Annotated in this window: 45 protein-coding genes and 1 tRNA gene (1 of these 46 running past the window's edge); 30 read left to right on the top strand and 16 right to left on the bottom strand. The window is 39.1% G+C overall.

What is annotated here, in order from left to right:
• The 4 genes from AB4128_RS02785 to AB4128_RS02770 all read left to right on the top strand — a co-directional run.
• Positions 1-40, top strand: the 3' portion of a protein-coding gene (locus AB4128_RS02785; protein ID WP_372036711.1) for an amidohydrolase family protein. It extends 1307 nt beyond the left edge of the window; the window shows 40 of its 1347 coding nt (coding positions 1308-1347); its start codon lies beyond the left edge, outside the window; its stop codon occupies positions 38-40.
• 174 nt (positions 41-214) lie between these two features.
• Positions 215-805 (top strand): hypothetical protein, encoded by a 591-nt coding sequence (locus tag AB4128_RS02780; protein ID WP_055024612.1) that lies wholly within the window; start codon positions 215-217, stop codon positions 803-805.
• 82 nt (positions 806-887) lie between these two features.
• Positions 888-1028, top strand: coding sequence for a hypothetical protein (locus tag AB4128_RS02775; RefSeq protein WP_372036709.1), 141 nt, complete (start codon positions 888-890; stop codon positions 1026-1028).
• A 158-nt stretch (positions 1029-1186) separates the two neighbouring features.
• A complete protein-coding gene (locus AB4128_RS02770) occupies positions 1187-1483 on the top strand; it encodes a hypothetical protein (RefSeq protein ID WP_372036707.1) in 297 nt (98 codons plus the stop codon).
• Positions 1484-1541: 58 nt separating this feature from the next.
• On the opposite strand, the gene asnS is transcribed toward AB4128_RS02770, so the two are convergent.
• Positions 1542-2942 (bottom strand): asparagine--tRNA ligase, encoded by a 1401-nt coding sequence (gene asnS / locus AB4128_RS02765; RefSeq protein ID WP_119969177.1) that lies wholly within the window; start codon positions 2940-2942, stop codon positions 1542-1544.
• A 237-nt stretch (positions 2943-3179) separates the two neighbouring features.
• On the opposite strand from asnS, the gene AB4128_RS02760 reads away from it, so the two are divergent.
• Positions 3180-3515, top strand: a complete 336-nt coding sequence (locus AB4128_RS02760; protein WP_055024609.1) for a hypothetical protein — start codon at positions 3180-3182, stop codon at positions 3513-3515.
• On the opposite strand, the gene AB4128_RS02755 is transcribed toward AB4128_RS02760, so the two are convergent.
• Entirely contained in the window at positions 3512-4096 is a 585-nt protein-coding gene (locus AB4128_RS02755) for a CoA pyrophosphatase (RefSeq protein ID WP_055024608.1), read from the bottom strand. The two genes, AB4128_RS02760 and AB4128_RS02755, sit on opposite strands and share 4 nt — an antisense overlap.
• 373 nt (positions 4097-4469) lie before the next feature.
• Between AB4128_RS02755 and malQ the strand changes: the two genes are divergently transcribed.
• The 6 genes from malQ (at position 4470) to AB4128_RS02725 (ending at position 16858) form a co-directional block, all read left to right on the top strand.
• On the top strand, positions 4470-6665 hold the full coding sequence (malQ, locus tag AB4128_RS02750) for a 4-alpha-glucanotransferase (RefSeq protein WP_372036706.1): 2196 nt from the start codon (positions 4470-4472) through the stop codon (positions 6663-6665).
• Between the two features lie 35 nt (positions 6666-6700).
• Positions 6701-8929 carry a 1,4-alpha-glucan branching protein GlgB gene (glgB, locus tag AB4128_RS02745; protein WP_372036704.1) on the top strand — a complete coding sequence of 743 codons (2229 nt, stop codon included), beginning with the start codon at positions 6701-6703 and terminating at the stop codon, positions 8927-8929.
• Between the two features lie 2 nt (positions 8930-8931).
• Positions 8932-11079 (top strand): glycogen debranching protein GlgX, encoded by a 2148-nt coding sequence (glgX, locus tag AB4128_RS02740; protein ID WP_372036703.1) that lies wholly within the window; start codon positions 8932-8934, stop codon positions 11077-11079.
• Positions 11080-11208: 129 nt separating this feature from the next.
• A complete protein-coding gene (locus AB4128_RS02735; RefSeq protein ID WP_372036702.1) occupies positions 11209-13806 on the top strand; it encodes a glycogen/starch/alpha-glucan phosphorylase in 2598 nt (865 codons plus the stop codon).
• Between the two features lie 52 nt (positions 13807-13858).
• Entirely contained in the window at positions 13859-15121 is a 1263-nt protein-coding gene (gene glgC, locus AB4128_RS02730) for a glucose-1-phosphate adenylyltransferase (protein ID WP_055024604.1), read from the top strand.
• 108 nt (positions 15122-15229) lie between these two features.
• On the top strand, positions 15230-16858 hold the full coding sequence (locus AB4128_RS02725; protein WP_372036964.1) for a glycogen synthase: 1629 nt from the start codon (positions 15230-15232) through the stop codon (positions 16856-16858).
• 181 nt (positions 16859-17039) lie between these two features.
• Here the strand turns inward: AB4128_RS02725 and pabB are convergent, their stop codons facing one another.
• Complete coding sequence (pabB, locus tag AB4128_RS02720; RefSeq protein ID WP_372036701.1) at positions 17040-18518, bottom strand: aminodeoxychorismate synthase component I; 1479 nt, start codon at positions 18516-18518, stop codon at positions 17040-17042.
• A gap of 153 nt (positions 18519-18671) precedes the next feature.
• Between pabB and AB4128_RS02715 the strand changes: the two genes are divergently transcribed.
• The 5 genes from AB4128_RS02715 to AB4128_RS02695 all read left to right on the top strand — a co-directional run bounded on the left by AB4128_RS02715 (position 18672) and on the right by AB4128_RS02695 (position 24556).
• The gene (locus AB4128_RS02715; RefSeq protein WP_065108016.1) at positions 18672-20207 is read left to right on the top strand and encodes a fumarate hydratase; all 1536 of its coding nucleotides are present in this window, start codon (positions 18672-18674) and stop codon (positions 20205-20207) included.
• Positions 20208-20497: 290 nt separating this feature from the next.
• Positions 20498-22558, top strand: a complete 2061-nt coding sequence (locus tag AB4128_RS02710; RefSeq protein ID WP_055024601.1) for a S9 family peptidase — start codon at positions 20498-20500, stop codon at positions 22556-22558.
• A gap of 668 nt (positions 22559-23226) precedes the next feature.
• Entirely contained in the window at positions 23227-23859 is a 633-nt protein-coding gene (locus AB4128_RS02705; protein ID WP_372036699.1) for a YchE family NAAT transporter, read from the top strand.
• 188 nt (positions 23860-24047) lie between these two features.
• A tRNA-Ser gene (locus AB4128_RS02700) sits at positions 24048-24135 on the top strand.
• A gap of 190 nt (positions 24136-24325) precedes the next feature.
• On the top strand, positions 24326-24556 hold the full coding sequence (locus AB4128_RS02695) for a hypothetical protein (protein ID WP_055024599.1): 231 nt from the start codon (positions 24326-24328) through the stop codon (positions 24554-24556).
• A gap of 78 nt (positions 24557-24634) precedes the next feature.
• On the opposite strand, the gene yegS is transcribed toward AB4128_RS02695, so the two are convergent.
• Positions 24635-25537, bottom strand: a complete 903-nt coding sequence (gene yegS, locus AB4128_RS02690; protein ID WP_372036697.1) for a lipid kinase YegS — start codon at positions 25535-25537, stop codon at positions 24635-24637.
• A gap of 257 nt (positions 25538-25794) precedes the next feature.
• Here yegS and AB4128_RS02685 point away from each other — a divergent pair, with 257 nt between their 5' ends.
• A complete protein-coding gene (locus tag AB4128_RS02685) occupies positions 25795-27582 on the top strand; it encodes a DUF885 domain-containing protein (protein ID WP_372036695.1) in 1788 nt (595 codons plus the stop codon).
• 163 nt (positions 27583-27745) lie between these two features.
• Here AB4128_RS02685 and AB4128_RS02680 read toward each other — a convergent pair whose 3' ends face one another.
• The 3 genes from AB4128_RS02680 to AB4128_RS02670 form a co-directional block, all read right to left on the bottom strand.
• Positions 27746-28069, bottom strand: a complete 324-nt coding sequence (locus tag AB4128_RS02680) for a hypothetical protein (RefSeq protein WP_372036694.1) — start codon at positions 28067-28069, stop codon at positions 27746-27748.
• Between the two features lie 90 nt (positions 28070-28159).
• On the bottom strand, positions 28160-29224 hold the full coding sequence (gene arsB / locus AB4128_RS02675) for an ACR3 family arsenite efflux transporter (RefSeq protein WP_162838651.1): 1065 nt from the start codon (positions 29222-29224) through the stop codon (positions 28160-28162).
• Between the two features lie 121 nt (positions 29225-29345).
• The gene (locus AB4128_RS02670) at positions 29346-29684 is read right to left on the bottom strand and encodes a helix-turn-helix transcriptional regulator (RefSeq protein ID WP_055024594.1); all 339 of its coding nucleotides are present in this window, start codon (positions 29682-29684) and stop codon (positions 29346-29348) included.
• 278 nt (positions 29685-29962) lie between these two features.
• On the opposite strand from AB4128_RS02670, the gene AB4128_RS02665 reads away from it, so the two are divergent.
• From AB4128_RS02665 to AB4128_RS02650, 4 genes are all read left to right on the top strand, one after another.
• Entirely contained in the window at positions 29963-30634 is a 672-nt protein-coding gene (locus tag AB4128_RS02665; RefSeq protein WP_055024593.1) for a response regulator transcription factor, read from the top strand.
• A 285-nt stretch (positions 30635-30919) separates the two neighbouring features.
• Positions 30920-32050, top strand: coding sequence for a M14-type cytosolic carboxypeptidase (locus tag AB4128_RS02660; protein WP_055024592.1), 1131 nt, complete (start codon positions 30920-30922; stop codon positions 32048-32050).
• A gap of 6 nt (positions 32051-32056) precedes the next feature.
• Complete coding sequence (locus tag AB4128_RS02655) at positions 32057-32374, top strand: hypothetical protein (RefSeq protein WP_055024591.1); 318 nt, start codon at positions 32057-32059, stop codon at positions 32372-32374.
• Positions 32371-32652: a YeaC family protein gene (locus tag AB4128_RS02650; RefSeq protein ID WP_055024590.1), complete on the top strand. Its 282-nt coding sequence runs from the start codon at positions 32371-32373 to the stop codon at positions 32650-32652. Before AB4128_RS02655 ends, AB4128_RS02650 begins: the two co-directional genes overlap by 4 nt.
• Before the next feature lie 144 nt (positions 32653-32796).
• On the opposite strand, the gene ansA is transcribed toward AB4128_RS02650, so the two are convergent.
• Entirely contained in the window at positions 32797-33807 is a 1011-nt protein-coding gene (gene ansA, locus AB4128_RS02645) for an asparaginase (RefSeq protein WP_119969263.1), read from the bottom strand.
• Between the two features lie 169 nt (positions 33808-33976).
• Positions 33977-35818, bottom strand: coding sequence for a signal peptide peptidase SppA (gene sppA / locus AB4128_RS02640; protein ID WP_372036692.1), 1842 nt, complete (start codon positions 35816-35818; stop codon positions 33977-33979).
• 164 nt (positions 35819-35982) lie between these two features.
• On the opposite strand from sppA, the gene AB4128_RS02635 reads away from it, so the two are divergent.
• The 6 genes from AB4128_RS02635 (at position 35983) to AB4128_RS02610 (ending at position 43114) form a co-directional block, all read left to right on the top strand.
• Positions 35983-37998: an FAD-dependent oxidoreductase gene (locus tag AB4128_RS02635; protein WP_080915774.1), complete on the top strand. Its 2016-nt coding sequence runs from the start codon at positions 35983-35985 to the stop codon at positions 37996-37998.
• Positions 37999-38104: 106 nt separating this feature from the next.
• On the top strand, positions 38105-38569 hold the full coding sequence (locus tag AB4128_RS02630; RefSeq protein WP_282166257.1) for a GNAT family N-acetyltransferase: 465 nt from the start codon (positions 38105-38107) through the stop codon (positions 38567-38569).
• 48 nt (positions 38570-38617) lie between these two features.
• Positions 38618-39283, top strand: a complete 666-nt coding sequence (locus AB4128_RS02625) for an SDR family oxidoreductase (RefSeq protein ID WP_080915772.1) — start codon at positions 38618-38620, stop codon at positions 39281-39283.
• Positions 39284-39512: 229 nt separating this feature from the next.
• Complete coding sequence (locus tag AB4128_RS02620) at positions 39513-41063, top strand: AbgT family transporter (RefSeq protein ID WP_065108026.1); 1551 nt, start codon at positions 39513-39515, stop codon at positions 41061-41063.
• 194 nt (positions 41064-41257) lie between these two features.
• Positions 41258-42496 (top strand): diguanylate cyclase, encoded by a 1239-nt coding sequence (locus AB4128_RS02615; protein ID WP_372036689.1) that lies wholly within the window; start codon positions 41258-41260, stop codon positions 42494-42496.
• 99 nt (positions 42497-42595) lie between these two features.
• Positions 42596-43114, top strand: a complete 519-nt coding sequence (locus AB4128_RS02610; RefSeq protein ID WP_372036687.1) for a YciI family protein — start codon at positions 42596-42598, stop codon at positions 43112-43114.
• A 14-nt stretch (positions 43115-43128) separates the two neighbouring features.
• On the opposite strand, the gene AB4128_RS02605 is transcribed toward AB4128_RS02610, so the two are convergent.
• The gene (locus AB4128_RS02605) at positions 43129-44478 is read right to left on the bottom strand and encodes an MATE family efflux transporter (RefSeq protein WP_156669083.1); all 1350 of its coding nucleotides are present in this window, start codon (positions 44476-44478) and stop codon (positions 43129-43131) included.
• Between the two features lie 133 nt (positions 44479-44611).
• On the opposite strand from AB4128_RS02605, the gene AB4128_RS02600 reads away from it, so the two are divergent.
• Positions 44612-45502, top strand: coding sequence for a LysR family transcriptional regulator (locus tag AB4128_RS02600; RefSeq protein ID WP_372036962.1), 891 nt, complete (start codon positions 44612-44614; stop codon positions 45500-45502).
• 122 nt (positions 45503-45624) lie between these two features.
• Here AB4128_RS02600 and yfaE read toward each other — a convergent pair whose 3' ends face one another.
• From yfaE to ubiG, 5 genes are all read right to left on the bottom strand, one after another.
• On the bottom strand, positions 45625-45978 hold the full coding sequence (yfaE, locus tag AB4128_RS02595; RefSeq protein ID WP_055024581.1) for a class I ribonucleotide reductase maintenance protein YfaE: 354 nt from the start codon (positions 45976-45978) through the stop codon (positions 45625-45627).
• A complete protein-coding gene (gene nrdB, locus AB4128_RS02590) occupies positions 45953-47083 on the bottom strand; it encodes a class Ia ribonucleoside-diphosphate reductase subunit beta (RefSeq protein ID WP_372036685.1) in 1131 nt (376 codons plus the stop codon). The genes yfaE and nrdB overlap by 26 nt, the downstream gene beginning before the upstream one ends.
• A gap of 56 nt (positions 47084-47139) precedes the next feature.
• The gene (gene nrdA / locus AB4128_RS02585) at positions 47140-49428 is read right to left on the bottom strand and encodes a class 1a ribonucleoside-diphosphate reductase subunit alpha (RefSeq protein WP_080915766.1); all 2289 of its coding nucleotides are present in this window, start codon (positions 49426-49428) and stop codon (positions 47140-47142) included.
• Between the two features lie 791 nt (positions 49429-50219).
• Positions 50220-50891 carry an HAD family hydrolase gene (locus AB4128_RS02580; RefSeq protein ID WP_372036684.1) on the bottom strand — a complete coding sequence of 224 codons (672 nt, stop codon included), beginning with the start codon at positions 50889-50891 and terminating at the stop codon, positions 50220-50222.
• A gap of 244 nt (positions 50892-51135) precedes the next feature.
• A complete protein-coding gene (gene ubiG, locus AB4128_RS02575) occupies positions 51136-51861 on the bottom strand; it encodes a bifunctional 2-polyprenyl-6-hydroxyphenol methylase/3-demethylubiquinol 3-O-methyltransferase UbiG (RefSeq protein ID WP_372036682.1) in 726 nt (241 codons plus the stop codon).
• Positions 51862-52216: 355 nt separating this feature from the next.
• On the opposite strand from ubiG, the gene gyrA reads away from it, so the two are divergent.
• Positions 52217-54898, top strand: a complete 2682-nt coding sequence (gene gyrA / locus AB4128_RS02570) for a DNA gyrase subunit A (RefSeq protein WP_372036681.1) — start codon at positions 52217-52219, stop codon at positions 54896-54898.
• A 107-nt stretch (positions 54899-55005) separates the two neighbouring features.
• Here the strand turns inward: gyrA and AB4128_RS02565 are convergent, their stop codons facing one another.
• A complete protein-coding gene (locus tag AB4128_RS02565; RefSeq protein ID WP_372036679.1) occupies positions 55006-56157 on the bottom strand; it encodes a serine hydrolase domain-containing protein in 1152 nt (383 codons plus the stop codon).
• A gap of 376 nt (positions 56158-56533) precedes the next feature.
• Between AB4128_RS02565 and serC the strand changes: the two genes are divergently transcribed.
• Entirely contained in the window at positions 56534-57625 is a 1092-nt protein-coding gene (serC, locus tag AB4128_RS02560) for a 3-phosphoserine/phosphohydroxythreonine transaminase (RefSeq protein WP_372036677.1), read from the top strand.
• Positions 57626-57671 lie beyond the last annotated feature (46 nt).

Below are 57671 nucleotides of genomic sequence, written 5' to 3'. Positions count from 1 at the left end.
TTTTGTCATGAAAGATGGCAAGGTTTATAAAGATCTTTAGTTCGCTCCAAATATTAATCCATTGGTGTTTTAAAAAAGAGGCGTTAGCCTCTTTTTTTTTGAATAAAACTGTCATTGTTAATGCCTTGTTATCTCGTTTTGTGCATAATAACGCCATTATAAGTAATAGACACCGCACTTTTAGCATGAATCAGACACTTTATGGGAATTAAAGATGGAAGCAGTAGCGTTTGAGCAGGTTCTTAGTAGCAATACTGCTGATAACATGACGCTTTCTGAGGCTCAGTCTTATTTTTCCTCGCAGCAAAATGCGCTTAATCTTCATGAGTTTATTGAGCCAAGTTATCTCAGTTCAAAAGAATTTAGAAAACAGGGTGTAGAACGATTAGATCATTTGTCTTTGTTATTATCTCAATACAAACGTTTTTATTGTCAGTACGTACTTAATTCTGGTAGTGATTTTTTAAATACATTAGTAAACAATAAACAGAAGGGCTTGAGTCAATCTATTCATAGCGGCGTTTCTAAAATTGAGAAAAAAGCGATAGAACAAGCAATGTTTTTTAATGCTCGTGCATCATGGATAGCCAATACACGTTTGTTGATATCTATCCTTGATGATAACGAACATTGTATCCAATTTGATGGAGAGGTTTTTGTATTTACTGACGATAATCTAAAAACACATTTTGATGATTGCATTCTTGCAATGGAAGTCGCTGCAGATTTCGAACATTTATTTTTAAATAGTAGAAAGTCTACGCTGGGCACTTGGTTCGAAAGTGTTGTTGCACGATTTAAGTAACAACTTAAATGCTAATTAAAGCAGTGATAGTGCACAATTGCATCCAATCTTCTTCTATTAGACATGTTGAAAAGGAAAAAATATGGACGTTTTGTACTTTGCATTTTCTTGGGGTTCGCCTGTTGGATTGGGTTTATTCTTTTTTCTTTCTTGTAGTGGCACGGGTATTTTATTTTGGGGATTATCTAATTTTAAGAAGGGGAATGATAAAGCCAACAATTAAACGAGCTTGATATGAGTAGTTAATCATAGAGATGAATACTTAGGTTGATGATTCATCATTTGTTACTAAAATCATTTGTTACTAAAAAAACACAAGACAACATAACACTGGAGCTTCAAGGGATAAGAAGCTGTCATTTTATAAGGAAATAAAAATCTATGGGTTTAGTTATATTGGCTTCAGCCATTCAGTTTTTGGTCGGTGGAGCGCTTGCAATGGGGCTGATATTCGGATTAAGCGCGTTAACAGGCTATAAAATTACTGAAACAAACAACTCTGTCATTATTGTCCTGTGGTTAACCTATTGCGCGAGCATTTTTGCCAGCATTATCTTGCTTATACATCAATATTCTAAAGAAGCCGCTAGCACACATTATTTATGGTTACTGCTACCTTGGATGGTACTTGTTGCTATTTATGGATATATTCAATTGTGCGTAGAGAAAATTAATTAGTTGTTTCTTATGCACAAAAAAAACGCGCATATAGCGCGTTTTTTTATAAAGCCAACGATTAAAAGTTAGCTGATTTAGGTGAACGAGGGAATGGGATTACATCACGGATGTTGCTTACACCAGTAACATAAGATACCAAACGCTCAAAACCTAAACCGAAACCTGCATGCGGTACAGTGCCGTAACGACGTAAATCACGGTACCACCAGTAATCTTCTTGATCTAATTTCATTTCTGCTAAGCGAGCATCAAGCACATCTAAACGTTCTTCACGTTGTGCTCCACCGATGATTTCACCAATACCAGGTGCTAATACATCCATCGCAGCCACTGTTTTACCATCATCATTCAAGCGCATGTAGAATGCTTTGATATCTTTCGGATAGTTTTTAACAACCACAGGTGCTTTAAAATGCTCTTCAGCAAGGTAACGTTCGTGTTCTGAGTGTAAGTCGATACCCCATTCAACATCGAATTCAAAGTCTTTATCGCAGGCTTTTAAAATTTCGATTGCATCAGTGTAATCAATTTGCGCGAAGTCACTTGTTACAAATGCTTCTAAACGTTCAATTGCCGTTTTCTCAACACGTTGTGCGAAGAACTCTAAATCGTCACGACGTTCTTCTAACACTGCACGGAAACAATATTTAAGCATGTCTTCAGCGAGTTTAGCTGCATCATCTAAGTCAGCGTAAGCAACCTCAGGTTCAACCATCCAGAACTCAGCCAAGTGACGGCTAGTGTTAGAGTTTTCAGCACGGAAAGTCGGACCAAATGTATATACTTTAGATAAAGCACATGCATAAGTTTCAGCATTCAATTGGCCTGATACAGTCAAAAATGATTCTTTACCGAAAAAGTCTTCAGCAAAGTCAACATTGCCTTTATCTGTGCGAGGTAAGTTTTCCATGTCTAGGGTTGATACACGGAACATTTCACCAGCACCTTCTGTGTCAGAAGCAGTGATTAACGGGGTTGATACCCAAATGTAACCTTGTTCGTTATAGAAGCGGTGAATGGCTTGCGATAAACAGTTACGAACACGTGCAACCGCACCAATGATGTTAGTACGTGGACGAAGGTGTGCTAATTCACGTAAATGCTCAATCGAATGACGTTTTGCAGCCATAGGATAAGTGTCAGGATCTTCAACAAACCCAGCTACTTCAACCTGCGTAACTTGCATTTCGAATGCTTGACCTTTACCTGGAGATTCCACGACTTCACCAGTCATGATAACTGAACAACCAGCAGTAAGCTTTAGCACTTCATCAGTATAATTATCTAAATTATTTGGTACTACGCCTTGAATAGGGTCAAAACATGAACCGTCATAAACAGCAAGGAATGAAATACCAGCTTTAGAATCGCGGCGAGATCTAACCCAACCACGAACTGTAACTTGCGAACCAATCGCGAAGTCACCTTTAAATACAGAAGCGACAGATGTAATGCTCATTGTTGCTTAGTTCTCCAATGAATCAATGATAAAAATAAGTGCTTTATATTACCTTGATATCGGCGTTTAACAAGCCGAAAACGCCCTTAGACGCAGATAAATGCGTAAGTTTTACTAATAAATGCCTAAATTGAGCCAATTTCCTGTCATATACGTACAATAGGTTGTAAAAATTATCTTGTAACCATATGAACAAAAGCGCTATTTTAATAAAACACTTGGTAGTGAGGTGAATTAGTGACCAAAACAAAATTTTTGCAAATCATATTAACCATTTTGTCTGTGGCCGGTTGGTCTTTGGCCGTATATGCGCTGCTTGTTTTTGGCGACGCAAGACCTGATCGTGCGGTAGGTTATTTTATGAGTAAAGGTGTTGAGGTCAGATTAAATTGGGATCCAGAATTAACTGTGAGACTGGAGTATGTTATCTGGGCTTGTGCTGCAATAAGTTTTGTTAATCTTGGGGTTAATTTTTATGCTCAAACGTCGAAGAAAATAGGTTTTTGGGTCAATATACCATTGCTACTGATGGTCTCTATTGCTGCTGGCTTGTATATTCGTTACGTTATTTAGCTCTTATCAGTGGTACTGATGTGTTTGCACAACAAATCAATAATCGCCGCAGTAACACCCCAAATGAATTTGCCTTTATAAGGCATGTAATGCACATCAAACGTTTGTCCATCACGCATATACCTTAATTGATATCGATTGCTAGCGGTTGTGAAAAAGCTTAGTGGCACCCAAAAAGTCTCAGATACTTCTCCTGGATCGATTTTGATCTCAAATGGTTGTTTTATTATGCCTACAATAGGGGTGATTCGAAACCCTGTGAATGTCGCATGGGCGGGGAACTGACCAATCACGTCGACATTACTTTGTTTTAAGCCAATTTCTTCTTCTGCCTCCCTAAGGGCTGTTTCGATAATGGAGTTATCTTGTTTATCGACTTTTCCGCCGGGGAAACTGTACTGTCCAGGATGTGCTCTTAAATGCAGCGCTCTGCGTGTGATGAGCATGTGTAGCTGGCCATCAACCTCCATCAGCGGGATTAACACTGCAGCTTTACGTAATGCCTGTTGAATGGGGATATCGCTGGAATTGTCGCTGAGGTTTTGAAGTGCAAAATGGACATTAAACTGTTGAGCGTTCATTTACCTTCCTAACTTTAAAGTCGCATCTTTGATTAATCAGTTATAACTAAATTATCATATTGCCACCAATAAGGTGTAACTTTTGCCAATGAGGTTGATTAAAAATTTACTTATGACTCCTGTAGTTGTTTATTTAACTGCACGTTATTTGTGCGTAAATTGCACCAAAACTATTGAAATATCGTGAATTATCCATCGAGTTTTAAACAAAGGCGTATTGTGCCTCTTTTACCTCTTTAGAGTAAGTTACTGAAAAGTTGTAAATATATTCTGTCATCCTGATGAAATATCACTGTAGTTAAACTGTGATGTTTGACTGGCATGGTAACTGCTGAGTTATTAATCAGGCATGTTATTTGCGAGGATGACAAATATGGGACTGGAAAAGTTACTGTATTTGCAAGGCGTAGGCGCAGAGTTTATTGATTGCTTTGGCAATCATGTTCATATTTCGCCTAATGATAGAAAAGGAATTCTAACGTCAATGTGTTTGGCGCCGCATCAATCTGATGTCGACGGCGCATTGTCAGTTCTCAATGATAAGTTCATCGAGCAGCGCATCCACGAATTAGACGTGGCACCCTGGCTTAAACCCATAGGGGCATTTCAGTGGACTTACGTCGATGAGCCATATGTAGAGTTATGTTTGACTGAACATTTTGTTGGTTATATACGTTTACATCTTTTTAGCGAACAAAATGAATCATTTAGATTTCAAATACACAGCAGTCAGTTAACCGCTATTGGTGACTATAAAACAAATGATTGCCTCTATATCAAGTATCACTTTTTATTAAATGAGCATCAAAATAATGCAATTGGGCTTGGCTATCATCAACTGACGTGTTCACTGGACTCAGATAATCATGTCACTGAGTATTTGTGTCAGCTGATGCTCGCACCAAGACAGGCCTACTCAGGATCGCTTTCTGAGCCATTATCAAGTGTCAGATATCATCAACAAGCTACTACTGGCAACTTTTCCCTAAGTAAAAAAGCTAATCCTTGGGGTATTTCTACGCAGTTGTATAGCATTAAAAGTGAAAGCCAGTGGGGCGTAGGTGACTTTAATGATTTACAAAAGTTAATCGTATTCAGTGCCGAGCAAGGTGCTGACTTTATTCTGCTTAATCCCCTTCATGCTCTGGACTTACCTAGCCATATTAGTCCGTACAGTCCTGATGATCGACGTAGACTGAATCCACTTTATATTCATATTGAATCAGTAAAAGAATATGACAGCGTTAAACATGTTTTATCAACGCCTGACTGGCAAATGAATAAACACAAACTTTTTGAGAATTCACTGTTAGATTACGCAGAAGTCTATGCACTAAAACAGCGGGTTTTCTGTTTATTGTTTGATACCTTTATTGAAGAAAATCAATCGACTTTAACAGATCGATTTCAAGCATTTAGTGACTTCAAAAAACAGCATGAACAAGCCTTACAACAATATGCTGACTGGCAGGTAGGTCATCATAAAGAAGATAGCTGTCAGGCTACATTTTCTAACCCAGACTTTTGGTGCTACTTACAATTTGTCGCAACAAGTCAGCTTAGTTTATGCCAATTAACGGCGAAATCTGTGGGAATGTCCATCGGTTTAATCCGAGATATGGCCGTAGGGGCTTCTCCCACAGGATCAGAAGTGCAGCAAAATGCTGATTATTTTTGTGCTAACGCTAATATTGGCGCCCCGCCAGATCCTTTTGCACCCCAAGGTCAGAATTGGGGACTTGCCCCGATGGATCCGATTAAATTACAGCAATTAAATTTTTTCCACTTTAAAGACCTAATTAGAAGCAACATGCAATCTTGTGGTGGTTTACGAATTGATCATGTCATGGGATTACTTCGTCTTTGGTGGTGGCCTAAAAACTTAAGCTTAGGTGATGGGGCCTATGTGTATTACCCACTTGATGCGTTACTTGCAATTTTGTCGTTAGAAAGTCAGCGAGCTCAATGCATCGTTATAGGTGAAGATCTTGGCATTGTTCCGCCAGAAATAGTTCAAAACCTTTCTAATGCCAACATATTTTCAAATGAGTTGTTTTATTTTTCAAAGCAAAATGATGGGTTTACATCACCAGAGCATTACAAACGCCAGAGTTTGATGATGCTAGCGAATCATGATGTGCCGACGTTATCTGCTTGGTGGCACGGTAATGATATCGAATTAAGACAGCAACTAAATCTAATTAATCTTCAGCAACAGCAAGAGATGCTAAATGAACGTGACCATGAAAAGCATCAATTGATCCATCTATTTTGTCAGAAAGGAATATTGCTGTTTGAAGGCGATAGAAACCGTATTGAGTTTGATGAAGTTTTAAGGGCTTGGCTTCAACTTTCCGCATCAGGAAACTCATCTTTATACAGCGTACAACTTGAAGATCTTATTTGTGAAACCATGCCTGTCAATATCCCTGGCACATGGAAAGAATACCCTAATTGGCGCCGTCGTTTATCAATGTCACTTGAACATATAACAACATCAGATGCGATAAAACAGCGCCTTAGTGTGATTAATCATTCCAGAATGACTGATGCACAATTCGATCAGTAGTTAGAACAGTTATTAATTTTATGGAGCAATACACAATGACGAATAATGCGCCTTTATTTAATCAAGGATCGGATATTGCCATCTTGAAAGGAGATTATACGGATGTCTTTTCTTTATTAGGCATGCACAAGGCACCCAATGGTAAATCACTGATTGTGAGATGTTTTATCAAGGGGGCAGTCAGTGTTGAGGTTATTGCTATAAAAGACGGTAAAAAAGTGGCTGAATTATCACAGGTTGATGAACAAGGTTTATTTGCAGGTGTAATGGGGCGAAGGGTTAAGCCGTTTTTATATAGCCTTAAAGTGACATATCCATTAAGCGTAGAAACTATAATTGACCCATATCAATTCGAAAGCTTGTTAGATGCGGATGATGTGTACTTATTTGCTGAAGGGAAACAACAAGCCAGTTATCAATTTTTAGGTGCTAATTGGAAACAAGTTAATAAGGTAGATGGTGTGCTTTTTTGTGCATGGGCACCCAATGCACAGCGTGTATCCGTTGTAGGGGATTTTAATCATTGGGATCCTAGACAACATGTAATGAGATTTCATCCAAGCAATGGCATATGGGAGATATTTTTGCCCAATGCCAAAGCGGGGGATTTTTATAAATTTTATATTGTTAATCAATATGGTGAGTCGATTGAAAAATCAGACCCTTATGCAAAAGCGATGGAAGCTGCGCCGGGTAACTCATCTATCGTTCCCGCGAATAGTCAGTATCAATGGAAAGACAGCAAATGGTTAACTAAACGCGCCAACACTCAATTACATCAAGCGCCAATGTCAACTTATGAAGTGCACCTTGCCTCATGGAAGCGAAAAGGTGAATGGGGCGAATCTTACCTTAGCTACGACGATCTAATTAGCGAGTTAATTCCTTACATCGTTGAAATGGGCTTTACGCATCTGCAACTGATGCCCATTTGTGAATACCCTTTTGATGGGTCTTGGGGCTATCAACCTGTGGGCTTGTATGCTGCAACATATCGTTTTGGTGATCCTGATGGCTTAAAGGCGTTTGTCGATGCTTGCCACAAACATCAGATTGCTGTGCTGTTGGACTGGGTTCCGGCACACTTTCCTAAAGATCCCCACGGCTTGTCTAAATTTGATGGCAGTTGTTTATATGAACATGAAGATCCTCGACAAGGTGAGCACCCTGACTGGGATACGCTTATCTTTAATTATGGCCGTGGTGAAGTGCAAAGCTTCTTACTGAGTAATGCTTGTTATTGGCTATCTGAATTTCATTTCGATGGATTACGATTAGATGCTGTTTCATCAATGCTTTACCTAGATTACAGCCGTCAATCTGGTCAATGGTTACCGAATGAATATGGCGGTCGTGAAAATATTAAAGCCATAGAGTTTTTAAAACTACTCAATGAGCGTATTTATGCCAGCTTTGCTGGCGCAACAATGATTGCTGAAGAATCCACTGCATGGCCAGGGGTGACTAACTCTACGGAAAAAGGGGGCTTAGGATTTGGTTTTAAATGGAATATGGGCTGGATGAATGACAGTTTACGTTATTTAGCACGGGATCCTATCTACCGTTCACATCATCACCATGAAATGACATTTGCTCTAGTCTATGCCTATACCGAGCAATTTATATTGTCTATTAGTCATGATGAAGTCGTACACGGAAAAGGCTCAGTTTTACATAAAATTCCTGGAGACGATTGGCAAAAGTTTGCCACGTTACGTGCTTACATCGGGATGATGTGGGGACAACCTGGTAAAAAATTATTGTTTATGGGAACTGAGTTTGGTCAACGTGATGAATGGAATCATAACCAAAGTTTAGATTGGCATTTACTGCAGTTTGCACCTCATCAAGGCATACAAGACTGGGTAAAGGCGCTTAATGGTCTGTATATATCTCATCCTTGTTTATATGAATTAGATCATCAATCAACAGGTTTTCAGTGGCTTGATTGTGATAACAGTCAAGACAGTGTCTTCTCATTTATTCGTTATGCGCAATCTTCTGATGACGCACTCATTTTCATCATCAATATGACTCCGCAAGTACATCATCATTTCCGAATTGGCTTACCGACCCCAAATCACTACGAAGAACTGCTTAACAGTGATGCGAGCCAGTTTGGAGGCAGTAATGTGATTAATCAAACTGTTATTAACGACGAGGTACCTTGGCAAGGCATGAATCAAAGCGGACTTATCACTGTGCCACCTCTAGGCTGTGTTGTGTTAGCAGCAAGTCAACTTGTAACAAATAACGAGGCGTAAAGATGAACAACGGCGCTGAAAATAACCTCAATGTTCTTGTTACCAAAGGACAATCATATCCACTTGGTGCAACGGTGATTGCTGGTGGGGTGAACTTTGCTATTTTTTCAGCGAATGCAACACAAGTTGTGTTATGCCTGTTTGATCATAACGGTAATAACGAAAAACAAATTTGTTTGGTACATAAAACCAAGCAAATTTGGCACGGTTTTGTGCCTGGTGTAAAAGCGGGGGATTTATATGGTTATCGTGTTTACGGTCCGTATCAACCTCACTTGGGTCATAGGTTTAATCACAATAAATTGTTACTCGATCCTTATTCAAAACAACTTAAAGGCAACTTAGCACCCAACGATGCAAATTATGGTTATGACATTAGCCGAAATGATGTTGATGCAGACTTGTCGTTTTGTGAAATCGATAACGCACAATATATGCCTAAATGTGTCGTGATTGATGATTCAGTACTGAAATCTACACCTATAAAAAGACTTAACATTCCTCTTGAAAGCACCGTTATATATGAAATGCACGTTAAAGGATTCAGTGTACTGAATCCCGAAGTTAATAAAGCTCATCAAGGAAAGTTTGCAGGTTTAGCCTCAAAAAGCTCATTGCAATATTTAACTCAGTTGGGCGTGAACTGTGTTGAGCTATTACCAGTTCAATCATTTTTAAATGAGCCATTTTTAATTGAAAAAAAACTAAACAACTATTGGGGCTATAACTCGATTGGTTTTTTTGCGCCAAATCCCAGTTATTTAAGTAGCGAGGATATTGGTGAGTTTAGAAAGATGGTTGATCGTTTTCATGATGCAGGTATCGAAGTTATTTTAGACGTAGTTTATAACCATACAGCAGAAGGAAACCGCCTAGGGCCAACACTTAGTTTCCGAGGTATTGATAACGCCAGTTATTACCGATTAGTGTCAAACGATCAGCGTTTGTATATCAATGATACTGGCTGCGGAAATACGGTTAACTCTAACCATCCTCAGGTTCTGAGGTTAATTATGGACTCATTACGCTACTGGGTTGAGGTCATGGGGGTAGATGGCTTTAGGTTTGATTTAGCAAGTTGTCTTGGTCGTGAAGTATATGGGTTTGATCCAGGCTGTGGTTTTTTTGATGCATTAAGTCAAGACCCTGTATTGTGTCAGGTTAAGTTAATAGCCGAACCTTGGGACATTGGACCAGGCGGTTATCAACTCGGTAATTATCCCATTGCATTCAGTGAATGGAATGACAGGTATCGTGACACCATGAGACGTTTTTGGCGGGGCGATAAAGGCATGTTGCCAGAGTTTGCTCGACGATTTCATGGTTCTGGTGACTTTTTTGAACATCATGGTCGAGCACCTTCTTCCAGTATTAACTTCATTACCAGCCACGATGGTTTTACTCTCCGTGATGTTGTGAGTTATCAACACAGGCACAATTTAGCCAATGGCGAAGACAACCGAGACGGCCATCATGAAAACCTAAGTCATAATTATGGCGTTGAAGGCCATACTAGCAACGAAAATATTATTAATATTCGATCTAGGCAGCAAAGAAATTTCATCACTACATTAATGCTATCTCAGGGCGTACCAATGCTGCTCAGTGGTGATGAAATGGGCCACAGTCAGCAAGGTAATAACAATGCATATTGCCAAGACAATTCCATCTGTTGGATAGACTGGCAGCAAATTGACTGGCCATTGGTAGAATTTACGTCTGAACTTATTAAACTGCGCCAGCGTTTTCCGATTCTTTGTCATGCCGAGTTCATTCATGAACCAGAAGATGAATACGCAAACGGCTTTACTTGGTATAGCCGTCATGGCGAGCCTATGGTCAAACAACAGTGGAGCGAAGCAGAAACTCGCACTTTAGCAGTTGTGATCACCTCTGAAGTGATACCACCTTATCAGTACCCACAAGCCTTATTACTCCTATTGAATGCTTGTGAAGAATCAAAGCCGTTTCAATTACCCGAAGTTGAGGGATATCAAGGTTGGCAACTATTAGTTGATACGCAATTAACCCAGCAAAAACTTCAAACTAAACCCAATGAAAAAGAAAAGTCAGGGGCAGTTTTACTTTGTGGGCGAAGCTTAAAATTATTTCATGCACATCATCAGCTTAACAACAAGATAGTCAATTGAAAATGCGCTTTGTAGTCGTCATTTCAGTCGTCAAAAGACGATGTAAAACCGCGTTGTTTAATAAATTAGCTAACCGAGTCAGATCCGGTTTATTGAACGATTAACATTGTAAGGTGCTAAGGAGTCTATATGACAGTAACGAAAGGGAAATCGACTACTGAAAAACCATCTATTAAAGATAAGTCTTCAGTAAAAAAGCCAGCCAAGACGGCAAAGTCAGGTAAAGCCAAACAGGTGAAGCCTGATGAATTAGATACCAATTCAGCAGTAAATCAATCAACATTGGAAGTCGTGGGCAGTAATCATGATTGCGATCCGTGCGAGACGTTGGCAGCTACATTTAAGCGTCAAATACATGGGTCGTTATGCCGTGATGAGCATGCCATTAACGATATGTATAGTGCACTTGCTGCTACAGTTAAAAATCAACTTTTAAACCAATGGCGAGAGACACGCCTCAAAGACAATCAGTACCAACAAAAACAAGTTGCTTATTTGTCCTTAGAGTTTTTGATGGGCAGATCATTAGGTAATGCGCTGTTAAGTCTTGATTTGACCAAAGAAACACATGAGGCACTGGCGGAGTATGCAGCAGACCTCGAGTCGCTACAAGAAGCAGAACTAGATGCTGGACTTGGAAACGGAGGCTTAGGGCGTTTAGCTGCATGCTTTTTAGACAGCTGTGCAAGTTTAGACTTGTCTGTTGTTGGCTATGGTATTCGTTATGAGTACGGCATGTTTAAACAAAAGCTGGTGGACGGTTATCAAGTCGAACAACCTGATCGTTGGCTACGTGAAGGCAACCCTTGGGAAGTCAGGATGGCCAACCATGCCATTACTGTCCCGTTCTTTGGTCATACAGAAACTTATGTCGACCCAAGTGGCGATCGCCATTATGTCTGGGTTGATACACAAGATGTACAAGCGATTCCACATGATATGCCAGTACCAGGTTTTCGTAACGGCCGAATTAATACATTGAGGTTATGGAAAGCTGAAGCAACTGATGATTTTGATTTGGCAGAATTCAATGATGGTGATTATACCGAAGCCGTTGCGCGTAAAAATCTAGCAGAACAAATTACGATGGTACTGTACCCAAATGATGCCAGTGAAAATGGTAAAGAGCTCAGGTTAAGGCAGCAATACTTTTTATCATCAGCAAGCTTACAAGATATTTTACAGCGTTATACCGCCGTTTACGGTGCAGACTTTAGCCAATTTAGTCAGCGCAATGTGATGCAGCTAAACGATACTCATCCGAGTATTGCTGTACCCGAATTAATGCGTCTTTTAATGGATAGCTATGGCCTAGGTTGGGATGAAGCTTGGCAAGTCACCACAGAATCGATGGCTTATACCAACCACACATTATTACCAGAAGCGTTAGAACGCTGGCCTGTAAGAATGTTAGGTAATATGCTGCCACGGATATTAGATATCATCTATGAAATAAATGCCCGCTATCTTGAGCATGTAGCACATCATTGGCCAGGTGATACCCATAAATTGGCATTGATGTCGATAATTGAGGAAGGGGCGCATCCACACGTACGTATGGCATATCTAGCAATTGTGGCAAGCTTTTCTGTCAATGGCGTTGCAGGGCTTCATACTAAATTACTTAAGCAAGGGCTATTTAAAGACTTTTATTCATTATGGCCTCATAAGTTTAATAATAAGACCAATGGCGTTACCCCAAGACGTTGGCTTGTGCATTGTAACCCAAGATTAACCCAGCTTATTAATCGCCGTTTAGGGGAGAGTTGGTTAACTGATCTCAGTCAACTCACCGCGCTTAATGCTTTCACTGACGACAAAACGTTTGTCAAACAGTGGCAACAAGTGAAATACGATAACAAAGTCGAATTAGCTAAATTGGTTCTTGATGAATGTGAAGTGGCGTTTGATCCGAACATGATGTTCGATGTTCAAGTGAAACGGATACATGAATATAAACGTCAACTGTTAAACATTTTACACGTCATTCATTTGTATCAACGGATTTTGTCGGGTGACACAAAAGACTTACAGTCAAGATGTGTGTTGATAGGAGGCAAGGCTGCTCCTGGATATGCCATGGCCAAACAAATAATAAAATTGGCGAACAATGTGGCGCACATGGTGAATTCTGACCCTATTGTATCTCCGTACCTACGATTTGCCTTCTTACCGAATTACAACGTCAGCGCAATGGAAAAAATATGCCCAGGTACTGACTTATCAGAGCAAATATCAACTGCAGGTAAAGAAGCATCAGGTACTGGCAACATGAAATTTATGATGAATGGCGCCATGACTATCGGTACGTTCGATGGCGCTAACATTGAAATGTTAGAAGAGGTTGGAGAAGAAAACTTCTTCCTATTTGGTTTACGCGCTGATGAAGTCAGTGAGCTTAAATCTCACTACAATCCCCATGATTTTATTCAGCAATCCCCCGCATTAGCTAATGTCATCAACATGCTTAAAAGTGGCCACTTTAACTTAGTGGAACCTGGCATATTCGACAGTATTATTGCTGCAATTGAAGATCCTTTCGATCAATGGATGATCGCCGCAGATTTTGAAGCTTATAAACAAGCTCAAGAAAAAGTCTCTTTGGCGTATGCCGATCAACAAGGTTGGACCCAAATGAGCATCCGAAATACCGCATCAAGCGGCCGTTTCTCTAGTGACAATACCATCAGTGCTTATCGTGATGATATTTGGCTTGCTAAACAATGAGCAATTTATCGCTTTAATCGATCTACGTTGTGAAGTTAGGAGTTAATTTTATATGTCAAACGTTCGATATATCAGTAATCTTACAAGGGATACATACGCCATCATATTAGCAGGAGGAAGGGGCTCTCGTTTACATGAGTTGACTGACTGGCGTGCGAAACCGGCGTTATATTTTGGTGGTAAATTTCGCATCATCGATTTCCCTTTATCAAATTGTATAAATTCAGGCATACGCAGAGTTGGGGTTGTGACTCAATATAAGTCACATTCACTGATCCGCCATGTCAGTCGGGGCTGGGGACACTTTAAAAAGGAATTAGGTGAGTCAGTTGAAATTCTACCTGCATCACAACAAACTTCTGGTAATTGGTATGAAGGTACAGCCGATGCGGTATTCCAAAATATCGATATTATTAGACATGAATTACCCAAATACATCATGATTTTATCTGGAGATCATGTCTATCGCATGGATTATGCTGGGCTGTTAGCTGCACATGCAGAGTCAGGCGCAGATATGACAGTATGTTGCCTTGAAACACCGATACCTGAAGCAGCGGGTTCGTTTGGCGTCATGGAAGTGGATCAAGATAAACGTGTAATAGGTTTTGAAGAAAAGCCTGAAGTGCCTAAGTCTATTCCCGGTAATGAAGAATTTTGTTTAGCGTCAATGGGTAACTATGTGTTTAACACTAAATTCCTATTCGATCAGTTACGCAAAGATGCTGACAATGATCAATCTGATAGAGACTTTGGTAAAGACATTATTCCTTCAATTATCAAAGATGCGAATGTATTTGCATTTCCTTTCACTAGTGCCGTACCTGACGAGCCGGCTTATTGGCGTGATGTTGGTACCTTAGATTCTTTCTTTCAAGCAAATATGGAATTGCTGTCACCGACGCCAGCGCTCAATTTATATGATGCAAAATGGCCAATTTGGACATATCAAGAACAGTTGCCACCCGCTAAGTTCGTGTTTGATGACGATGACCGAAGAGGGATGGCGGTAGATTCTATCGTTTCTGGTGGATGTATCATTTCGGGTGCGAAGGTTAAACGTAGCGTGCTATTTGATGAAGTACGCGTGTGTTCATACTCGTTTGTGAAAGACTCTGTGCTATTGCCAGATGTTGTCGTGTTGAAAAATTGCAAAATTCAAAATGCGATTATCGATCGTGGCTGCATCATTCCTGAGGGGATGGAGATTGGCTATAACAAACAACAAGATATAGACCGCGGCTTTCGAGTATCTGAAAAAGGCATCACTTTAGTTACTCGCAATATGCTTGGACTGCCGGTTGGATATGAGTAATCGCTAAAGTTTACTGCCATTGAAGCCACAGAACTTGTGGCTTCAATGTTAAGTGAGTTTGTTAAATAGAAAAACTACAAGCAAGGAGATGTTTTGAAAAAAGTGCTGATGATTGCTGCTGAAAATGATGCCATAAAGGGAGCCAAAGTTGGCGGGATGGCAGATGTCATTCGTGATCTTCCTTTGGCTTTGGCGGGTGTTGATATTAACGTTGATGTGGCCATGCCTAATTATGGCTTTATCGCAAAACAGCAGCAAGCAACACTCGTTGGCGAGGTCGTTGTTAAGTTTGGTGCTAATAGCGAGAAAGTGGTTTTATGGCAGGTGTCACTACCGATTAAGGCAGCCAATTCAACCAAAATAAATAATCAGGTTTTTTTGTTTGATCACCCGCTATTTAATGGGCCTAACAATCAAGTTTACTGTAACGGCAGTAGTGAAAGGCCGTTTGCTGAAGATGCCAGTAAGTTTGCCTTGTTTAATCTTGCAGTTGCCCAAGCGTATGTTGATGGTTTGCTTGGCCGTGTTGATTATTTACACATGCATGACTGGCATACTGGCTTTTTAGTGATGTTAAGAGCGTTCGCAACAGAATATAAAACGTTAAAGGATATTCGTTGTGTTTTTTCAATTCACAATTTAGCGATACAAGGGATACGACCTATTCGAGATGACGTTTCATCCTTTTGTGCTTGGTATCCTGATTTAGCAAGACAATTAACCCATGAACAGAAGCTGCAAATTACCGACCCTCGTTATCCTGAGTGCATTAATCCAATGAGAATGGGTATAGAATTGAGCGATAAAGTACATTTAGTGTCGCCAAGCTATGCAACAGAAGTATTACTGCCATCCGATCATCAAAATGGATTTTTTGGTGGAGAAGGCTTGGAGCAATCACTTCAAGATAAACATCAACGTGGCGATGTTGTAGGTATTCTAAATGGCTGTGTTTATGACGATTCATCAGTTGAACTTGACTCACAACCTGCATTTATTCAGATCGAAGCGTCAGCGCAACGCGCGTTAATTCGTTGGATGGGACAAAGTCAGTGGGTAAAAAGCGTGGATCAAATTGCGCTATCGCGATTGCAATTGCTGTCGATGAAAAACTCATATGACCATCGCGCTATTACGACTAGCTCTGATGCTATAACGGTTGATTTTGTTATGACCTCTGTTGGCCGTCTAACCGACCAAAAGGTATTACTCTTAAGGCAGCCACATCATGAGTATGGTTCGACGCTAGAAGCAATTTTGATTCAACTAAATATTCATAAACCAAATGGTATATTTGTATTACTAGGCAGTGGAGATGAACAAATAGCGCAAGAGTTTCAAGTCATTGCGGCTAAATATGACAATTTTGTCTTTTTAAACAGCTATGATGATGCATTATCACAAGTCTTATATAAGCAAGGGGACTTATTTATCATGCCTAGTAGCTTTGAGCCATGCGGTATAAGTCAATTACTTGCGATGAAATCAGCTCAAGTTTGCATAGCCCACAGTGTAGGTGGTTTAAAAGACACCATAATCCATCAAAAAAATGGTTGGTTATTTGAGGGGCAAGGATTAGCTGAGCAATCACAGCAATTGATTGAAGTAGTGGTCAGTGCATTATCACTACATACTAATGATTTATTACAATACAAAAAAATGCGACAGTCGGCGGCGGATGTGCGTTTTGATTGGCATAGTGTAGCGCAACATTACAAAGATAAATTGTATCAATAGACTGTTATTAATAGCCTTTTATTAATAGCCAGGTATCAAAAGTCGGTATCAAGACCCTTCAATTAATCGCTTTGTATCAAAATGCTGATATTAAAAGGCAGTTATTAATAGTCTTAGCGTAAAACTTAAGGTATGGAAATTGACGCATTATTGATGGTTAATTTCCATAACGTTTGATGATTTAGCTTTGTCTAAGGTTAGATTTTTTAACGTTGGATTGATTAACGTTGGATTGATTAACGTTAGTAAGTATTGGCAAAATTTTACTGACTTTATCAAATGATTCTTGATATTCAGCATCAACATTCGAATCAGCAACGATTCCGCCTCCGGCCCAACAATAAAGCTTATTATCTTCAGTGACAAGGGTACGAATGGTGATACTGGTATCCATACGACCATCCTGACTGATATAGCCAATACTGCCACAATAAATGTTGCGTCTTGAAGGCTCTAATTCTTCGATAATTTCCATTGAACGGATTTTGGGCGCGCCAGTGATTGAGCCACCAGGAAAAGCCGCTTTAAGTAAATCTACCGCATCATATTGGCTGTCGAGTGTCGCTTCTACTGTACTGACTAAATGATGTACTGCAGGAAAACTCTCAATCTCAAATAATTTCGGTACATTCACGGAACCCGCTGTAGCCACTTTGCTGATGTCATTTCTAAGTAAATCAACAATCATGACGTTTTCAGCTAAGTCTTTTTCTGAGTGACGTAACTGCTCTGCAAACAGAGAATCTTGATCTGATGTGGCGCCGCGAGGCATGGTGCCTTTAATTGGTTTGGTGGATATTTTATTGTCGTGAAGCTGAATAAATCGTTCAGGTGAAATAGATAAAATGCAGTGATTTTTTAACCGTATAAAGGCTGAAAAGGGGGCTTTGTTAGCATCTGAAAGCGCGCAATATGCCTGCCATTCATCACCTTTATAACTTGTACTAAATCTTTGGGTTAAATTAATTTGATAGCAATCACCTTGATGAAGATATTGCTGAACCTTGTTAAACCTTTCTGTATATTGTTGTTTTGTTGATTGATTTTGCCAAGAAGAAGTTAATGTGAACTCTTGTGTTTCGTGAGGGCTCTCTTTTTTTGATATTAAGTTATCAATTTTATTCAATTCAATATTGAGTGCTTCTTCACCTAAATAATGGACAGCGAACCATTGATGTTGCTGATGACAATAAAGTAAGGCAAAGTCATAAAAACCAAGGTTTACATCGTTAAGCTGAATATCTTTCAGTGCTTGTTGAGGTAGCTTTTCGATTATTCTACCTAAGTCATAATTAAAACTGCCAACCACGCCACCGCTAAAAGGTAGCTGGCTTGATTGTTTTACTGGGTAAAGATAGGTTTGTAATTGTTGAATAACATCAAAAACAGTTAATGAAACTCGTGTTTTGCTCTTTGGTGCAAAATCCTGATTTTTTGTGATTTTTTGATGAAATTTCCATTGAATATTGTCAGCTATGCTTTCTATTGTTGCCACTGGATTGAATACGATAATATCGTAATTGGCATCTTGATGACCGGTATGGGATGAGTCTAATAACATTGCCCATGGTTGCTGCGCAATGGCACTAAAGACAGTATGACTATCTTGAGCCCAATCGAGTGATTTGACAGCTAATGATGGGGAGTTAATTAAACGCATTACTAAACCTATTTAAAAAGTGATGTAGCCCAAAAAGGTTGGAAAGAGTATCATATTGTCCTTGCAAGGATTAATAGCTAAATGAATACAATTTAGAGTATTCAAATAAAAATAAAACAAGTTATGCCGCAACGGCTGCTGGAGCGCCCCTATATGTCTACACATTCTGCTAGTGTTGTAATTAAGCAAGCTGACTTTATCGAAAGCATTGCAGATTCATTACAGTATATTTCTTATTATCATCCAAAAGACTTTGTTGATGCGATGGCTAAAGCCTATGATCGCGAAGAAAGTGCAGCGGCGAAAGACGCGATTGCACAAATTCTTATCAACTCTCGTATGTCTGCTGAAGGCAAGCGTCCTTTATGTCAAGACACGGGTATTGTGACGACGTTTGTTAAAATCGGCATGGGTGTACAGTGGGATAAAACGGATATGACCGTGCAGCAAATGGTCGATGAGGGTGTACGTCAAGCATACACCAATCCAGATAACCCGTTACGTGCGTCTATTGTTGCCGATCCTGCTGGTACTCGAAAAAACACCCGTGATAACACGCCTTCGGTCGTTCATATCGACATGGTACCTGGTAATCATGTTGAAGTGATGATCGCAGCGAAAGGCGGTGGGTCAGAAAATAAATCTAAGATGGTGATGTTAAACCCATCAGATGATATTGCTGCTTGGGTTGAAAAAACCTTACCGACGATGGGGGCAGGTTGGTGTCCTCCAGGAATGTTAGGTATAGGTATTGGTGGCACTGCTGAAAAAGCCGCTGTATTAGCGAAAGAATCATTGATGGATCCAGTCGATATCCATGAATTAATGGAACGAGGCGCTGAAACAACTGAAGAAAAATTACGTTTAGATATTTTTGAGCGTGCCAATAATACGGGTATCGGTGCTCAAGGGCTCGGTGGTTTAACCACTGTGCTAGATATTAAAGTTAAATCAGTACCAACACATGCTGCATCTAAACCGGTTGTGATGATCCCGAACTGTGCTGCAACACGACATGTCCACTTTCACTTAGATGGAACAGGTCCAGCTGATTTATCTCCACCTTCATTGTCTGACTGGCCTGAAATTACCCGTGAAGCAGGTGAAAACACGCACAGAGTTGATTTAGACAATGTTACTCAAGCTGAAATTGAAACTTGGAAGAGTGGCGATACCTTATTACTTAACGGAAAAATGTTAACGGGCCGTGATGCTGCGCATAAGCGAATTCAAACCCTTATCGAATCAGGTGAAGGCTTACCTGAAGGGGTAGACTTTACTGGTAAGTTTATTTACTACGTAGGCCCAGTTGACCCTGTTGGTAATGAAGTGGTTGGCCCAGCAGGCCCTACAACTGCAACACGAATGGATAAGTTCACTGACCTAATGCTTGAAAAGACTGGGCTAATGGGCATGATTGGTAAGTCAGAACGTGGCCCGCAAACCGTTGAGTCAATTAAGAAACATAAAGCGGTTTACTTAATGGCTGTGGGTGGCGCTGCATACTTAGTCTCTAAAGCAATCAAAAAGTCTCGTGTTGTTGCATTTGAAGATTTAGGTATGGAAGCCATTTACGAGTTCGATGTTAAAGATATGCCAGTTACTGTGGCGGTGGATACTCAAGGCGTGAATGCACACGAAACGGGTCCTGCCATCTGGAAAGTGAACATTGCTAACGCAAAAAGCTAATTAACGCTTGCGATGCTAGATAATACGGTCCATTTGTGGTTTATATTTAGCCAGATTGGATAAAAATTAACGCTCAGAAATAGAATGCTTCATTTTTTTGAACTGCTCTATTGCCTGAGCGTTTTTGTTTGGGTACTGTGCTAATCAGCTTTTTAAACATAGCGGTTGCAGAACAACAACGAGAATCTAACAGGCCATCGCTACACGGCGTCAACGTTTAAAGTTGAACCGAATTATATCGGCAATGCTATTGCTATAAACAACAAAAAATAACAAGAGAACATCATCAAATGAGAAAATCATCGCTTTTACTTGCGCTAACTGCCGCAGGTTTTGCGTTAACTGCACAAGCTGCAGAAACAAGCAAAACGCCATTTAATGTTCAACAGCTGGTAAATTTAAATAAGCTTCATTCTGCTGCCGTGTCAAATGACGGTAGTAAATTGGTTTATGCGGTCAAACAAATTGATGAACAGGGTGAAAGCCGTTCTGATTTGTATCTATTGGACTTAACAAATAAAGACGCCAAACCAAAACAAATTACTTCACACAGTGGCACCGAACATGATGTTAATTTCAGTGTTGATGATAAATCAATTTACTTCTTAGCGGCTCGTAATGGTACCAGTCAGCTTTTTAATCTGCCGTTAACTGGCGGTGAAGCAATGCAAGTCACCGATTTACCACTTGATGTGAATGGCTACAAGCTTTCAAACGATGGCAAACAAGTTGTCATGAATATGCGTGTTTTCCCAGACTGTAAAGATTTAACTTGCACAGTCGATCGCATTGAAGCTGAAGAAAATAAGAAAACAACTGGCCGTGAATATAAGCAATTAATGGTTCGCCATTGGGATACTTGGGAAGATCATGCCCGTAGCCATTTATTTGTAGGCCAGCTAAATGGTAAGCCTGTTACTGAAGTTGTTGACGTCACATTTGGTTTAGATACTGAAACGCCGCCAAAGCCATTTTCAGGAATGGAAGAAGTCACTTTTACCGCAGATGGTAAACACATCGTTTATAGCGCTAAAGCGCCAAGCAAAGATCAGGCTTGGACAACGAATTATGATTTATGGAAAGTGCCAGTAACTGGTGGTGATGCAGAAAACCTTACTGAGAAAAACTTAGCATGGGATGCACAACCGACATATTCAAAAGATGGTCGTCAATTAGCCTATTTAGCGATGAGCAAACCAGGTTTTGAAGCCGATCGCTACCGTATTATGCTACGTGACACTGTAACTGGCGCGGAAAAAGAAGTTGCACCGTTATGGGATCGCAGCCCACATTCACTGACTTTTAGTGATGATGGACGCACATTGTATGTGACAGCTCAAGACGTTGGTCAAGTCAGTATCTTCGAGGTCAACACACAGTTTGGTGATGTTCGACCAATTTATAATGATGGCAGCAACAGCTTAGTTGCTGTGACTGATTCAAGCATTATTTTCAGTAACAAGTCATTGGTTGAACCTGGTGATTTATACAAAATTAGTTTAGAAGGCGAAAATTTAACACGCCTAACGAATGTCAACGAAGATAAGTTAGCCAAAATTCAATTTGGTGAATTCCAACAGTTTAACTTTAAAGGCTGGAACAACGAGACTGTACATGGTTACTGGATTAAACCTGCTAACTACGAGTCTGGTAAAAAGTACCCAGTTGCATATTTAGTTCACGGTGGCCCGCAAGGTTCATTTGGCAACTCATTTAGTGGTCGCTGGAATGCACAACTATGGGCAGGTGCTGGCTACGGTGTGGTGATGGTAGATTTCCATGGTTCAACAGGTTATGGCCAAGCCTTTACTGATTCAATATCTAAAGATTGGGGCGGTAAACCTTTAGAAGATTTACAAAAAGGCTTAGCAGCAGTAGGCCAGCAACAAAAGTGGTTAGATACTGAAAACGCATGTGCCTTAGGTGGTTCATACGGTGGTTACATGATGAATTGGTTCCAAGGTAATTGGAGCGACGGTTTTAAGTGTTTAGTTAACCACGCTGGTTTGTTTGACATGCGCTCTATGTATCACGTCACAGAAGAACTATGGTTCCCTGAGTACGAGTTTGGCGGTACGTATACAGAAAACAAAGATTTATACGAGAAATTTAACCCAGTTAATTACGTTGAAAACTGGAAAACGCCGATGTTAGTTATTCATGGCGAAAAGGATTTCCGTGTTCCATATGGTCAAGGCTTAGCGGCATTTACCTATATGCAGCGTAACGGTATCCCATCAGAGTTATTAATGTTCCCAGACGAAAATCACTGGATCCTTAATCAAGATAATCTACAGCAGTGGTACAAAAATGTTTTAGGCTGGATGGATCGCTGGACTGAAAATAAATAAAACTGTCATTACAGTTAACCAATAAAAAAGAGATGCTAATGGCATCTCTTTTTTTGTGTCACTTTAGCTAGTTTATGTTGATGATATTAAAAAATCACTACGAATAAAGTGGCGGTAACTCTGTGTCAAAGCGCAAGCTTTATAGTAATGACCTAGTCTTTATCAGCAAGTTTGAGTTCTGTTGGAGGACATTTATGGCCTGTTTTTGTTATCCACAAAAAATAAGCTAATCTTCTTCTTGAGCAGGTAAATTTTCGCTGCCCATTTTTTTGACTAATTCGGTTACGTTTACCCATTGAAAACCTTAACTTAGCTTTTTTATGCTGTTTATTATTATCATAAAAGTTATCGAAATAACTCAGCGTAATTGAAATTCAGAACTATGGTTATTATAACAAATATTATTCTTTTAAGGCTTAGAATTATTCATAATAACTGAATTTTGAAACTTAATTTCAATAATATGTTTTTATGATTCAAAACGAGCGAACACCAGTGGTCAATGTGACGGCGACGATGTCGTTACTAATGAGTATTAAGCAAGTGTAAAATTACTATTACCTAAGTCAAACTTTTAAGAAAACACGATTGAAAAAGAAACAAAAAACAGTAAAGTTGCGCGACTATTTTTTCAGCCACAAAAACTAACGATATTTGAGGGTATAAATGTGGATTTAATGCTTTATGTTAAGTTCTTTTTAGGCTTAGTAGCGATTATCAACCCTGTGGGCTTATTGCCTGTATTTGTCAGCTTAACAAGTCATCAAACAGAAGAAGAACGTAATCATACTGGTAAAGTTGCTAATTTTGCTGTGGTAGTGATATTGCTTGTTACTATTTTCATTGGTCAGCATATATTAAACATGTTTAGCATCTCTTTATCAGCATTTAGAATTGCAGGTGGTAGTTTGATTGCCATTATTGCGATGTCAATGTTGCAAGGTAAATTGAGTCCAGTTAAACGTAACCAAGAAGAAGATCGTGAAGCATCAGGTATGGAATCAGTAGCGGTTGTTCCGTTAGCGTTACCTTTAATGGCAGGTCCTGGTGCCATTAGTTCGGTCATTGTTTTTGCTTCTGATCATAATAAACTGATCGATTTATTCGGTATGTCGATTACTGTTGTCGTTTTTGGTTTAATGAGTTTCGCCTTATTCAGAATGGCGCCAATCATCTTCAAAATTCTGGGCACAACAGGCATTAATGTTATCACTCGTCTAATGGGTCTATTAATGCTATCCATTGGTATTGAAGTTGTTGCAGCAGGATTAAAGGGATTATTCCCGACATTAATGGCTTAATATCCGTAGTGTTAGTGAATTTAATCGACTTTTTGAACAGCAAATGCGCAATAGGAACACAAGAGGGGATTTTCCCTTGACCCTCCTAGCGCATTTGCGTAAAGTACCGTCCGTTCACAGGATATTGAAATCATTATTCACTTTGTTTCATTGACAGTGGCGGTGCTTTTAGCACAATAAATTGAAAAGGTGACGTGTCCGAGTGGCTGAAGGAGCACGCCTGGAAAGTGTGTAAAGGGCAACCTTTCGAGAGTTCGAATCTCTCCGTCACCGCCAATTTATCTTCTGATATTTCTTCTTTATCTCCAGTTTGCCTTTCCAACTAACATCATTTTGTTCGTATTTTTACCTGTACTATTCATATATTTTATGCTTTGGCGTGAAATGATTACTATTAATACCCCTAATATTTAATAATTCTTCGACTAGATTAACTCTGATTATTGATTCAATTTTTAGGAAGAGTATGAAACCGAATAGATTGTCTGAGCAGTGGAATGCGGGTGAAGTATTAATGTTGTTTTACGGCAATGCCACCATCATGGCTTCATTAATGTTATGTGTCGCTTCATTTATGACTGCAACTCATTTAGCGCCAGATCATGACAGCTTGGGTACATGTCAATTAGAAGTCTCATACGGGACACAGGGAGCAGGGTTAAAGTTTCCTTATAAACTTCAAGAAGATTGTTTATAAAATGATAAGCAGACATAAACCTCAGGGTGTAATGCTTACATCTCTAACTGCAAGCATTACATTGGTGTTGTCGTTAATCTATATGAGTGGGCTGTTTTCTGGTAATACAAATCGAATCGCATTTGGTTTCACTTCAAATCGCACTTTTTCACTGCGGTAAGGCTCACCATCTAAGTTGAGCGGTAAGCTTAATGGGAAATCAATTTCTAGCCACTGAGTTTGAAAGTGAAAGCAAAACTCGCCTTTAGCCGTTTCAGATTGTATTTCTTCTAACACCTGAGGCAGTTCTAATGGTGTAAATCCTTTAAGCAAAGTGACGTCCATTAAACCATCATTTATTTTTGCATTAGGTGCGAGAATCTGTCCGCCACCAGCTTGGCGCCCATTACACATGGCTCCGACTACGATATTACCAGTAAACTTACCTTCATCAGTCGTAATGCTACCTTCGTAGGGTTTAAAACCGATGGCTTTTGCTAAGCCAGTAAGGGTATACGCACCGCCGCCTAAAAAGTCTTTTAATTCGACTGGTGTTTCTGCAGTAACTTGCGCACCGAAGCCAGCGGCAGCGATATTAATAAAGTGTCGATCGTTTGCAGCAATCAAATCAATATCTATCGCCTTATTATGAATAGCAAAGGTGAGGGCATCTGTAATGCTGGTTGGTATATTACAGGCGGTAGCAAAATCATTTGCCGTACCCAAAGGCAACACAGCTACCTCAGGTAACGAGACATTGTCTTTTAAATGCATTAATGCTGTGACAGCTTCATTGAGTGAGCCATCACCACCCCCAATAATGACTCGTTCAACACCTGACTCGATTGATTCTTTAATTAACCTTTCCATGTCAGGCCCTTCCCAAGTGACCTTAACATCTAATTTTATTCCACTTTCTCTTAGTGCATAAACCGCAGTTCTAATTTCTGGTATACCGGCTTTTTTTCCATTAAGTATTAAACTGAAATATTTGGCTGTCATGGATATTTCCTGATTGATGTCAGTAAAGCGAGTGTGCTCGTCCTGATTGTTGATAAGGCAGCTTTGTGATTCTTTATTCACAAAAAGATGTCACAAAAGATGTCAAATACGTTTATTGTGCTGCAAAGTCATAACGTTCATGATTTACTTATGCCATAAAAATAATAACAACTAAACGTAAATCCGCTTTTATATTAAAAATTAACCTTTTAAAACAATAAAAATATCGTTTTGATGAATAAAAAGGACTTATTAAGATGCAAAAATCAGCGCTTACCTTCGCAATTTCATTGGGCCTAGCCAGTTTAGTCGGTTGTAATTCGATGACTAATGACACCAAAACAGCCCAAAATGTTCAACAATCTAAGTTACAGCAGTCTGCAGTTTCATTTCAGCAATACTCTGATGAGTTTATCAACGCATTATGGCAATGGTCCCCAACTTGGGCGTTATACAGTGGGAAACACGTTAATGATGGCTATCTAGAAGTGCCAAATGATCAGGCTCGCGCTAAAACTTTAGCATTTGTAGCCAAGCAACAAGCTAAGTTAACTGCTTTTGATAAAACCGCTTTAACCACGAGTGAATTAATTGATTTTGAGCTGATTTCGAACCTTCTGGCGAGTATTAAATGGCAACAGGAAAGGTTTAAAGCATGGCAATGGAATCCTTCGCAATACAATGTGGCAGGCGGGTTCGCTCAAATCATTAATGAAGATTTTGCCCCTTTAGATGAAAGACTGCAGTCTGTTATTGCGCGCCTTGAAAATGTGCCTGCATATTACTTAGCTGCGCAAGCGAATATTGAGAATCCGACGATAGAACATACTCAACTTGCCATAATGCAAAATAAAGGCGCGTTTTCAGTATTATCAGATGACTTAGCGAATAAAGTGGCTGAATCTGGTTTATCTTCAACTGAAAAAGCAGTGTTCAATACACGTTTTGAATTAGCTAAAACAGCGATCAATCAACATATTGATTGGTTAACAGCACTAGAAGCTAAACTTGAAAAAGAAGGTGCACGTAGTTTTAGAATTGGTGAAGAGCTTTACGAAGAAAAGTTTGCATTAGATATTCAAGCTGGTATGTCAGGGAAAGCATTGTTTGAAAAAGCGACAGCTGACAAACTTCGTGTTCAAAATGAGATGGCTAAAATAACACATGATATTTGGTCTAAATATATCGATACACCTATCCCTAAAGATGACAATGTCGCGATAAAACAGTTAATTGATGTGTTATCAGTTAAGCATGTAAAACGAGATGATTTTGTCGATGAAGTCCGAGCTCAAATTCCGGAGCTAGTGAAGTTTGTTAATGAAAAACAATTGATGACTTTAGATCCTTCAAAGCCGTTAGTTGTTAGAGAAACACCGGAATATATGCGTGGTTTTGCTGGAGCCTCAATCAGTGCCCCCGGTCCATACGAAAAATCTGCTAATACTTACTATAATGTCACACCACTTGATGGTATGAGCGATGAATCTGCAGAAAGTTATTTACGTGAATACAATCATTGGATTCTACAAGTATTAAATATCCATGAAGCGATTCCAGGACATTATACTCAGCTTGTATATTCAAACGAATCGCCTAGCTTGATAAAAAGTTTATTTGGTAACGGTGCCATGGTTGAAGGATGGGCAGTGTACACCGAACGGATGATGCTGGAAGAAGGGTACGGTAATTTCGAACCTGAAATGTGGTTGATGTACTACAAGTGGAATTTACGTGTTATCGCAAATACCATTTTAGATTACAGCATTCAGGTCAATGGGATGACTGAAGAGCAAGCCATTGAGCTTATGACTAAGGAAGCGTTCCAGCAACAAGCAGAAGCGGAAGGAAAGTGGCGCCGTGCAACATTAAGCCAAGTACAATTAACCAGTTATTACTCTGGATATCGTGAAATTTATGATTTACGTGAAGAGTTGAAACAAGCTCAAGGTGAAGAGTTTGATTTAAAATCATTCCATGAACAGTTTCTAAGTTATGGAAGTGCACCGGTTAAATACATTAAGCAACTAATGACTAGCCAATAGTTTGCATGACTTAATTTGTTTATCGGAACTTGCGATACCGTTCTCATAGTAGAGCACAACAATTAAAAGCCGACAGCATGTGTCGGCTTTTTTATACGTATCTTAATATTTCCAAGGTTTAAACGATAAGGTGTAAATAATAAAGTGCAAACGCGATTTTTCTTTACATTTGAGTACTAGCTTTAGCTTTAAATATGATAAGGCTTAATGCAGAACATATTGCAGCGCAAGCTGTCCAAAACAAAGTAATAGCAAACCAAATAATGGTAGGGGCTTCATTTAGCCCAAAAGATCCATAACTCAATTGTGTTGTATCGACGATTAACTGTACCTCGAATAACAGAGGTACATTTACCCAAACACCTAGAGACATGATAAGCAATGTGGGCTCAAGACCGATTAATAAAATCAGTGGTGTGATAATAGGCGGTAGGTTTAATACTACCGCTAATATCAATAAACGTTTTATAAAAACGTTAAATTTCACTCTTCAAATCCTTTGAATATTATTTGCTTATGCAGCTCACTCTATTGATTTAGTAAAAACAAGTAAAGCTATAAATTAGCCATTAATAGATTAATTTGTGTTCATCGTTTTGTTTGTCAATTTAGCCTCTGATTTAGCTTTCATTCTTAAGGCAATATTCACTAATGCGATTAAAACAGGCACTTCAATCAATGGGCCAATCACGCCAGCAAAAGCTTGATCTGAATGAATACCGAACACTGCGATTGAAACAGCGATGGCTAATTCGAAGTTGTTACCAGTGGCAGTAAATGCAATTGAAGCATTTTTATCGTAAGGAAGTCCCATTTTTTGGCCGATAAAAAAGCTTATGAAAAACATAAGTATAAAATAGATCCCTAATGGCAACGCAACTCTTAATACATCCATAGGCAACTCTAAAATCATGTCACCTTTTAAACTGAACATTAAGACAATCGTTGCTAGTAAAGCGATTAAAGTCACAGGCGAAATTTTAGGAATAAAGACATCGTTATACCATTGCTCTCCTTTTTTTCCGACTAGGATTTTACGCGTTAAAAAACCAGCTAAAAATGGGATACCCAGATATATCAAAACACTTTGAGCAATGTCGGCCATTGAAATGTCGACAACAAAACCTTCGTATCCAAACACGGGTGGAAGTACAGTGATAAACAACCAAGCCATGAAGCTGTAAGTTAAAATTTGAAATACACTGTTAATGGCGACGAGTGCTGCACCAAGTTCTTTATTTCCACCGCCAATATCATTCCACACCAATACCATAGCGATACAACGAGCAATACCAATTAAGATAATGCCAACCATATAACCTGGGTAATCACTTAAAAAAGTCATGGCTAAAATGAACATGAGTATTGGACCTACAATCCAATTCATGATTAATGAAAGGGTTATCACTTGTTTATCTTTAGTGACTTTACCTAATAATTTGTAATCCACTTTTGCAAGAGGCGGATACATCATAAGAATAAGGCCAATTGCTAAGGGGATATTGGTACTACCGACATTCATTGATTGTGTAAGCTGTTCTACTTGTGGAAATAATGCGCCAATTGACACGCCAATTGCCATGGCTACAAAAATCCAAACCGTTAAATAACGATCAAGAAAGCTCATTTTTTTACTGGCCATTTCTGGAATTGGTTCATTCATAGTAACTATCTCTTATATTGACTTTAATCGTGTATCGTCGAATAACGATAAGTTGGTGGTATGTTGTTACATACTCCGTTATTCAACAATCAGTGTCTGGTTAAAATAAATCGTTAAATTGCTGCTGATAATCTGCCAGTGCAGTGCGGTTTATGCGGTAACAAATTTTAGGAGGCTTAGGTTCTGCGGTTATAAAACCGGCTTGTTTTAAAATACGTATATGTTCCGATACCGTAGATTGAGCAAGTCCAACTTCTGAAACAAGGTCACTACTTAAACAGCCACCAATTTCATCAAGATTAAACAATATCTTCAGAATTCGAATGCGAGCAGGGTGTGACATGGCTTTCGCTTGCGCCGCGAATGTTTTTTCGATGAGTAATTGCTGCTCATTGACTTCAAAAGCTGATACAGAACTTTGTTTACAATTTTGTACCATGGTCATTCCTTAAAGTAGTTGTTACACGTCTTAACTATAAACCTGTCTATATTTGTCTAGGCTCTTAGCTTCTGTTGGCTCAATAGTTAATCGTCGATTAACGATATGGTATGCCTAATTGTTGCTTTCTGCAATAAATATGGAGAACTGACCGTCAAAATTGTTAATAAATTAACTAAAAGCTAACTTAGGTCTCAAATTTACATAAATTCGGTAGTAATATCATATTCTCGGTGATAATCTAAATGGTAATTGTTATCGTTTAGATTAAGACCGTTATGAAAAAAATTCTCCTAATTGACCAACAACTCACACACAGTCTTCGCCTTTGTCAGCAAATGGAATCGATGGGCTACAGCATTGAAATCGTGGATAATGGTTTTAATGCACTAGTAGAATTAGAGCGTAATGAATTTGAGGTTATTCTATTAGATTATTGTGTACCTAAAATGGAATCATTTTGGTTACTGATGGCCAAGCATTGCCATACTCCGGTTATCGTATTAGCAAATGATAATAATAACTTAGAACGAATTCATGCATTTGAACTTGGTGCTGACGATTACATAGCATCTCCGTTTAACGTGAGAGAATTATTATTGCGTGTAAACGTACTGCGCCGTCGAAGTGAAAAGGTTGTTCATCAATCAGACTTTGATGACATCTTATTTGATGATACAAACAATACTGTAATGCTCAATACACAGCATTTAAAACTGACTCAAACTGAGTATCGATTATTTAAATATTTGTTTCAGCGAAAAGGCGAGGTTGTCACTAAAGCAGAATTGCAAATGCGTGTTTTACACAAAGAGCTCGGTGAGTTTGATCGCAACCTAGATATGCATATCAGTAATACGCGGCGTAAGATGGCTAACAAATGTTTACCTCGTGAGCTGATTAATACTGTTCGTGGTAAAGGTTATTGCTTTAGTCCAATCCTTATATAGATTTATGGTCTTTGCTCGACGACTTTGTCTATCTGAGTATTAGGTTTGTTTCTTTTACACATTTCAAATGATGCCGAATATTGTTATTCGGCATTTTTATGTCTTCAATAAACGTGACGTTCCCTGTTTGTGTAGGAGTTTACCTTTGTGATGACGCGAGGGGCTACAATAGCGATAAATTGAGCAGATGATTATCAGTTAATCAGCAATAGATTTTATTGAGTGACAGCATTTGGTAAGATGTGGCCATAAAAAATCGATAATTACCTTACATAAGGAAGTCCTATGCGTATTAGCGCGAATTTTGATGGCGGCAACATTGAGACTATCAATTTAGACAAACACGATGACATTCAACTTGCTATTCGACCAGATGAAGGTGGTGAGTTTTATCAATGGTTTAACTTCCGTATGGAAGGTGAAATCGGTCAAACTTACACCTTGAACATTATGAATGCGGGTACTGCATCTTATCCAAAAGGTTGGGAAGATTATCAAGCGGTAGCCAGTTACGATCGTCAACATTGGTTCCGTCTGCCAACGAGTTATCAAGATGGAAAGCTTTCTATTCAAGTTGATTTAGATTGTGAAGCGATTCAAATTGCTTACTTTGCACCATACAGTTACGAGCGTCATCTAGATCTGATTAGCTCTGTACAATTACATCCTGCTGTTAGCCTCGAAAACTTGGGCTTAACGCTAGATGGCCGTGACATGAGCCTATTAAAAATTGGCGATAACGATCCAGCTAAAAAGAACATTTGGATTACGGCCAGACAGCATCCAGGCGAAACAATGGCAGAATGGTTAATAGAAGGGCTTTTAAACCAATTATTAGACAGCGATTGCCCAACGGCCAAGTTGTTACTTGATAAAGCTAATTTCTATATCGTGCCAAACATGAATCCAGATGGAAGCGTCAGAGGCCATTTACGTACGAATGCTGTTGGTACTAACTTAAACCGTGAGTGGGAGTCGCCTAGTTTAGAGCGTAGTCCTGAGGTTTATTATGTTACCAATAAGATGAAAGAGACGGGTGTCGATTTATTCTATGATGTTCACGGTGATGAAGGTTTACCTTACGTGTTTGTTGCTGGCTGTGAAGGTGCACCAAATTACACTCCACATATGGCCAAGTTACAAGAACAGTTCCTTGCAGCGTTAGGTATGGCAAGTGCTGATTTCCAAACTAAATATGGTTATGACAAAGATGAGCCAGGAAAAGCGAACTTGACCGTTGGTTCTAACTGGGTCGGTAACACCTTTAAGTGTCTTGCAAATACGTTAGAAATGCCATTTAAAGATAATGATAACTTACCTGATCCAGTTGTTGGTTGGTCTCCTGCGCGATGCGAATACCTAGGTGAAGCTTCGTTAGTGGCGATGCTTGCCGTAGTAGACAATTTAAGCGAGTAATCAGTTATGGCGTTAATTGAATGTCCTTCGTGCCAAAAACGTATTTCTAGCAAAGCGAAAGAGTGTCAGCATTGCAAAGTGAAAGTCGATGGTGATAATCAATCTGCCCGTGTGATAAGTCATATACAACAATCTAATAAGTTAATGACACATAGCTTTGTGTTTTTAACGTTATTTATAGCAGGTGTTGTTATTTGGTTTTGGGGTGGTGAACCAGCAACCGGAATGACGTCGTATATTGCTGTGGGTTGTTTCGTGTTTGGCTTCGTAGGCTATACGATTACGCGAGCTAGAATTGTCTTACATAAACGGAAAAGTGTATGAACGATATCAACAAAGTGATTGATGAAATGCCTGATGAAGTTTATCAGCGTCTTCGCTCTGCTGCGGAAACAGGTAAATGGGAAGATGGCACGGCATTATCGCCAGAACAAAAAGAATCAACATTACAGGTAGTCATGTTATATCAAGCGCGTAAACTTGAACAAACTGATCACTTTACTATTGGTGCTGGTGGTAAGATAAATGAGTTGTCTAAATCTGAACTTAAAAAACAATTCCGTGGTGAATCAATCGCTGAATTCAAAGAATCAGATATTTAAAGGCAGTAATACATCGCTCAATATGTGAGTTTGATATTTTACATATAAATCTATCACATTTGATGAGAATATTTGATTCACAAAAAAAGCCACTCTTTGCAGTGGCTTTTTTATTATCCATTGTTTTACTTTAGAAATCTGTCTTTACTCGGTTAATTCACCTAGCAGATTCTGCTTCATTGCAAATTTTACTTCTGCAGCGGTCAAATTTTTTGATAGCAAATAATGCAGTTTTGCTAATGCCGCTTCAATGGTCATATCTGCGCCGCTAATCACCCCGGCTTGAGCTAATGCATTGCCCGTTGCATAACCTCCCATGTTGACTTTACCTTGAAAACATTGAGTCAAGTTAACAATGACAATGCCACGTTCGTCGGCTTGTTTTAACGTATCTAATAAAGCGTTATCTTGTGGTGCATTTCCTACACCAAATGTCAGCAAAATAAGCGCTTTAACAGGTTGCATTAATATGTTGTTGAATATCTCAGTCGAAATACCAGGATAAAGGGTTATGACGCCAACAGGTTGGGGACTGATTTCAATAACATCTAATGCTTGCGTTGTAGGTTCAGATATTTTGCCTGCACGTAAGTTAATTTTAATACCAGCTTCTAGCAGTATTGGAAAATTCGGTGAAGCGAAAGCGTCAAAGCCATCAGCATGGGCTTTTGTAGAACGATTACCTCTAAACAGTTTGTTATTAAAGAATAAACATACTTCAGCGACAGGGTAGTTGGCTGCAATATAGAGTGAGTTTAATAAGTTTGTTTGGCCATCTGAACGTAGCTGAGCTAAAGGAATTTGAGAGCCTGTTACAATAACTGGTTTAGATAGCCCTTGTAGCATAAAAGAGAGCGCAGATGCCGTGTATGCCATGGTATCTGTGCCATGTAGAATGACAAAGCCATCATATTTATCATAATTAGCTTTAATGTCATTTGCGATCAACTGCCAATCAGTCGGTGCCATATTTGAAGAGTCTATTAATGGCGAATATTCGTTTATGACAAAGTCGGGCATTTCTTCATGATAAAACTCAGGCATAGATTTAACGCAATCTGTTAGAAATCCAGCAACGGGGGCGAATCCATTATCGGTTTTTCGCATACCAATAGTACCGCCAGTATAAGCGACGTAAATTGAGCGTTTAATCATGCTTGTTGTCATGTTCGTGCATTTCTCAGGACTGATATTTGATGAATCGTTAAATTATACGTGTCTAACTGAATAAAACCCAATAAAAAAGCCCGTAAAACGGGCTTTTTTGAATATTCTATATTTTAAAGGTTTTGCCAGCCTTCTGGCTGTTTAAGCCAAAAACTGTTTAAAGGTTACAATTTTCGCAATACAAATACATGCCTTTAGGATCATCAAACATGCTGAATTCATCAACTACAGTTTGCCATTCACCTAGCATTTGATTTAGAACAGGTGATTGAGTTGATGCTTCTGGTAGATAGGTTGCTACTGAGGCAAGAATTTGTTGTACAAACTCTTGTTCTGCAGTTAACTCTTGTTCGATAACTTTTGTATCAAATACCTCAATTTGTGCCATTTCAGCTGCTTTAGCAATGGCGCTGTCCATATCACCTATTGCATCAACAAGTCCTAACTCGACAGCTCTTGTACCAGACCAAACTCGGCCCTGAGCAATTCTGTCTACTTGATCTAGGCTCATATTTCTTTCTTTAGCAACTAACGAAATAAATTCTTGATACCCATGTTCAATATGTCGTTGAACTACTGCTGCTACATTAGGATCTAAAGCTCTGGTTGCTGATATACCAGCCCAATCTGAAGTCGAAACCCCATCTGAATGGATCCCCCAGTTAGATAAGACATTTTCAAATGTGGCAAACATACCGAAGATACCTATTGAACCAGTTAAGGTTGTTGGTGTTGCATAGATATAATCAGCACTTGCAGAAATCCAGTAACCGCCCGATGCTGCTAAACTGCCCATACTGACAACAACAGGCTTGCCTGCTTGCTTTAATGCGATAACTTCTTGACGAATTTTCTCAGAAGCAAAAGCACTGCCGCCAGGACTATCAACTCGTAATACAACCGCTTTTACTTTCTCATCAAAGCGCGCTTTGCGCAGAAGAGCTGAAGTACTTTCGCCCCCTATCTGGCCAGCTTGTTGGGTACCATTTAAAATATTACCTTTGGCAACAATAATACCAACTGAGTCTTTCTCGATAAGGGCAGGAAGCGGTTTTACAGCGTTATAGTATTCGGTAAAAGAAACTTGTTTAAAGTTATCGCCGTCACTATCAGCGCCCACTTTTTCAACCATGGCAAGTCTGAAAGATTCATCAGATGCCAGTTCATCTACCCAGTTTAATTTTATTGCAAGTTGAGCTGAATCGCCGGATACACTGTCTAGCTCTGTTAGATAACGATTGGGACTTAGTACAATATTGTCTGGAGCGATGTTACGGTTTGTCGCTACAATTGATTCGTAACTTTGCCAAATATCGCCTAATAATGCCTGACTTGCTTCTTTAGCTGGCGCTGACATGTCATCACGAATAAAAGGTTCTACAGCAGACTTAAATGTACCAACACGAAAAACATGGGTGCTGACATTTAATTTTTCTAATGCTGATTTATAAAACAAGCGATAACTGCTTAAACCTTCAAGAGAAACAGCCCCTTTATTATTAAGATAAATGGTGTCCGCGTAACTGGCTAAGAAATATTGGTTCTGTTCATAGTAGTTACCAAAAGCCACGACAGACTTGCCAGCTTGTTTAAATTTATTCAATGCATCACCAATAGCCGTCATCTTACTGATACCAGCAGAGCGCAAGTGCTGCATGTTAATGACGATGGTATTGATACGAGGATCTTGAATAGCACTGTCTATGACGTAAATGATGTCGGATAACAACATTTCGCCCTCTGGATCATTGCCTTTACTTTGTTTAAATACCGCTTCAATAGGATCAACATGACGCTTTTGGTCAACGATAGTGCCAGCAAGATTGAGCATAAGTGCAGATTGGTTTTCGATGACTATTTCTTCTTCAGCACTTAACGCGACAACGATAATAGCAATTAAACCAAAAAAGATAAGATTGAGAATGACTTTACGTATTCCGTTGATGGTTTTCCAAATCAAAGAGAAAATTCGTTTAATCAGTGAGGGTTTAGCGGACATTAAGCCACTCCTATAGCATTTCATTACTATTATGCTAACTGAAAAAGCTTGGCTATGGGAAATTGAATTGTAACGGTTTTTAACAATAGCAAAGCGAAAGCATTGAGCTTAACAAAATCTCGTTGTATGCTAGTTTAAATCACTTGTTTAAAAAGGATGTTTGAATGTCGTTTCCACATTTACTAGAACCCTTAGATTTAGGCTTCACTCAATTAAAAAATCGAGTGTTAATGGGCTCCATGCATACTGGCTTAGAAGAAGAAAAGGGCGGATTTGAGAAACTGGCTGCGTTTTATAAAGAACGTGCAGCAGGTGGCTGTGGGCTTATCGTAACTGGCGGTATCGCACCTAACTTTCGAGGACGCCTAGCACCTCATGCTTGCCAATTAAGTTTTCCTTGGCAAGTTAAGAAGCATCGCATTGTCACAAAGGCTGTCCATGAAGCTGATGGTAAAATCTGTATGCAGATCCTCCATGCTGGTCGCTATGGTTATCATCCTTTTTCACAAGCACCGAGTAAAATCAAATCGCCAATTACACCGTTTACGCCTTCAAAAATGTCATCTAGACAAGTTGCTGGAACAATTAAAGATTATGCATCCAGTGCTGCGCTTGCTAAAAAAGCGGGCTATGACGGTGTAGAAGTCATGGGCTCAGAAGGCTATCTCATTAATCAATTCATTAGCTCTCGTACCAATAAACGTACTGATGAATGGGGTGGCAGTTTTGTTCAACGTGCACGTTTCCCATTAGAGATAGTCAAAGCTATCCGTGAGAAGGTGGGCAAAGAATTTATCATAATTTTCAGACTATCAATGCTGGATTTAGTTGATAACGGTTCGACATGGGATGAAGTCGTTAAATTAGCAAAATGGTTAGAGCGTGAAGGTGTTTCAATTATCAATACTGGTATTGGTTGGCATGAAGCGCGTGTACCTACAATTGCGACAAGTGTTCCAAGAGGGGCATTTTCTTGGGTGACTGAGAAACTCAAATCTGAAGTGTCAGTTCCTTTGATTGCAACTAACCGTATCAATACGCCTGAAATTGGCGAATCAATCATTGCTTCTGGGCAAGCAGATATGGTTTCAATGGCAAGACCTTTCCTTGCTGATGCAGAGTTTGTTAATAAAGCCGCTGCTGGGCAAAGTGAACTAATCAATACTTGTATTGGTTGTAACCAAGCTTGTTTAGATCATACGTTTTCAATGAAGCGTGCTACTTGCCTTGTTAATCCTCGCGCTTGCTATGAAACAGAAATCAATTTCACCCCTACGCAACACAAAAAACGTTTAGCAGTTATGGGAGCAGGTCCTGCTGGCATGGCATTTTCGGTATATGCAGCGTCACGTGGGCATGAAGTGGTTTTATTTGAAGCTAAAAATGAAGTTGGTGGCCAGTTTAATTTGGCACGTAAGATCCCTGGTAAGGAAGAGTTTGACGAAACCATCCGTTATTTCAATAACCAAATGAAGCTACACAAGGTTGAATTACGTTTAAATACTCGTTTAGATTTGGATGTTTTAGCGAATGAAAAATTTGATGAAGTGATCGTCGCTTCAGGTGTTGTCCCGCGTGCACTTGATCTCCCTGGTTTTGATAGCCCTAAAGTTGTCGATTATCAGCAAGTTCTGAAAGGAGAAGTCTATATTGGCGAGAAAGTGGCGCTGATTGGTGCGGGCGGTATCGGATTTGATATGGCACATTTTTTATGTGAACGTGAGTCGAGCACATTACAACCGGACAAATGGCTTGAGCAGTGGGGCATTGATAAAACCTATCAACATCCAGGCGGCTTAACTGAGGAGTCTGAACATAAACCAGATCGCGAAGTTTACTTATTGCAACGTAAGACGACTAAGATGGGGAAAGGCCTCGGTAAAACAACCGGCTGGATCCACAGAAGTGTTCTTAAACAGCATAAAGTGAACATGAAAACGGGTGTGAGCTATGAGAAATTTGACACTGAAGGCTTACACATCAAGGTAGGGGAAGAATCCGAAGTACTGCGAGTTGATAATGTTGTACTGTGTGCAGGTCAAGAGTCTAACCGCACGCTTGTAGACGATATGAAATCAACTGGCTTACCAGTGCATTTGATTGGCGGTGTTGATGTTGCTGCTGAACTGGATGCTAAACGAGCAATTAGACAAGGTGCTGAACTAGCAATGGCTATTTAACCACTGAATCTAATAAGGTTCTAATCGTTAACTTAATAAAACCTAGCAAATTGCTAGGTTTTTTGTTTTTATTAAACGCCATATTTTATTAATGATACAAATATAAATGGACGAAATAAAAGGTATTTTCAAGTCTTGGCATAATGAGGTTGATACCAAGCTAGTGTTTAACTTTACGCTCAATGCTCCTAGTGCTGAGGAATTTAACCGGTTAAGAGCAGAAACGGGTTGGGGATCGGCTCCAGTCGATACAGTAAACAATAGCCTAAATAATTCTTTATTTTTCGTTTGTGTCTTCCATGAAACTAGATTGATTGCCACCGGCAGAGTGATCGGTGATGGCGGGCTGTTTTTCTATATTCAAGATGTCATTGTGGCTAAAGCATACCAAGGTAATGGCTTGGGACATTTTATTATGCAAGCTATCGAAATGTATTTAACTCAACAAGTCACACAAGGTACTACAGTGGGTCTATTTTGCGCACAAGGTAAAGAAGGGTTTTATAAAAAATATCAATATTTAGTAAGAGATGGCTCAGAATTAGGGTTTGGTATGTGTAAGTTTTATTGATACTTTTTATGATGTGTTTTCAATATGATTTTAAATAAAGGAACGACGATGGCTAAAAATGTTGTTATTACCGGTGCGAACAGAGGGATTGGTTTAGCATTGGCTAAATTATTTAAGCAACAGGGTGATAAAGTGTTTGCTTTATGCCGCCACACTTCAGATGAGCTTGAGCTGCTAGACGTGAATGTTATCACTCAAATTGATGTTGCAACTGATGAAGGCATACATAATATGCAAACTTCTTTAGCGGGAGTGAATATTGATGTTTTGATTTGTAATGCAGGCATTTTACGTGATGAGCAATTAGCACACTTAAACCTTGATACCATTAGGCAGCAATTTGAAATTAATGCTCTGGCACCACTTCGCATTGTTGCCGCACTAAATCATCAACTGAATGCTGGCGGCAAAGTCGCTATGATCACTTCACGTATGGGATCAATCGAGGATAACACCTCTGGAGGGCGATATGGGTATCGAATGTCTAAAGCTGCTCTTAATGCCGCATCGATGTCGCTAAGCCATGATTTATCTCCAAAACAAATAGCGGTTGGCATATACCACCCAGGTTATGTTCAAACCGATATGGTAAATCACGGAGGCGATATTTCGGCCTTAGAGTCAGCAAGTCGACTGGTGGGGCTAATTAACTCACTGGATATGACAACAACTGGTGTATTCAAACATTCAAACGGACAAACATTACCTTGGTAAAATTTGTATGCTCTGTTTTTATCTTTTCTATGGTATTGGGCATCACACTTTTTGAGTATTTAGATTAAAACAAGCTTAACCGCTCGTTTTGTATGCAATAAGTCGTAAATTTTAAGTTTAGTTACAGACTGTATATTTAATATGTAATGCTAATAATTATATTAAGGTGCTATTGAATAAAACTGTGATAGTTAGATTCAATCAGTGCCATAGTGAGGAATAGGGAATCATGACGACGAAAACAGAATCTGGGGATAATGCACCCGGATTGCTCGGTAGAGCGCTAGACAGTATTGAAAGGGTTGGTAATAAACTACCAGATCCTGCAATGCTATTCTTAATTTTAATGTTTGCTGTTTGGGTGATATCAGCCTTGTTATCTGGCGTCAGTTTTGATGCGATAGATCCAAGAACCGATAGCCCAATTGTTATTAATAACTTATTAAGTGCAACTGCGTTAACTGAGTTTTTAACTTCTATGGTGAAAACATTCACCGCATTCGCACCGTTAGGTGTTGTACTGGTTGCAATGCTAGGTGTGGGGATTGCTGAGCAGTCAGGTTTTATCAATACTGCATTAAAACAAATGCTTAAAGTCACACCTGCTAAGCTTTTAACGCCTGCAGTTGTTGTGGTCGGTATTATTTCGCATACCGCAACAGATGCGGGCTATGTTGTAGTGATACCACTTGCGGGTGTTATATTCTTTACCGTTGGTCGCCACCCACTTGCTGGTATTGCTGCGGCTTTTGCTGGTGTTTCTGGTGGATTCTGTGCCAACTTTATTCCATCAGGTATCGATCCTTTATTACAAAGCTTTACCCAGTCGGCAGCCCAGATAGTCGATCCTGACATTCAAATTAACCCATTGAATAATTGGTTTTTTGCAGCATCTTCGTGTATCCCGATTACCTTAGTGATTTGGTATTTAACCGATAAAATTTTAGAGCCAAGATTAAATAAAACGCACAAAGTAGAACGTGACCAAGTTGACTTACCAGCAATGGAAGAAGCAACACCAAAAGAAATGCGTGCATTTAGTGTCGCTTCTCTTGTTATGTTCGTTGCAATTATTGGTTTTTTCTCGCTTACCATTCCTGAAACTTCAACACTGCGAGATGAGCATGGTTCTCTGACTAGCTTTGGTGCGCCGTTAATGCAATCTATTGTGCCATTGATTTTCATATTCTTTATGCTTCCAGGTGTAGTATATGGTTATATGACTGGCAGCTTTAAGTCGTCTGCAGACATCGTGCAAGCAATGTCTAAATCCATGAGCGGTATGTCGCATTACATCGTAATGGCATTTTTCTGTGCTCAGTTTGTTGCTGCTTTTTCGGCGTCTAATTTAGGTGCATTAATTGCTGTTGAAGGAGCTGGTGGCCTTAAGGCGCTCAACCTGCCAGCAGAAGTGACCGTGGTCGGGATGATTATTTTAGTTGGCTTTGTTAATTTATTCGTTGGTTCATCTTCAGCAAAATGGGCGTTGATTGGCCCAGTACTTGTGCCAATGTTAATGCAGCTAAACATTAGTCCAGACTTGTCGCAAGCGGCTTACCGTATTGGTGACTCAAGTTCAAACATCATTACGCCATTAATGCCTTATTTCCCACTTGTCGTCGTATATTGTCAGCGCTATGTCAAAGGTATTGGGATAGGGACTTTAATCTCGATGATGTTGCCATTTAGTTTGGCACTTTTATCAATATGGAGTACATGGCTACTCATATACTGGTCCATTGGTTTACCTTTAGGATTGGGTGCAAGTTACACTTATTAACTGATTTTAAAAATGAAAGTAGCGATATTATTCGCTACTTTTTTTTGGGGCCAGCAAAAAGTCTTTTCATATAACTAAAAGATTTAGAGCACATTACAGTTAACATTTTTATCCTAGCAGGCTAGTGCAGTTAAGTTGTTTCTGCCTATAATTGTTGTATATCAATTAAAAGATTAATTTTATAAAAATCATTTATGCCAAAGATTAATATTGATTCAAGTTATGGAGTTATCATTATTCAGGACATGAATGCTGTTCATGTTGATGAACGATATGCTCAAATATATGGTTATAATTCAGCCAAAGAACTACTTACCAGCATCGATTCTTTTCTTGACCTTTTACCTGCAGAAAATCATCAAATTGCCACTCAAAACTACCATGACATAGTCAATGGAACACTTTATCCACGTGGTCATACATTCGTTAATATTGACAGAAATGGCCGTGAGTTCACGGTTTTTTCAGTGGATCATTTAATTGAATGGCAAGGACGTCCAGCATTACAGGTGACAGTGATTGATCTTTCTGTGTTAGTTGAAGCGAATAAGCGTATACGTGAAAAAGACCTAATGTATAAACGGCTCATTACACAATCAGGTCAAGGTATTATGGTGCATCGGGAATTTAAGCCACTGATGGTAAACCAAGCCTGTGTAAAGCATTTACACGCAGACTCAATAGAGCAAGTGATGAGTTTGAGCTCGCTACTCACACTCATTCCTGAAACAGTTCAACAACAGGCCAAGCAGCATTATCAAGATATTGTTAATGGCGTGGCTGTTGGCAGTAACAGTGTGGTCGAAAATATCTGCTTTGATGGCATACATCGTTTTTTTAATATTTATGACAACCTTATTGAGTGGGATGGAGAACCTGCAGTACAAGTGGTAATGGAAGATGTAACCGAGAAAGTACAATTAGAAAAAGAACTGGCATTTAAAGCAAGTCATGATGGTTTGACGCACCTTTTAAATCGCAGTGCAGTGCAAGAATGGTTACAGAAACATATTGAAATCAGTGACCAGTTGACCTGTGTTTTACTTGATATTGATAATTTCAAATTAGTTAATGATACTCATGGTCATCACAATGGCGATCTCGTCATTCAAGCTCTTGCAGAAATTATACGTGATGCGTTTGCAGATCATAGTGGGGCTGTTGGTCGTTGGGGGGGAGAAGAGTTTATTGCATTCTTACCTTCAGCAAACCAACAAGCCGCATTACAAACTGCTGAAGTGATAAGAAGCCGTTTTGCTGAAAGGCATTTTAACGATTCTACTCATTCATTTTCTGTTTCAGTGAGTATCGGTTTAGCTGAGTCAAGTGACTGCCGTATGATGAACGATGTTGAGAATTTAATAAAACTCACTGATAAACGTTTATATATTGCTAAATCTCAAGGTAAAAACACTATTTGTAGCGAAGGGTAATTTATACCATAACAGCTTATTCTTACCTTATTGAGTCGAATTTACATCTTAATTTAAATGCTCCATGATATTCATTATTGATAATGATTGGAGCAAACAATGACTTTCTTAGCATCAAATACATCACAATCTCAGTTCATATCAAGGTATCGCTTATTGTGCTTTCTGACTTTGTTCTTGTCGGTTTCGTCTCTATGGGCTTCAGAAACCGTTACCAAGGTTAAAGATAATCCGAAATTTGATCCTGCATTAGCTAACGAAGTTGGCGCAGATGAGTATGGCATGAAGCAATACGTTGTTGCATTCTTGAAACGAGGACCCAATCGCGAACGAAGTGAGGAGGATGCCTTAGCTCTGCAAAAAGCTCATATGGACAATATTACTAAGTTAGCAAATGAAGGCAAATTAGTTCTTGCTGGGCCTTTTCTTGGTAACGATGATTTTCGTGGAATTTATATTTTTGATGTAAAAACGGTTGCTGAAGCAAAATTACTCACTGAATCAGATCCTGCCATTAAAGCAGGTAGCCTTACTATGGAGTTAAAGCCTTGGTATGGCAGCGCTGCATTAATGAAAGTAAATCAATTACATCAGCAAATGTCTAAAAAGCTGATGTAATGACTCATTGCTGATTAGTTATGTAGTGCGTTTATCCGTTTATTTTCTGACAAAATTAATGGCGTCAGAATAAGACATAAGGCGACATTAGAAAGTGGCACAGATAGCCATATACCGTTGACGCCAATCAAGTTGGGCAACGTGAGTAAAAACGGAATTTGTATTGCCATATTAGCCATCGAAATAAACAAAGACTTATTTCCTTGATTGACCGCCATAAAATACATGGTTGCGATAAAAATAAACCCATCTAGTACTAACGCGAATAAATGTAGACGCATACCGATTAAAGTTTCAGCCATAAGAGCATTATCATGATTACTGAAAAAACCTATGACAAAGTTAGGAAAAATATTTATAAATAAAACGGTAAAAACCCCCAGAATAGCGACAACTTTTACGGTCAGTTTCACTGTTTGTTTGATCTGTGGGACCTGCTTTGCACCGTAATAGTAACTAACAGGGGGCTGCATACCGCCAGCAATACCTTCTGCTAATAAATAAAAAGTCGTTGCAACGTAACCTACAATAGCAAAAGCAGCGACATGAACAGCCGAGCCATATTGCATAAAAAGGAAATTATGAAGTGCAATAATGAAGCTAAAGTACATAAACATAATCAAACTCGAGCTGCCCAACACGAGTATTTTTTGTAGCTGTTTAAACTTAATATCTTTATAAGAAAACTTAAACCTGGTGTTAGCTTTCCTCGAAAAGAAGTAGTAAAAACCGAGTAGCATCACAATGGCTTGAGAAATCAATGTCGCAATTGCTGCGCCTGTTAGTCCTAAAGGATAAACAGCGATTAATAAGTAATCCAACGCGATATTCATGACAGCGCCAATCATTAACAACATAGTGGCAAAACCGGGCTGTTCATCATTTCTCACGAGTAAAGGCATTGCTGTAGCTGCAGTTGTAAAAAAAGCGCCATAGGCAAATACTTCGATATAATCTGATGCCATGGTAAAGCTTTGTCCATCTGCTGCCTGCAGGAGCAATAACGTCTCACCGAAGAAGTGAATGAAAATTGCTGATGCGATACTCATTATGCCAATTAATACTATGGCATGGCTAAGTACTTTTTGTCCTTCTAAAGGCTTTTTCTCGCCACGGGTGATGGATAGTAAGCTACCAGCGCCCATACCGATCATCATGCCAACACCCACAACACAGCATATAATTGGCCAAGCCATGTTAATGCCTGCTAAGCCTTCAAAGCCTACATAATGACCAACGAAAATCCCATCAATGATTTGATATAAGCCACTCACTAACATTGCTGCAATGGATGGTATAGCGTATTTCCAAAAATGCTGTTTAACGGTTAATTGATCAATTGACGCTGTTGATATTGCTAACATGATTTTCTCAATACTATCAGGACACAAAATAATATTGCTTATTATAATCTGATTTTAGATAGGAAAAAGTTAGTATCCATCCGATAATCGGATAGTTATAATGATTGGAATGAGCCATTACGGTTGGAAAAAGATGAACTGGTCTATAGAACAATTAAAAGCATTTGTTGCCGCTGCCAATACAGGTTCGTTTTCAGCTGCGTCACGTGATTTAGGTAAAGCGCAATCAAGAGTCAGTACGGCAATTTCAAATTTAGAAATAGATTTAGGCTTTAAGCTATTTGATCGCAGCCACCGTTTGCCTGTGCTAACAGAGCAGGGGGAACAGTTATTAATTGAAGCTAAAGCTGTGATTGCGCAGTGTGAGCGTTTAAACTCAAGAGCAATGTCAGTTCAAACAAATAACGAATTAGCATTAACCATTGCAATTGACGAAGCTGTCCCAATTTCTACTTTCGAAGTTTTTTTTGATAAAACGGCTGAGACTTTTCCATTGTTGAAACTCACTATTTTAAATGGCTCAAGGGATGATATTGCCCATTGGGTAGATATTGGAAAAGCGGACTTAGGTGTGTTATTTCAAGGCGAGCAACTTTGTGAACGTCTAGAGTTTTTTACTATTGATAGCTTTCATCAATCTCTTATCGTATCGGTTAATCATCCATTAGCAGATATCCCGGTTCCAAACATATCGCAGCTAAATGAATATCGACAACTGGTAATTTGTGACTTGCAAACTGCAAGTAAACCCATATCTGCAAATTGTTGGCATGTTGACAGTTACTATTACATGACATCCCTTGTTACTCGTGGCTTGGGTTGGGCGTTGGTTCCAGAACATATTGCCGGTTCTCAGTGGTATTCAGGTGAAATAAAAGAGTTGAGCACTTACCATATACCCGAATCATTGTTGATTGAAATGGGGTTAGTTAAACGACGAGACAAAGGTGCTGGCAATATTATGAATTGGATGTTTGCTGAACTTGAAGCTATGTTTCTTGAGGCTAAAAAGAACAAAAATTAGGGTTAACTATTTATCTTAGCGACTTTTTTGTTGATATTTGGATTATTACGGCGATGAGATAATCGGTAAAAACGAATACTTGCTATTGAAAAGTGAAACGAACGAGAAGGTTCGTTTCATATTTAATCGAGTGTAATCAGTGTTTTGTTATGCTGAACATAAAGGTTACTTGGTTCATCTGTAGTGAGATCGAGATCTAGGTTCGTCTCAGGTACACAGCAACAAGGCAAGCATTCATCAGCTTCTAGTTCGACCAAAGGTTCAGAGATATAAGTCACTGAACCTTTATTGATACGAGTTTTACACGAACCGCAAAAACCATTTCTGCACTCAGAAAAGATATTTACTTTTTTTATCTCGAGTACATCTAGTAAGGTGTGTTGCTGTTGATTAAACAACAACACTGGCTCACCATTTAAACTAACAATAGGTGCTTTTTTGAAGTTGGGCTTATAGGTCAAAGTCAGAAAACTCATCGCTGTCAACGGCCGAATCAATTTGACCAACTAAGTAAGATGAGACTTCAACTTCTTGTGGTGCCACTTGTACAGCATCACTTTCAAGCCAGTTTTTCATCCATGGTAACGGGTTAGTTTGTTCTGCATAGGGTTGAGGCAAGTTAACGGCTTTCATACGTTGGTTAGTAATGTATTCAACGTACTGACATAAAATTTGCTCATTTAAGCCGATCATTGAACCGTCTTTGAATAAGTATTTAGCCCATTCTTTCTCTTGCTCTGCTGCTTTATAAAAAATATCGTAGGCTTGATCGTGACACTCTTTGGCAATTTCACCCATTTCAGGATCATCTTTGCCACCTTGCATAATATTAAGAATATGCTGAGTGCTATTTAAATGTAAGGCTTCATCACGAGCAATTAAACGAATAATTTTCGCATTGCCTTCCATTAATTTACGTTCAGCGAAAGCAAATGAACATGCAAAACTGACATAAAAACGAATCGCTTCTAATGCATTTACAGACATCATGCATAAATACAGAGATTTTTTAAGGATACGTGGACTAACAGTGATTTCTTTACCGTTAACCAAATGTGTTCCTTCACCATGTAAATTAAGCACTTGGGTCAGTTCAATTAAACCATCGTAGTATTGAGCAATATCACCTGCACGTTTTAAAATTTCTTTATTCACCACGATATCATCAAATACGACAGACGGATCATTAACAATATTACGAATAATGTGGGTATAAGAACGCGAGTGAATTGTTTCTGAAAAAGACCAAGTTTCAATCCATGTTTCTAATTCAGGTAACGATACTAACGGTAATAACGCCACATTCGGTGAGCGACCTTGAATAGAATCTAATAATGTTTGGTACTTAAGGTTTGAAATGAAAATGTGTTTTTCATGTTCTGGTAAACCTTGGTAATCAATTTTGTCTTTGCTTACGTCTACTTCTTCTGGGCGCCAGAAAAAAGATAATTGCTTTTCAATTAGCTTTTCAAAAACTTCATATTTTTGTTGATCATAACGAGCAACGTTAACTGACTGTCCCATGAACATAGGTTCGTTCATCGGATTATTTGGTGTTTGACAAAAAGTAGAATAAGTCATTTATATATCCTAAAAAAGCGGGGATAAGTCCCCGCATTTAAATGCAAATTGTTGAATTAAATCTTACAAGCGCCGCCTGCACAGCCATCATCTTCTTTCTCAACGACGGTAATGTCGTCAAGGTTGTCTGATGCACCATCACGGGTGTTGTGATAGTAAAGTGTTTTAACACCAAGTTTATAGGCTGTTAATAGATCTTTCAGCAAGGTTTTCATCGGTACTTTTTGACCGTCAAAACGTGTTGGATCGTAGTTAGTATTAGCCGAAATTGCTTGGTCGACGAATTTTTGCATGATACCAACGAGCTGTAAATAACCATCATTATTTGGCATATTCCACAGCAATTCATATTGATGTTTTAGCTCATCAAAGTCAGGAACAACTTGCTTTAATTGCCCATCTTTACTTGCTTTAACGCTGATTAAGCCACGTGGTGGCTCGATGCCATTTGTTGCGTTAGAAATTTGCGAAGACGTTTCTGATGGCATTAATGCTGATAGAGTAGAGTTACGTAAGCCGTGAGTTTTAATGTCACTACGTAATCCTTCCCAATCCATATGTAATGGTTCATCACAGATTTTATCTAAATCACGCTTATATGTGTCAATTGGTAAAACACCTTCAGCGTAAGTCGTTTCATTAAATAAAGGACATGCACCTTGCTCTTTTGCTAGGTTCATAGAAGCTTTAAGTAAGTAGAACTGAATCGCTTCAAACGTCTTATGGGTTAAGTTATTACCAGAGCCATCAGAATATTTCATGCCATTTTTCGCAAGGTAATTTGCGAAGTTAATAACGCCTATACCTAGCGTTCTACGGTTCATAGAACCCAGTTGAGCAGAGATAATTGGGTAATCTTGATAATCAAGTAAATTATCTAATGCACGAACTGCTAGATCTGCAAGCGGTTCTAATTCCGATAAGTCTTTGATAGCACCCAAGTTAAGCGCTGATAAAGTACATAATGCAATTTCACCATTAGGATCTTCAATGTTACGCATCGGCTTAGTTGGTAATGCGATTTCTAAACAAAGGTTAGACTGTTTAATTGGCGCTACTTGCGGGTCAAATGGACTATGAGTATTACAGTGATCAACATTTTGAATATAGATTCGGCCAGTTGATGCTCGTTCTTGCATCATTAATGAAAATAATTCAACGGCTTTAATCTCTTTACGACGAATGCTGCTATCCGCTTCGTATTGAAGATATAGGCGCTCAAACTCTACTTGGTCAGCGAAGAATGCATCGTATAAACCAGGTACATCAGATGGGCTAAATAAGCTAATATTTTCAGACTTAATTAAGCGTTGGTACATCAATTTGTTTAATTGCACGCCGTAATCTAAATGACGAACACGGTTATCTTCTACACCACGGTTATTTTTAAGGACAAGAAGTGATTCAACCTCTAAGTGCCATAATGGGTAAAATAATGTCGCTGCGCCGCCACGAACTCCGCCTTGTGAGCAAGACTTTACCGCAGTTTGGAAATATTTATAAAACGGTAAGCAACCAGTGTGGAATGCTTCACCGCCTCGGATTGGGCTACCTAAAGCTCGAATACGGCCTGCGTTAATACCAATACCCGCACGTTGACTTACGTATTTTACAATTGAAGATGCAGTCGCATTAATTGAATCAAGGCTATCGTCACATTCAATTAATACGCACGAACTGAATTGACGAGTAGGGGTGCGCACACCAGCCATGATTGGCGTTGGAAGTGAAATTTTAAATGTCGATACGGCATCGTAGAAACGCTTAATGTAGTCAAGGCGTGTTTCTTTTGGATACTTAGCAAATAAGCAAGCAGCTACCAAGATGTAGAGAAACTGTGCACTTTCGTAAATTTCATTAGTCACTCGGTTTTGAACTAAGTATTTCCCTTCGAGTTGCTTAACAGCAGCATATGAGAAGTCCATGTCACGCCAGTGGTCGATGTAGCTATCTAAGATAGTTAACTCTTCTGCTGTGTAATCTTCGATAATGTGCTTGTCGTACTTACCCAACTCAACCAAACGATTGACTTGATCAATTAATTTTGGAGGCTCGAATTGACCGAAGGCTTTTTTACGCAGATGAAAAACAGCTAAACGCGCAGCAAGAAATTGGTAATCTGGTGACTCTGGAGAGATTAAGTCAGCTGCTGCTTTGATGATTGTTTCGTGAATAGCCTCTGTAGGAATGCCTTCAAAAAACTGTAAGTGAGAACGTAATTCTACTTCTGAAACTGATACGTTGTTTAAGCCTTTGGCTGCCCACTCGATTACGCGATGGATTTTATCTAAATCGATTGTTTCGCGTTCGCCACTGCGTTTAGTGACTGTCATATTGCTGTTCATTAAAAAGAGGCCTTGATTCGATATTTATTGGTGTAATTTATTCATTGGATCTTTTTTTATCGACTACGTTACGATCGCCAATAAATCACAATACGTCCCTTGTAAGTTGATCATCCAAATTCATTTAACAAACTAATATTGATAAAAATACTAGTGTTACAGCGAGATACTGCGCTTTTATCGCTAGTGCCTCGTATTGATGTCACACACAAGATATGGTGTTTTATAAAAACTAACATACAAGATAGTGAGGTTGGTCACCATTTGCAAGTAGGATTTTAATTAATAAGTTGTGGATATCTTATGGATAGTCATTCAAGTTAGTAAAAGCTAACCTGCTAACGCAAAATAGCCTTTGAATTTCTCGTGACGTTGTTTTTTTAGACAGTTAACGTGATTGGATTGATCGCTAAAATATTCAGCGATCGATTGTTTTAATATAAAAATAGTTTGATTTTTTTTGTGATGTTTGAATGTAAAATGAAACAATGAGTTTCCATTCGGATTTATGAGTCAAAGTACAGTGTCAGTGATGAGTTCATTACACTAAATTGACTACTGTTATCCTTAGAACAGTGAGATAAAAAGTGAAGTAACAGAAATGCCGATAGTAAAGAAAATCTATCGCGAGTGTATTAAAGGTTTGCTGATAAGTATCGAAAGTGAGTCATTGAAATGATGCTTCAATTCTGAAATCTGAAGCATCAATTTACCAATCACTTTTGCATCATTACATTAAGATTTACATATCAGCATTGAATTTATGAAGAGTACTGTTTTAGTTGTTCTTGTTATTCAAAAAATTGGTGTAAATCGTTAACTGTGTTAAATACAATTTTACTTGGCCATAAGTCTGGCTGGTCATCGTCCGAAAGGTATCCCCACATGGCAGTGCCGCCAATCATGCCCGCATTATTGGCTGCGACTAGATCACGCTCAGCATCACCTAGGTACAATATATTTGCAGGCGCACAGTTAATTTGCTGAGCTGCTAATAACATAGGGGCAGTGTGAGGTTTAGGGTAAAGGGTAGAGTCGCCACTAACGATACTTGTTAAACGTTCAGTTAGCCCTAAAGCATCAATTAACGGACGAGTAAACTTTGCTTGTTTATTTGTTACCACCCCAAACGGTATTGCTTTTGTTTCAAGTAAAGTGAGGAATGAGGCTAAACCTTCGAATAAAGAGGCTTTTTGACCATTCACTTTTTTATAGTGTTTAAGCAGACTCTGTTGAATGCTTACTTGCTCTGATTCATTTAACTCTGGTACCGCAGCATTTACTAAGGCCAAACTTCCGTGTGAAGCTGAATAGCGTAGTGCTTCGACGGACTTAGGGGAAATTTCGCGCTCTTGCAAGGCTAAATTTAATGCATATACCAGATCTGGTGCGGTATCAGCCAAGGTTCCATCCAAATCAAATAATACTGCTTTAATCTGATCCGTCGCACTAAATTGATTCATTGTACTACCTTAGGTTTTAATTCGTTTATCAATTATGGAAAGAGTAACGTCACGTTATATTGGGTTAAGTAATCAAACGAATAAATAGGTTAACTAAGCAAGCTAAGTAAACAGACTAATAATGACATTACATCAAAGTGTAGAACATCAACTAGCCTGGTTTTGAATACTGCTAATAGACAATAAGTGGTCATGTCCTTTAATCATTAACTATGAATCAATGACATGACCTGAATTGTGTGTCTTATCCAGCTTTTTGAGTCGCTATCATATAGTTTACGTCAAGTTTATTTGTATATTTATACACACCTGTTAACGGGTTATGAGTAATGCCTAAGGCGTCTCTACAGATTAAATCAGTTTGATCGACCAAATTGATTAATTCTGACGGCTTAATAAACTTACTGTGATCATGGGTACCAACAGGCAGCATCTTTAATACATATTCTGCGCCTATTATCGCTTGTATGTAAGACATCATATTTCTATTAATGGTAGAAAAGAAAACAAAGCCATCTGGCTTTACCATATCGCAGCATGCACGAATCACTGATAATGGATCCGGTACGTGCTCAAGCATTTCCATACACGTTACGACGTCATATTTTTCGCTATTATTAGCAGCGTGTTCTTCTGCAGTCATAGTGTCATAGTGAATATCGATACCAGTTTCGAGCGCATGAAGCTTGGCCACTTCAATTTGCGCATCACCCATATCAAGACCGGTAACTTTAGCGCCAACTTTTGCCATGCTCTCAGATAAAATACCGCCGCCACAACCGATATCAATAACGTGTTTATCAAACAAACCACCGCAAGTTTGATCGATATAATTTAACCTTAAAGGATTAAGTTGGTGTAGTGGTTTGAAATCACCATTTGGATCCCACCAAGACTGTGCCATTTGAGCAAACTTTTCGATTTCTTGGTGATCAACATTCTGTTGATTTTGGTTTTCGTGATTAGACATAACAGGACCCATAATATATTTATGATTATTGCAGGTATTATAACCATCCGTTTCAATAAACAAAGTGAGATAAAACAAGATTAATTTTCAATTGATTATATAAGCAGCAATGTTTGCCCATAAAAAACACATTAATTCTCAAAACACGTATATCAGGAAATTAAAAAGTAGAACTTACGAATCAAATTAGGGGAATTATCGCTGTTTTTATTAAGTTTTTCACTTGCATTCACTTATTGTTGTTCTAGGGTCTAGCCACTTTATATATCTGTGTTAGAATGCCAAATCACGTTTTTGAGCTACACAATAAAATGGAATAATTATTGTGCGCTAATTTTAGGGGAACGAGCAGTTTATGACTGATCTGGCAACATCAATTTCGCCAATTAACATCGAAGACGAACTAAAGAATTCTTATTTAGATTATGCGATGAGTGTAATCGTAGGTCGTGCATTACCCGACGTTCGTGACGGGTTAAAACCTGTTCACCGTCGTGTTCTATTCGCAATGAACGAATTAAAGAACGACTACAATAAGCCTTATAAAAAATCAGCTCGTGTTGTTGGTGACGTAATCGGTAAGTATCACCCACATGGTGATACAGCTGTATATGATACAATCGTTCGTTTGGCGCAGCCATTCTCAATGCGTTATACGCTTGTTGACGGCCAAGGTAACTTTGGTTCAGTAGATGGTGATTCTGCTGCGGCAATGCGTTATACCGAAATCCGTATGGAAAAATTGGCTCATTCACTTTTAGCCGATTTAGAAAAAGAAACAGTAGATTTTGTACCTAACTATGATGGTACAGAGTTTATTCCAGCAGTATTACCAACACGCGTACCAACCTTATTAATTAATGGTTCATCCGGTATTGCTGTGGGTATGGCGACCAATATCCCGCCTCATAATATCACTGAAGTGATTAATGGCTGTTTAGCATTGATTGCTGAACCAAGTCTTTCAATCGAACAGTTAATGGAACATATTCCAGGACCTGATTTCCCAACAGCTGCAACAATTAATGGCCGTAAAGGTATTATTGATGCTTACAAAACGGGTCGTGGCCGTGCCGTCATGCGCTCTAAAGCTGAGATTGAAGAAGATAACGGTCGTGAACGTATTATCGTTACCGAAATTCCTTATCAAGTTAACAAAGCACGTTTGATTGAAAAAATCGCTGAGCTTGTTAAGGATAAGAAAATTGAAGGTATTACTGGTTTACGTGATGAGTCTGACAAAGACGGTATGCGTATCGTCGTTGAGATTAAACGTGGTGAAGTAGGCGAAGTTGTTCTGAACAACTTATACGCTCAAACTCAGATGCAATGTTCTTTTGGTATCAACATGGTGGCACTGACTAACGGTCAGCCTAAATTGTTCAACCTTAAAGAAATGCTTGAGTGCTTTATTCTTCATCGCCGTGAAGTTGTTACTCGTCGTACTGTTTTTGAATTACGTAAAGCGCGTGACCGTGCTCATATCCTTGAAGCACTTGCGATTGCATTAGCGAATATCGATCCGATTATTGCGCTGATTAAGAACTCACCAACGCCAGCTGAAGCAAAAGTGAAATTAGTTGAGCAAGGGTGGGATCTAGGCCACGTACAAGGCATGCTAGAAAAAGCTGGTGATGATGCAGCTCGTCCAGAATGGTTAGAACCAGATTTTGGTATTCGCGATGGCAAATACTATTTAACTGAGCAACAAGCGCAAGCCATTCTTGAACTACGTCTTCATCGCTTAACAGGCCTTGAGCACGAGAAAATTCTTAACGAATACGAAGAATTACTTGAGTTCATTGCAAGCTTGCTGTTCATTCTTCGTAGCCCTGAACGCTTAATGGAAGTGATCAAGGAAGAGCTCGAAGAAATGCTTGAGCAGTATGGTGATGAACGCCGCACTGTGATTAATCAAAATGAAGTTGATATGAGTCTTGAAGACTTAATCAATGAAGAAGATGTTGTTGTAACGCTATCTCATATGGGATATGCGAAGTATCAGCCTCTAACTGATTACCAAGCTCAACGTCGTGGTGGTAAGGGTAAAGCGGCAACGAAAGTGAAAGACGAAGATTTCGTTGAAAAACTGCTTGTTGCGAATACTCACGATACGATTTTATGTTTCTCTGACTTTGGCAAAATGTACTGGCTTAAAGTGTACCAATTACCACTTGCAAGTCGAACAGCTCGTGGCCGTCCAATTATTAACTTATTACCTCTTGCTGATGGTGAGCGCATTACTGCTATCCTACCTGTACGCGAATACGCTGATGATAAGTTTATTGTTATGGCAACAGCGCACGGTACGGTTAAGAAAACGGCATTGACTGCATACAGTAATCCACGTGCAAACGGCATTATTGCAGTAAACCTTAAAGATGATGACCAATTAATTGGCGTTGATATTACTAACGGTAGTGACGACATTATGTTGTTCTCTAACGAAGGTAAAGTGGTTCGTTTCAACGAAAAAGTACGTGATTCAGAAACGGGTGAAGTGAAAAAAGACCCTGAAACTGGTGAAGACTTAATTGCTATCCGTCCAATGGGCCGAACGGCTACAGGTGTTCGCGGTATTAAACTTGAAGATGGTCAAAAAGTTGTTTCAATGATCATTCCGAAAGAAGAAGGCGCAATTCTTACTGTTACCGAAAACGGTTACGGTAAACGTACCGACTTATCAGAGTACCCAGCGAAGAGTCGTGGCACGAAAGGTGTTGTTTCTATCAAAGTCAGTGAACGTAATGGTGCCGTAGTTGGCGCAGTTCAAGTTACTGAATCTGAAGAAATCATGCTCATTAGTAACAAAGGTACGCTTGTACGTACTCCTTCAAATGGTGTTTCACTGATTGGTCGTAACACGCAAGGTGTCACCATTATTCGAACAGCTGACGATGAGAAAGTGGTTGGCTTGCAGCGTCTTGATGAAATTGCAGAAGATGAGCAAATCGAAGAAGGTGCAGAAGGCGAAACCGTTGAGAGCATTGAAACGAATGCTGCTGACGATTCAGCTACACCAGAATCAGATGCTTAATCACCAATAACATTCTGATAGTGTGATACAAAAAAGGATGCCAAATGGCATCCTTTTTTATGCTTGAATGTTTATATAGATAACAAGTGGATAGGGCGAGTTACGCACTAAGATTTATTTTTATTCGCTTGTTCGAAAGCATTTTTCCAAAAGGTAGAGCTTAATTTAGCAATCACTCTTGATTCACCGTTTAACAACATCGCCATACCAATATTCAACTCGGGTGAGTAGGATATTTCTGCAACGTAACCAGCGACCCAACCAGCATGATAAATTAATGGACGGCCTTCAAATTCATATACTCGCCAGCCTTTACCGTAATGTGCATTATCAAGGTGTGCTCGCCAGTCACGGCGGCGTAACTCTTTGGTTGTTCTAACGCCTGGCGTCGTGACATCTCTAATCACACTGTTTGAAATGACACCAGGATTCTCACCTAAATTGGCAATTAGCCATTTCGATATGTCATTGATACTGGCATTGACGCCTGCAGCGGATGGTAATTTATAGTAATTAGGCTTTACCGTGACTTTACGAAAACCCGATTTTGTTTTTACATGAGGTTCAGCGCGGTTTTCTCTTGCCATGAAAGCATCATAGCCGACTGTTGCAGTATTCATATCTAGAGGCGAAAAAATCTTTTGTTGCAATAAATCTTCATAAGCCATTCCAGATTGCTGCTCTATGGCCGTTTCAATAAATGAAAATGCTACGTTCTGATAGCCATAACAAACTCCGGGGCTACACATTGGGGTTAGCTCAGAGAACTTGTTGATAATTTTGTCCATTTTAACATTGGCATTAATTAAATTATCGTAACTATTAGGCATCAAACCGGTACTTTGACCAATTACATGCGCTAAGGTTATTTCTTCAGCGTTAGCTTTATTGGCGAGAGTGAATTCTGGTAAGTACTTAACAATAGGTTGTTGCCAGCTTAGCTTTCGCTCATTGACTAACATACTCGCTAAGGTACCGGCGAAGGTTTTTGATACAGATGCCAAACGAAAAACAGTGTCTTGATTTACATTGAGTTTGCCACCTTTTTTACGTTTGCCGAAGGTACTTAGTGATAAAACTTCATTTCCCTCAACAATAACGAAGGCCCCACCAGGTACCTTGCTTTGCTTCAATTGCTGGTGAAAGTGTTGTTTAAACTGATCTGCGACGGTTATGTAGTCAGATTGTTTTGCATTGGCTTGTGAGCAGATACTGGCAATTGTTACAGTGCCAAACAGCAAAAAGGGTTTTAAATACATCAATCGATCCAATTTCCGTTAAAACGGATTATTCATTATTGTTACAGTCTCAGTTTAGTACTAAGACCATATTTTACTGACTTATTTGTGATTACGCTTGTGTAATCATAAGTGGTTTACCCGTTATCAATTTTTATTTATTCATTGAGTTTGATTATAAGGTCAGCTCAGTAAGTACATAAAAATTAAAAACAGCAGTGAATTCTATCAAAAAAAGTGTACAAAAAGTTAATTCAGTTCAAGTTTATATAAACAAGTTTCTAATACAAAATTTAAATGATTTTTTTTCATTTTAGCAAGCAAACAGTTGCTATATACTGCATATCAAATTGCTATAAAAAGAAAGTTTTACCATCAAACGATAAAGGATACTGCTGTGAGCGATATTTTCAATTTTTGTGCCGGACCTGCCATGTTACCTCAAGCTGTGATGCAAAAAGCTCAGCAGGAATTAATCGATTGGAATGGTCTTGGCGTCTCCGTGATGGAAATAAGCCACCGAAGTAAAGAATTTATTGCCCTGACTCAGCATGCTGAAAAAACATTACGTGAACTAATGAACATACCTTCTAACTATCATGTTCTGTTTATGCATGGCGGTGGAAGAGGGCAATTTACTAATGTGGTTAACAATTTTCTTGGTGACAACGGTAAAGCGCTCTATCTAGTTAATGGACAATGGTCTTCGGCTGCGGTAAAAGAAGCCGTCAAGATAGTCGGTGAAAACAACATTGATCAAATCAATATTGTCGAAAAACAAGATGGATTAAATCAAGTGGTCTTGCCTGACTTACATAAACTGGATGATGATTATCGTTACGTTCATTATTGTGCCAATGAAACCGTAGATGGAATTGAAATTTTTGATGACTTAGACAGTCCATGGCCTGTAGTTGTCGACTTATCATCAACCATAATGTCTCGTGATATCGATGTCAGTAAATACGCGGTTATCTATGCTGGTGCACAAAAAAATATCGGTCCATCAGGGTTATCAATTGTAATTGTTCGAGATGATATGTTGAAATTACCGAGTCTAACTCAATCATCAATAATGGATTACTCAGTCGCACAAGCGAATGACTCAATGTTTAATACCCCACCTACATTTGCATGGTACCTTGCTGCTGAAGTGTTTGATTGGTTATCTGCGCAAGGGGGCGTTAAAGCTATGGAGGCCCTTAATAAGCAAAAAGCAGCCTTACTTTACCAATGCATTGATAATAATCCATTTTATACTAATGGGGTTGCAGTTCAGAATCGCTCTCGAATGAATGTGACTTTTCAATTAGTGGATAGCTCGCTCGATAGTGAATTTTTAAAACAAGCTGAACACGCAGGCTTAGTGGCATTAAAAGGTCATAGGATTGTTGGCGGCATGCGCGCCAGTATCTACAATGCAATGCCATTAGAAGGCGTAAAAGCCTTAGTGACATTTATGGAAGCTTTTGCGAGTCAGTACAAATAACGACTCAGGTTTCGTCCCTATAAAACTGTCTAGTCCTAAAATAGGT

It is taken from the genome of Shewanella sp. 10N.286.52.A9 (assembly GCF_041468985.1).
GTDB classification, from domain to species: Bacteria; Pseudomonadota; Gammaproteobacteria; order Enterobacterales; family Shewanellaceae; genus Shewanella; species Shewanella japonica.
The sequence above is the reverse complement of the archived record's forward strand: the minus strand, read 5'-3'. Positions and strand labels throughout refer to the sequence as shown.

What these genes read in the sequence shown, in the direction of transcription:
- AB4128_RS02780 (WP_055024612.1), top strand. Translation starts at nt 215, where the DNA reads ATGGAAGCAGTAGCGTTTGAGCAGGTTCTTAGTAGCAATACTGCTGAT.
- AB4128_RS02775 (WP_372036709.1), top strand. Translation starts at nt 888, where the DNA reads ATGGACGTTTTGTACTTTGCATTTTCTTGGGGTTCGCCTGTTGGATTG.
- AB4128_RS02770 (WP_372036707.1), top strand. Translation starts at nt 1,187, where the DNA reads ATGGGTTTAGTTATATTGGCTTCAGCCATTCAGTTTTTGGTCGGTGGA.
- asnS (WP_119969177.1), bottom strand. Translation starts at nt 2,942, where the DNA reads ATGAGCATTACATCTGTCGCTTCTGTATTTAAAGGTGACTTCGCGATT.
- AB4128_RS02755 (WP_055024608.1), bottom strand. Translation starts at nt 4,096, where the DNA reads ATGAACGCTCAACAGTTTAATGTCCATTTTGCACTTCAAAACCTCAGC.
- malQ (WP_372036706.1), top strand. Translation starts at nt 4,470, where the DNA reads ATGGGACTGGAAAAGTTACTGTATTTGCAAGGCGTAGGCGCAGAGTTT.
- glgB (WP_372036704.1), top strand. Translation starts at nt 6,701, where the DNA reads ATGACGAATAATGCGCCTTTATTTAATCAAGGATCGGATATTGCCATC.
- glgX (WP_372036703.1), top strand. Translation starts at nt 8,932, where the DNA reads ATGAACAACGGCGCTGAAAATAACCTCAATGTTCTTGTTACCAAAGGA.
- AB4128_RS02735 (WP_372036702.1), top strand. Translation starts at nt 11,209, where the DNA reads ATGACAGTAACGAAAGGGAAATCGACTACTGAAAAACCATCTATTAAA.
- glgC (WP_055024604.1), top strand. Translation starts at nt 13,859, where the DNA reads ATGTCAAACGTTCGATATATCAGTAATCTTACAAGGGATACATACGCC.
- AB4128_RS02725 (WP_372036964.1), top strand. Translation starts at nt 15,230, where the DNA reads ATGATTGCTGCTGAAAATGATGCCATAAAGGGAGCCAAAGTTGGCGGG.
- pabB (WP_372036701.1), bottom strand. Translation starts at nt 18,518, where the DNA reads ATGCGTTTAATTAACTCCCCATCATTAGCTGTCAAATCACTCGATTGG.
- AB4128_RS02715 (WP_065108016.1), top strand. Translation starts at nt 18,672, where the DNA reads ATGTCTACACATTCTGCTAGTGTTGTAATTAAGCAAGCTGACTTTATC.
- AB4128_RS02710 (WP_055024601.1), top strand. Translation starts at nt 20,498, where the DNA reads ATGAGAAAATCATCGCTTTTACTTGCGCTAACTGCCGCAGGTTTTGCG.
- AB4128_RS02695 (WP_055024599.1), top strand. Translation starts at nt 24,326, where the DNA reads ATGAAACCGAATAGATTGTCTGAGCAGTGGAATGCGGGTGAAGTATTA.
- yegS (WP_372036697.1), bottom strand. Translation starts at nt 25,537, where the DNA reads ATGACAGCCAAATATTTCAGTTTAATACTTAATGGAAAAAAAGCCGGT.
- AB4128_RS02685 (WP_372036695.1), top strand. Translation starts at nt 25,795, where the DNA reads ATGCAAAAATCAGCGCTTACCTTCGCAATTTCATTGGGCCTAGCCAGT.
- arsB (WP_162838651.1), bottom strand. Translation starts at nt 29,224, where the DNA reads ATGGCCAGTAAAAAAATGAGCTTTCTTGATCGTTATTTAACGGTTTGG.
- AB4128_RS02670 (WP_055024594.1), bottom strand. Translation starts at nt 29,684, where the DNA reads ATGGTACAAAATTGTAAACAAAGTTCTGTATCAGCTTTTGAAGTCAAT.
- AB4128_RS02665 (WP_055024593.1), top strand. Translation starts at nt 29,963, where the DNA reads ATGAAAAAAATTCTCCTAATTGACCAACAACTCACACACAGTCTTCGC.
- AB4128_RS02660 (WP_055024592.1), top strand. Translation starts at nt 30,920, where the DNA reads ATGCGTATTAGCGCGAATTTTGATGGCGGCAACATTGAGACTATCAAT.
- AB4128_RS02655 (WP_055024591.1), top strand. Translation starts at nt 32,057, where the DNA reads ATGGCGTTAATTGAATGTCCTTCGTGCCAAAAACGTATTTCTAGCAAA.
- AB4128_RS02650 (WP_055024590.1), top strand. Translation starts at nt 32,371, where the DNA reads ATGAACGATATCAACAAAGTGATTGATGAAATGCCTGATGAAGTTTAT.
- ansA (WP_119969263.1), bottom strand. Translation starts at nt 33,807, where the DNA reads ATGATTAAACGCTCAATTTACGTCGCTTATACTGGCGGTACTATTGGT.
- sppA (WP_372036692.1), bottom strand. Translation starts at nt 35,818, where the DNA reads ATGTCCGCTAAACCCTCACTGATTAAACGAATTTTCTCTTTGATTTGG.
- AB4128_RS02635 (WP_080915774.1), top strand. Translation starts at nt 35,983, where the DNA reads ATGTCGTTTCCACATTTACTAGAACCCTTAGATTTAGGCTTCACTCAA.
- AB4128_RS02630 (WP_282166257.1), top strand. Translation starts at nt 38,105, where the DNA reads ATGGACGAAATAAAAGGTATTTTCAAGTCTTGGCATAATGAGGTTGAT.
- AB4128_RS02625 (WP_080915772.1), top strand. Translation starts at nt 38,618, where the DNA reads ATGGCTAAAAATGTTGTTATTACCGGTGCGAACAGAGGGATTGGTTTA.
- AB4128_RS02620 (WP_065108026.1), top strand. Translation starts at nt 39,513, where the DNA reads ATGACGACGAAAACAGAATCTGGGGATAATGCACCCGGATTGCTCGGT.
- AB4128_RS02615 (WP_372036689.1), top strand. Translation starts at nt 41,258, where the DNA reads ATGCCAAAGATTAATATTGATTCAAGTTATGGAGTTATCATTATTCAG.
- AB4128_RS02610 (WP_372036687.1), top strand. Translation starts at nt 42,596, where the DNA reads ATGACTTTCTTAGCATCAAATACATCACAATCTCAGTTCATATCAAGG.
- AB4128_RS02605 (WP_156669083.1), bottom strand. Translation starts at nt 44,478, where the DNA reads ATGTTAGCAATATCAACAGCGTCAATTGATCAATTAACCGTTAAACAG.
- AB4128_RS02600 (WP_372036962.1), top strand. Translation starts at nt 44,612, where the DNA reads ATGAACTGGTCTATAGAACAATTAAAAGCATTTGTTGCCGCTGCCAAT.
- yfaE (WP_055024581.1), bottom strand. Translation starts at nt 45,978, where the DNA reads ATGAGTTTTCTGACTTTGACCTATAAGCCCAACTTCAAAAAAGCACCT.
- nrdB (WP_372036685.1), bottom strand. Translation starts at nt 47,083, where the DNA reads ATGACTTATTCTACTTTTTGTCAAACACCAAATAATCCGATGAACGAA.
- nrdA (WP_080915766.1), bottom strand. Translation starts at nt 49,428, where the DNA reads ATGAACAGCAATATGACAGTCACTAAACGCAGTGGCGAACGCGAAACA.
- AB4128_RS02580 (WP_372036684.1), bottom strand. Translation starts at nt 50,891, where the DNA reads ATGAATCAATTTAGTGCGACGGATCAGATTAAAGCAGTATTATTTGAT.
- ubiG (WP_372036682.1), bottom strand. Translation starts at nt 51,861, where the DNA reads ATGTCTAATCACGAAAACCAAAATCAACAGAATGTTGATCACCAAGAA.
- gyrA (WP_372036681.1), top strand. Translation starts at nt 52,217, where the DNA reads ATGACTGATCTGGCAACATCAATTTCGCCAATTAACATCGAAGACGAA.
- AB4128_RS02565 (WP_372036679.1), bottom strand. Translation starts at nt 56,157, where the DNA reads ATGTATTTAAAACCCTTTTTGCTGTTTGGCACTGTAACAATTGCCAGT.